This window comes from Aureispira sp. CCB-QB1 (assembly GCF_000724545.1).
Taxonomy (GTDB): domain Bacteria; phylum Bacteroidota; class Bacteroidia; order Chitinophagales; family Saprospiraceae; genus Aureispira.
This window is the reverse complement of sequence record NZ_JHBV01000044.1, coordinates 1-57,671: the sequence shown is the minus strand read 5'-3', so window position 1 is coordinate 57,671 and position 57,671 is coordinate 1. Positions and strand designations below refer to the sequence as shown.

Here is a 57,671-nt window from a genome sequence, read left to right as displayed (position 1 = left end):
GCTAAAGATAGCCTTGCCTCGGAATTTCAAACCTTGCGTTTGTATCAAGAAGCATTAGCCTTTCATGTTGATGACAAAGACCCCAAAGCTTATATTGATTTAGAACTTAGACGATTGCGTTATGTTTTAAACAAATCTATTTTAAATGATAAAAACTTACTTTATTTAGATCGTTTAGAAGCACTTCATCAACAATACAAAAAACAAGAAGTTGCCGCTGAAATTGCTTTTCAAATTGCTACTTATTATTATAATCAAGGACAAAAATACCAACCTTCTCCAACCGAGCAATATCGTTGGGATATCAAAAAAGCATACGAAATTTGCCAAAAAGCAATAGAGCAATACCCCAAGTCTTACGGTGCTTCTCACTGCGAAGCTCTAATCGGCAGTATTCAGCAGAAGAATATGTCTCTGAATGTAGAAAAGATTAATGCGATTGATGCCCCTATCTTAGCTCTGTTAAGTTACAAAAATCTACAAAAAGTATACTTTAGAGCCATTCCGATTACAAAAGCTCAACACACTACTTTGAATGAAAAGTATGGCGAAAAACGTGCTGCATATTTGCGCAAATTATCCAGCACTTACCAATGGTCTTTGGAGATTAAAGATGAGGGGGATTATCAAAATCACACCATTGAGTTTGAAATTCCCAAACTATCTAATGGTCGTTATATTATTGCAGTCTCTGCGGATGAAGATTTTTCCTACAAAGAAAATGGCATTGCCTATAGTTCTTTCTTTGTATCTAATATGAGTCTTGTAGCGCGTCAAAATGACGGAAATTATAGTTTTTATGTAACGAATAGAACAACAGGTATGCCTTTAGAAGGCGTTCGTGCAGAATTTTATGTATCCAAATACAATAGCCTTTTAAGACGTTACGAAACCATTCGTGCACACACGACTGATAGTGATAAAAATGGTTTAATTAGTAGTCAAGGATTACAAACTAAAAATGGTTATTACCAAAGTTCTTATTTCATTAAATTATCCCAAAAAGAGGATGTTTTATTTCTCGACGACTCTTACTACAACCATGATCCTAATGCTCCTTATCAAAAACAGACAACACATTTCTTTTTGGATAGAGCAATTTATCGCCCAGGACAATTGGTCTACTTCAAGGGCTTGGTCTTGAGTCATATGACAGATGGCAAAGATCAAAAAATTGTCCCCAATCAACAACGAATCATTACCTTTTACGATGCCAACCGACAAAAAGTAGCCGATGTAACGGTAACCACCAATGAATATGGTTCTTTTAGTGGCTCATTCACTGCTCCTAAAGGTGGCTTGTTGGGTCAAATGTACTTGGAAGATAGTCATAGCCACAGTACAAAGTATTTTAGAGTTGAAGAATACAAGCGTCCTAAGTTTGAAGTCGTTGCTCTGCCCATCAAGGAGTCCTACAAAATTGGCGATACGGTTCATGTTCAAGGGCACGCCAAAGCCTATGCAGGTAATAATATTGATGGTGCCAAAGTGCAATATCGTGTGGTTCGCCAAGCTCGTTTTCCTTATTGGAATTGGCGTTGGGGTTGGTACATTCCGTTTAATAGAGAACAACAAGAGATCACTTTTGGAGAAACAACAACCAATGAAAAAGGAGAATATGAAATTGCTTTTGAAGCAATAGCAGATCGCTCTATTCCAAAAGATAAAAATCCTGAATTTCAATATACCGTACATGCTACTGTAACCGACATTACAGGAGAGACACATACGACACAATCTACCGTTCGAGTAGGTTATATTGCTTTGGATGTTAGTTTGTCTATCCCCGAAAATGTCAACAGAGAAAACACGTCTTCTTTTGGCATTAACACACAAAACCTTAACTATCAATTTGAAGCAGCACAAGGAGAAATTGTCATTGAACAATTGAAAACACCCAATATTATTTACAAGAATCGTTTGTGGTCTAAACCTGACTATGAAAACATGGACAAAGAAAGCTTTAAGAAAAAGTTTCCTTTGTATGCTTTCAAAAATGAGGACGAGCCCAACAACTGGTCGGTCTCTAAAGAAGTTTTAAGGACTTCTTTTGATACGAAACAATCAAAAAAATTAGAGCTAAAAAACGTCAACAATTGGAAACAAGGACGTTATAGAGTTACGCTTAAAACTAAAGATAAATACGGTGCTCCGATTGAGATTCGAAAGTTTTTTACATTGTATAGCAATAAAGCTAAAAAAACACCGCTCAACAATGCTTTGTTTCTCGCTCAAAGTTCTTTTACTGCTGAACCAGACACTAGTATCAATATAGATTTTGGCACTTACGAAAAGGCTGCTTATGTATTGTATGAGATAGAACATGATCATCAAATTATACATCGAGAATGGATTCAACCCAAAGGAAGAATCATTCGTAGTCTTTCAATAGAAGAAAAACATCGTGGCAACCTACATTTTCATCTAACAAGCATTCAAGATGGTCGTTTTTACAGCTCTGGAGGAACGATTTATGTTCCTTGGAGCAACAAAGATTTAAAAGTTGAATACGCTACATTCCGTGACAAACTATATCCTGGTCAAAAAGAAGAATGGAAGATTAAAATTTCTGGTCATAAAGGAGATAAAGTTGCCGCCGAATTTCTAGCGGGTATGTATGATGCCTCCTTAGATGCTTTTAGTGCTAATTCTTGGTACTTCAATATTCATCCTAGTTCCTACAGGAGTTTAAGTTTACAAGGTTATAATTCGTTTACTACGGTGGGTTCTGCCTTGCTACAACATGACTGGAATACCTACAAATCGGGTGCATCTAGAACCTACCCTACACTGGATTGGAATGGTTTTTCTTTCTATGAATATGATTATTCTCGTGGCAATCGGGTTTATAAAAGTGCCAGTCCTAAAGGACGCATGAGATCCAAAAAAGAAGGTTCAAAATTGGGCGCTCCTATCATGGATAGTTCTGTAGAAATGGAAGAAGTCGAAGCAGATGGTTTTATGAATGCAGAACAAGATAAAACAGTCGTTTCTAACGACCAAATTACAGCTAAGCCTGAAGCACCAGAGCAGGCTCCTGAAGAAGATTTTGGAGATATAAACGTTCGTACTAACTTAAATGAAACTGTTTTCTTTTATCCTGATTTAATGACCGATAAAGATGGAAATATCATCATTAAATTCACGATGAACGAAGCCTTAACCAAATGGAAATTCATGCTCTTTGGGCATACCAAGGAGTTGGCTTTTGTCTCTGACACCAAATCTGTCGTCACTCAAAAAGACTTGATGGTTGTTCCCAATGCCCCTCGGTTCTTTAGAGAAAAGGATGAAATTTACTTTACAGCTAAGGTCAGCAACTTGACTGAAAAAGCCATGAAGGGTAAGGCTCAATTACAACTCTTTGATGCGATTAGCATGCAACCTATTGATGCTGCTTTTGGTAATACTCAAGCTACGCTTTCTTTTGATGCTCAAGCGGGACAATCCACCCCTTTGGCTTGGAAACTCAACATTCCTGATGGTTGGAACACACCTGTTACGCATCGAGTCGTTGCTAAAGCGGGTGATTTCTCCGATGGCGAAGAAGCCGCTATTCCTGTGCTGACCAATCGTATGTTGGTCACCGAAACACAACCACTCCCTGTTCGAGGAAAACAAACTAAAAAATTCACCTTTGATAGAATGGCTCAAGCCAGTCAATCAAAAACGCTCCAACACCATCAACTGACCTTAGAATTCACACAAAACCCTGCTTGGTATGCCATTCAATCTTTGCCTTATTTGATGGAATATCCTTATGAGTGTACCGAACAAATTTTCTCTCGTTATTATGCCAACAGTTTGGCTTCTGATGTTGCCAATGCACACCCCAAGGTGAAACGAGTCTTTGATCAATGGAAAAATATTGATACCGATGCTTTAAAAAGTAATTTGGCTAAAAATGAGGAACTTAAATATGCTTTATTAGAAGAAACGCCTTGGGTTTTGGCAGCGCAAAGTGAAGCGACTCAAAAGAAAAATATTGGGGTACTTTTTGATCTTAATCGTATGGCGAATGAATTGACAAAAGCTAGGGACAAAATGGCGGATCGTCAATTGGCAAACGGTGGTTTTAGTTGGATGCCTGGTGGTCGAGATAGCTGGTACATCACCCAATATATTGTAGAAGGTATGGGTCATCTAGATAAATTGGGGGTCAAGGATATTCAATCTGATCCTAAGATGGCGAAAATGATTCAACGAGCGGTTGACTACATTGATGTGGAGCTAGCTCGACATTACAAAGAATTGCTCAAATGGGCAAAACGAAGCAAGAATGAAAAAGAGTACTTAGAGCAAGATCATCTAGGACAAATGGTCATTCATTATTTTTATGCTAGAACCTTCTTTTTAGAGCAAAAAATTACCAATAAAACTACTTTAGAAGCCATACAGTACTACGAAGGACAAGCTCTAAAATATTGGAGAAATAAGTCCATGTATATGCAAGGACTGTTAGCCTTAGGTTTCCACAGAAAAGGAACCGACTTAGAAACGCCTCAAAAAATTGTTGCAGCTGCCAAAGAAAATGCCTTGAATAGCGATGAAATGGGCATGTATTGGAAGTATCCATCGGGTTACTTTTGGTATCAACTGCCCATCGAAACCCATGCCTTGATGATTGAGGTCTTTGATGTTGTAGCTAAAGATGCTAAGGCAGTAGAAGATTTGAAAGTTTGGTTGCTAAAAGCCAAGCAGACAACTCATTGGAAAACGACCAAAGCTACTGCCGCCGCTTGTTATGCGTTGCTCATGTCCGGTGACAATTGGTTGATGGACGACCAAGAAATTGAAATTACTTTGGGCAACAAAAAATTGGATCAATCTCAAATCAAGAAAGAAGCAGGAACGGGGTATTTTAAAACTTCTTGGAAAGCAGATGAAATTACCAACGATATGGCAAACATCAAGGTCAAAAATCCAAACAATGTCGTGGCTTGGGGAGCTTTGTACTGGCAATACTTCGAGAATTTAGACAAGATTACGCATTTCAAAGAAACACCTTTGACGTTGAATAAGAAACTGTTCAAACAAATTAACACCGATCGAGGTCCTGTCTTAAAACCTATTGATAGCCAAACCTTAGAACCTGGAGACTTGATTAAAGTTCGCATTGAATTGATGGTTGATCGAGATATGGAATATGTTCACATGAAGGATATGAGAGCAGCTGGTTTAGAACCAACCAATGTCTTGAGTCAGTATAAATACCAAGGAGGTTTGGGCTATTACGAAAGTACTAGAGATGCTTCGACCAACTTCTTCTTTAGTTATTTATCTAAAGGTACTTATGTCTTTGAATATCCTTTGCGAGTCAATCACAAAGGTGATTTCTCCAATGGAATCACCACCATTCAATGTATGTATGCCCCTGAATTTACGGCTCACTCTGAGGGCGTTCGAGTCTCTGTTGAGTAAAAGTAAACTAACAACAATAAGATCAATTAGAAGCACTGGAGAAACACTTTCCAGTGCTTCAATATTATTATAAATAGCATCCTAAACTTTTACCTATGAAACCTTTAATCGTTACGTTATTTTTGCTATCCTTTCTAAACGCCTCTTTTGCACAAACCAACTCTTACACTCAGCAATGGGCTAAGATTGATTCTTTGGAACATTATAGAGATTTAAAACCTGCTATTCCTTTATTAAATCAATTAATGGAACAATCTCGACACGATACAATTGATTTAAGTGCTAGAGCCCATTATGTAAAAGCATTTTTGTTTAGAAGTAAATATGAAGTAGAACTAGAGTTAGGACTCCAAGATAGTAGCCATAGAAAGCACCTTTGTTATTTAACGGTAATTGATGCTTTAAAACCTAAATTACTCGCCCAAATAGACCAAAGCAAAGACTCTATTGTTAATGCCTTACTTTATGCTCATCTAGCAGATTTATTGATCAAGTATCAACGTGATTTTTATGTTTGTAATGTTATTTAACGGTAATTGATGCTTTAAAACCTAAATTACTCGCCCAAATAGACCAAAGCAAAGACTCTATTGTTAATGCCTTACTTTATGCTCATCTAGCAGATTTATTGATCAAGTATCAACGTGATTTTTATGTTTGTAATAATATCCGCCCTAAAGCTAGAAGGGTTATTTGGAATGCGACAGGCAACTATACCCTAGATTCTGATCCTGATCCTGTGCAAGATTCTATTGATAATATGCTGCGTCTTTATCAAGAAGAAACCAGCCGTTACCTACTGTCCGCAATAGCATCAACAGCACCCAAAAATGTTTGGGCACATAATTATGTGGTTTTGCTAGGGCTTGACACCATAACCAATACGCTTCCCAACTACTCACTCTATGATTTACTGGTTGATAATGCGATTGATTACCTTACCCATCAATCGACATATACAACTTATAAAAAGACAAAAAAACACTATCCTTTTCGTGATTCTTTGGCATTTGTTCGTGTAGAAGATTTCATTCATTTTGATTTTACAGTTGATGATGAGCACGCTAAAAGAATTCAAATCTATAAATTATACCAAGTGCTTCTACGCCATTATTTGAAGCATAACCAACGCAATCTACTTGCCAAATTTGACTTGGAGCGAATGGTCTTTGGATTAAATTATAATTATGAAGGAATAAAAAAACACAACAGCTATTACCTAACTCGCTTGCTAGAAATGGAACAAACATACGCAGATGTTCCTATGGGTACCATGATTAGTTATGAAGTTGCCAAAGACTTATTTAATCCTTATGGTTATCATTACCCTCAATTTAGAAACAGTATTTATAATAATCGCTGGAATATAAAAAAGGCGCACGATATCTGTCAAGCAGCCATTCAGCGCTTTCCTAACTCCGTTGGAGCAAAAAATTGCCAAGCGCTATTGAATCAGATTCTACAAAAAGAATTAAGTCTGTCCATAGAGGCAGTGACTCCAACTCAACAAAATATTTTAGTTAAAGTTACGAGCAAAAATATTGACAAAGTCTATTGCAAATTATTGCCTTTACCTGACCATTATTACAAGGAAAAAGCCCAGTTAGATTTATTAGCAAAACCAACAACCCGCGATTCCATTTGGAGTGCCTATATTGCTAAAATAGCATCTCATTATAGTCATACTTGGGAAGAGCAAATTCCGTTGTCAAATGATTTCAAAAACCATTCTGTTGAAATAAAGGTTCCTGCTCAAAAAGCTGGTGCTTACCTACTTATTATGTCTCACAAAGCTGATTTTTCTTATCAAAAAAATGGATTGGTTTATGCTTATTTCCAAGTTTCTGATTTGGCATTTATCGCTAGAGCGCGCCCTCAAAAAGGACAGTCTATTAATGAGTTTTTTATTGTTAATCGAAAAAATGGCGCGCCTATTGAGCAAGCAAAAGTTCAGTTTTTAGATAAAGATTGGAAAAAAATTGACACCCAATACAGCAACAACCAAGGGCATCTAACGACTCATTTAAACCGTACAAAACCTTACTCCATTCGAATTAAAAAAGGCAAAGACCAATTGTGGCTAGACGATCATCAGCTAAGATACAATGACTACAGTCGCCTAAAAAAAGGTAAAAAAACCTACCTCTTTACAGACAAACCTATTTATCGACCGAGACAAAACATTCAATACAAAGGCATTCTTACTCAGTTTAATACCGATGGCACTAGTGATATTCTACCCCGCCAAAAAACAACCATCCATTTCTATGATGCTAATCAACAAAAAATAGCCAGTCAAATCATTACCACCAATGAATATGGCGCTTATAGCGGTCAATTTAGAATACCGAATAGTATTTTATTGGGGGAAATGCATCTGCAGGACTCTTTGAGCAGGAATAAGGTTTATTTCGATGTTGAAGAATACAAAAAACCAACACTGCAAACAAAAGTTGAGAGCTTTGTTGTACTTGGTGAATATAGGGATACTTTAGTTGTAGTCGGAACAGCTAAAACTTTTTCTGGAATGCCTTTGATGGATGCAAAAATTCAGTATTCTATTCTAAAAGAATATCAAGATACGTTAAAAGTAGCTACTGCTTTGATTGATGCTAAGGGCAACTTTTATGTTCGATTGTTAATTGACAAAGAGAAAGATTCCTTGATCTATCAAAGTGATTATTCCTTTCATGGGACAATCGTAGATTTAACTGGCGAAACCATTGAATGTTCCACGCACACTTCACAAAAAAATCTCAACTATTTCCTTTCAACTTCAAATGATTCTTCTATAGATGTTGTTTTTGCCCATGAATCCAATATTGTTCGTCATTCGACTTCAACTATAGCCAACTACAAAGCCACTAAACAACAAGGTTCTTCTACTTCTAAGCAGCCTGTTTCAATTCAAACTTATTTAGTTATAGAGCAATTAAGTACTCCCAAGCATCCTTATATCAATAGGCTGTGGAATATCCCTGATACAACGATCACTACTGTCGCAGCATTTGAGAAAGATTTCCCTCTCTACGAAGCTTATGACAACCAACGCCACAAAGCCAATTGGGTCGTATTGGATACTATTTATAAAGACCAAGTCCATGCGGCATCCAAAGAATGGCAACTGAATACCTTAAATTGGGCGACAGGCTTATATCGCATTCGCTTTATTTATCAAGACAGCAGCCTTGTCTTAGCTCAAGAAGAGATTCGTTATTTTAACCTACAAGATACCTTCCCTTCTCCTACTTACAATGTTGCTTTATTGCATTATAATAAAGATAGTTTTTTGATTGGAGAACCCCAAGATACCATTCTACTGGAGGTTGGTTCTTACTTTGACGATGCCCATATTCTGCTAGAACTAGAGAACTATGAAAAAGTACACGAATACCGTTGGTTACAACCTCAAGCCTATCAAAAAGTTCCTATTGTACTTAATGAGAAACATCGAGGTAATTTGCACTACCGATTGCTGTCTATTTATAATAATCGTTTTCATGATTTTGAAAATTACATTCAAGTACCTTGGAGCAATAAAGATTTAACCATAGAATATTTGTCCTTTAGAGACAATTTACTACCTGGTCAAGAAGAAGAATGGACTATAAAAATAACTAGCCCTAATGGAGAGGTAGTTGCCAGTGAAATACTAGCTTCTATGTACGATAGTTCCTTAGACCATCTAACAAGCCATTCTTGGCATTTCGATGTGTATCAAAATTCTTATTACAGAAGTTTAGAGGATTGGTCCAGCAAAGATAATATCAAACAAAGAACATTTAAGGTATCTCAATCGCCCAACTGGCAGCTTCCTACGCTCAAATCCTACGCCATTGTTGATCCCAATATCAATGCAACTGCTTCTTTTCTAAAATTCAATCAATTTTGGTATGCTCATCCCCCAACGCCGAAGGACGCAGATGGTGATGGCATTCCGAATGAACAAGATTTAGAGCCTAATTCTTTGCCTTATTATCCTGTTGATGCCCATGGTCGAAATATTATTATTCCTGTTTTGGAATTGGCGGAAAAGGAAATCGCTACTATGGAACGACAGGAATTCACACAACTAACATACAATGATGGAAATATAATTATGTGTTATGAGTTGGAGGGCTCTGCAAATTTTACGTCGGGAATTCCCGCCGAGTATGGTGATGCCAATGGTGCTATATTGCTCTCTCCTAGCAATAATGTAGGGGGTGCAACTCGAAACAGTTTGTCTGCTAACTTCAACAACGTCGAAATACGCTCCGACTTAAAAGAATCTGTTTTCTTCTACCCGCATCTAAATACAGATAGTACAGGTAGTATTAGCATTAAATTTAAGATGAGTGAGGCGCTTTCAAGCTGGAAATTCAGGCTCTTGGCGCATACAAAAGACTTAAAAACGACCCTTAGTCACAAAGAACTGGTCACACAAAAAAAGTTAATGGTCATGCCTAACACGCCCCGTTTTCTGCGTCAAGGGGATATGGTTGACATCAGCACCAAAGTTGCTAATCTAAGCCAAGAGCCACTAGCTGGAAAAGTGACGTTACAGCTTTTTGATGCGCTGACCAATGCTCCTATTGATGTCCAGTTTGAGCATATCAATACCATTCAATCATTTGATTTAAAACAAGAAGCTGTTACCAAAGTTCACTGGACCTTAAAAGTTCCGCAGGACTGGACTAACCCTGTTTTGTATAAGATAATCGCAAAGGCTGATAATTTTTCAGATGGCGAACAAAATCAGTTGCCTGTTATTAGTAATAAAACCTTGGTTTTGGAAAGTTTGCCGATTTTGGCGCATGGACAGCAAAAACAAAACGTTGTCTTTAAAGGTTTGAAGCACAACGCTTCTACTACCTTACAACAACACCGATTTACTTTAGAGATGAGCACAAACCCTGCTTGGGAAGCTCTTTTATCATTACCTTATTTGATAGAATATCCTTATGAGTGTTCAGAACAATTGTTTTCAAGGTTTTATGCGAATAGTTTGGCTACGAAAATTATTACTGAAAACCCTAAACTCGAAAAGCTATTTGAAACTTGGGCAGCAAAAGATGTTCCTAGTTCTAGTTTGGATAAATTGCTGAATAATCCCACTTTGAAATCGGTTTTACTAGAAGAAACGCCTTGGGTGCTCCAATCGAATTCAAGTGCTGAGCGACAAAAATACTTGGGGCAGCTGTTAAAACTAAGTCGTATGGCTAAAGAGTTTGAAAAAGTCCGCCGCCAATTGCTAGAACGTCAATCGGAAGATGGTGGTTTTTCTTGGTTTAAGGGAGGGCATTCCAGTCCATTTATAACACAGTATATTCTTAGTGGGTTGGCAAAATTAGAACAATTGGGTGCTAATGCATGGTCTAAAAACAAAGCGATTCAACAAATGCTGAAAAAAGCATTGGATTATACAGACCAACAAATCATCCAACAGTACCAGCAGTTAGCACATTATTATCAAAACAACAAACAAGTTAAACCAGATTCTGATGCCATGCGCTTGGAAGATAATCTGAGTCCTTCTGCCATTCAATATTTACATACAAAAAGTTTCTTTTGGGATGCTACAAGTATTCAAAAAGACTCTGCTTTGGCTCAAAGCATTCAGTACTATTTGGAACAAGCTAAGTTGCATTGGCGCAATAAATCTATTTATCAACAAGGCTTACTGGCTTTGGCTGCTCATCGCATCCGTCCTCAAAGTAAATATGCGCAAATGATTGCCGACAGCTTAAAAAATCAAGCTATTATAGATTCAACACAAGGGATGTATTGGACGCAACCATGGGGATTTTATTCGCATCAATTGCCAATAGAAACGCAAGCCATTATGATTGAGCTATTTGAAGAAGTAGCCAAAGACGATGCTGCTGTCTACTTACTAAAGCTTTGGTTATTGCGCCAGAAAAAAGGAGCTGCTTGGGCTAGTACAAAAGCGACTACTACCGCTTGTTACGCTTTGCTGATGTCTGGCAACAATTGGTTAGACCATTCAATTGGTTTGGACATTCAAATTGGAAAAGAATCCTTTTCGTCCACAACTATGGATCAAGAATTAGGAACAGGTTATTTTCAAAAAACTTGGCCTTCTGACTCGATCAACAAAGACATGGCAATCATAAGCATTACCAATAAAAATAATACGCCTGCTTTGGGTGCTGCTTATTGGCAATACTTTGAGCAATTTGAAAACATCCGCACTTTTCAAGAAACACCTCTAAAGATAAAAAAAGAGCTGTTCTTGCAAACGCCAAGTACAACAGGTGTTGTTCACACACCAATTCAAACAACAGACATAAAACCAGGAGATTTGATTTTGGTAAAAATTGAGTTGGAAGTAGGGCAAACGATGGAATATTTACACCTAAAAGATATGCGTGCAGCCGGTTTTGAACCGACCAATGTTCTCAGTCGTTATCATTATCAGAATGGCATAGGCTATTATCAAATGACCAAAGATGCCTCTAGCAATTTCTTTTTTAGAGAGTTAAAGAAAGGAGCATATACTTTTGAATATACCCTTCGTGCCGTCCACAAGGGGCAATTTTCTAATGGGATTACAACAATTCAATCTATGTATGCCCCTGAGTTTACGGCACATTCTGAAGCGATAGATGTGATTATAAAGTAGTGCTTACAATATTACTATTGAATGCTTGACTGACGAATATTATCAAGCATTCAGTAGTAAATATCACAAAATTTAATCCTTAAATAGCACTAAACAGCTTATTCATAAACTCTGTTAGCAAAACATTGCGCTGTTGGACAGGCAGTTGATTTAGAATATTATTAATCATTTCTAAATTATCAGGCAAGCCTGCCCCTTCTTCTCCACCTCCTAAACCAAGCATTTCTGCTAGATTGTCAAACGTTTCAGCATTCATATTATCAAACATAGGCGCCAACATAGCTGGATCCAATGCCATTTCAGGTGCTTGTTTTTCTTTTAATGCTGCAATCGCTGATTTAAATTCTTTTAATAATTCTGGAATATGTGCTACGTTCGCTCGATTAATACTCAAATGCAATGCTTCTTTAGAACAATTAGCGGCTAATTGAACTTGAATATGCCACCCCCTTTTTGCCATCCAGTCACTAATAGCAAAAACATTAATTTTAGGATCGGTAGAAACAATTGCTACTAAATTGATGTCAGGATCCCCCATTACTTCTAACTCTGGAATTGCTGCAATACCTTCTCGACATAACTTAGTAGCTTCTTGACAACCTTTGACAATATCAATGTATCCCTCCTGTCCAATATGATTTAGGGTTGCCCAAGCACCAGCCAAAGGACCACCTGTCTTGCTAGACAATACGGTTGGATTAATCACTGTGTAACCAGACCAGCTAGAACAAGCAAAAATTTGATGCCGTCTCAAATCTCTATTTTTTTGCAGAATACAAGAAGCTCCCTTAGCAGCATATCCATATTTGTGAAAATCCGCTGACATAGAGGTTACACCATCGACACTAAAATCAAAAGGAGGAACATCATAGCCTGCCTTGCGGGCAAAAGGTAAGTAAAAGCCACCAACACAAGCATCAACATGGCATAAAATATTTCTAGATTTTGCCATCGCTGCAAGTTCTTCTATGGGATCAATTACCCCATGAGCATAAGAAGGTGCCGACCCAACAATTAGAATGGTGTTTTCTGTAATCGCTGCTTCAACCAGTTTCGGATCTACTTTCAAAGTGTCTTTATCAACAGGAACCATGACGACTTTTACCCCCAAATAATGTCCCGCTTTGTGGAAAGCTGCATGTGCCGTTTCTCCTATAATTAGTTCTGGCACTTGGATTTCTGGTCGATTGGCTCTAAAATAGTCTCTTGCCGTTTTAACAGCCAGTATAATACTTTCTGTACCGCCTGAGGTAAAGTTTCCGACTACTTCATCATCTCCTCCTAACAAATCTTTTGCCATCCCAATCAAATCATTTTCAAGCCTTAATAAGCTTGGGAATGCTGTTGGATCCAAACCATTTTCAATGAGGTACATCTTATAAGCCTCTTTTGTCAAGTTTTCCGTTTCTTTTTTGGGTTCATAAACATAAGCGAGCACTTTCCCTGAATCCCAAGGCACATCATTCTTTTTCATAGCTTTTAGCTCGCTTAGTATTTCTTCTGTCGATAAACCTTTTTGAGGAATCGAAATCTTATTGGTCTTTACTTCCATTTTGATCAATCTATTATTTATTTTTTTTAATTTTAATGCTTTAATGTGGTAATTTTGTGAGACCACACAACTCTAAATCATAATCTAGCGAGCATGTGTTGTTCCCATAAAGGGACGAATCCAGTTTCATTTTGCTATGGCTCCTTGGTTTCGACCTGTTATTAAACAGCAAGAATATTGGCTAAACAAATATAACAAAATTGAACACATATTCAAGTTTAAACAATACTTTTACACTGTCCTATTTTTTAGTATTTTGCAATTTTTTGATTGCATGATAAAGCCATGATTTTTGCATGATGTCTCCAAATAAGGCATTAAAATAAGAATAGGATTGGCTAAAATAATTAGCAAAAGATATTGGTAAAGTTTATAAAATTGTTAAAGAGATATTATGAAAGCAATGCTATTTGCAGCAGGTTTGGGTACTCGCCTTCGCCCCTTAACCAATGACCGCCCCAAAGCTTTGGTAAAAGTCCATGGAAAAACACTTTTACAACATGCTGTAGAACATTTAAAATCTTTTGGGATCATAGATATTGTCATTAACATTCATCATTTTGGTGAAAAGGTACTAAAAGAATTGGAGGTACATCAGAATTTTGGTTGTTGTATTTCTATTTCAGATGAACGAGCAGCACTGTTGGAAACAGGTGGAGGCTTGTTAAAAGCTAAAGCACATTTTGAAGAAGAAGAAGCCGTTGTTATTTACAATGTCGATGTACTTTCTAACATCAATTTATCGACTATGCTCCGCCATCACCAGCAGCACGAGGCTTTAGCAACACTAGCAACACGGAATAGAGAAAGTTCCCGCTATTTGTTGTTCAACGAACAGCAAGAACTGTGTGGTTGGACAAACACCAAAACAAAAGCCATTCGACATGTTCGCCCTGCACAAAAAATTCAATCGTATGCCTTTAGTGGCATACACATTATTCGTCCTTCTTTGCTCAATTTGATGACACAAAAAGGCAAATTTTCTATTATAGAAACATACCTCAATTTAGCAGACAAACACAAAATCATAGCCTATCCTCACAACCAAGATTATTGGTTTGATGTAGGCAAACCTGAACGTTTGAGAGCTGCATTAGAGTTTTTGGATTAAATATATCCATCTTCTTTTATTATAGTAGTTCGTTGATTACCTGCGGTGCTACTTCGTGGTAGCTCCCTGCGGTCGTGAGATCGCTATCGCTTAGTTGTTTACTTTTTTACCAAAAAGATAAAAAAGCACATTTATATTAGTTTAGCTGCGCTGCTACTTCGTGGTACTTCGTGAGTGCTGCGCAGTTGATAATCAAATTTTTAACACAAAATACAGTAAAACTGTAACTTGTTGATTATCAAAATAATAAAGTTTAGCTTCGCTGCTACTGCGTGGTTTCAACGAACTATTGTTATTACAAAACATTAAAACATCTATAAACAAGGACAAGCTCCTTTTTACCAAGAACAAAGACCGCTTTCATTTTGTTGTTTTAAGTAGAGACACCATTGCTCTAGCCTTTTGGCTTTAGTCTAAATGAGTGTCCCGTAAATTACATTAGTAAAAATAAACACACACAACTTTATGAAACGATTTTTCTTCTTTTCCTTCCTAATAATAGGATTTTATCAACTCATTTCTTGTGCCCCTACTCAACCACAGGATGATATCATCTGCAGTACTATTTACAAAAGTATAGATGTAGGCATCAATGGTCAGCAACTCGATCGCTACTATACCATTAGAATATCAGATGGGGATACCCTTAAATATGAAGATCCGAATGAGTCCGATAGTTTTTATCCTGTTATAACTGATGCTTATCATAGTAATTTAGTCAACAAAAAAGATAGCTTTCATTTTGTTGGTTTCTCGAATGGTTCTATTATTGTGGAGCAAGCCTACATTATTGGAGGAGATGAGTGTCACATTTACCTTCACAAAGGTCCAGAAACCATTGACTTATAAAAAAACATTCCATGCAAACTGTTCCTCTTAATCAGCAAGTTGCTGTGTTAACATTGCGCTTATTATTGGGTTTTATCTTTTTAATGCAAGGATACGGCAAGGTATTTACCTATACAGTAGACGGCATTTATCAAATGGCATTTGCTACTCAAGCCTATGCTAGTATTCCTAAATTCCTGTTGTTAGGAACAGCTTATTATACTTCTTATGTAGAACTTATAGGAGGGTTGTTGCTTGTGATTGGTTTAAAACGAGATTATGCCTTATATGCTCTAGCATCTGTTTTGGTTCTTGTAACATTTGGACATGGCTACGCAGAACCCATTTGGGATTTGTCTCATGTTATGTACCGTGCGATGCTTTTAATTGCTCTATTGTTGCTGCCTAGTCAATGGGATCGGTTTTCTATCGATTATTATATTAACCATAGTCGTTCACTTTAACTTCATACGATAATTTGCTATACTAAATAGTATGGCTTTGGCACACTATTAAAATAAATTAAGATTTACTATTTATGAGCAACTCTAACGATAGCCGCCACTTTGTTACCTTGTTTTTATTATTTATTGGAATAGAAGTTCTTTTGTATACTTTGATTGTTTATTTAGATCTTTTTGGATTAAAATTAGAATTTGCCAAGAGAGATCCTGCGTTTATGGTCTTTTATGGTATATCAGCTATTGTCTTCTTTTTTTTCATTAGCAAAGTAGATCGCAAAAGATAACATCCTTTACATCTATACCTCCTCTCTATTAAGAAGAAGTCTTGCCACCAATTAGCGGTAAGACTTCTTTTTTATTTCCAGTTTTAGCCAACAATAGTCTCTCGAAACCGCAATGTAGCTGTACAGTTAAATAAGTCAAAAGCTTGGGTTTAAAACCACAAAAAACCTTACTCTTTATTTTTCAATAGATAATACATAACTAAAATAACACTACGTTTTACAGATTTAGAAAACTTTTTAAACTCTTAATTATATGTTAAGAAAATTTTAATAACGGATATAAAACCAAGCTTAAACAAAATTTTATTTCAAATAACAAGACTAATCAAAATAAAAAACTTAACACTTCAAATATTACCCCTAAATATATTAAATCTAACTCCTTTTTTAAACGAAATTAGGTTTCGACTTAAAACCTAATAACAAAATTAAATTTTACTTTTTATGATTTTTAATGTGTATAATTACAAATAACAACATAGATACAAAACACAAACACCATAATACTTATTCAAAATTTTCCTCATTCTACTTAAAACAATTTCAAATGATTCAATTGAAAAACACTAGTTAACATCAATCTATCCAAACACCCTCACAACAGATAAACAAAGGATTTAATATTCCCCAATACGACATCCCCCTTGGTAGTACGCTACACACACTTTCTGTTTTAATTAAAACTATTTATGATGAAAAATTTATTATTTTTCCTACTATTCATTAGTAGTCTTACCTACGCCCAAAGCCCACTTACAGGATCTAACCACTCCTCTCAAAACCATCTCGATCGACCTAGCAAACCACTCAAAATTGGAGATGAGGAAGCATTAAACATACAGACTCAACATCCTTACAATGCAACTGGTACAACAGGGATTATCTTCGAAAAAGAGTTCTATTCCAAACAAGCTTCTTACATCAAATTATACTTTAAAAATTTCAACTTAGCGCCAGGTGATTATGTAGAGATTACAGCTCCTAATATTGGAGAATCTATCATTTATGGTGGTCAAGGTAAAATCATTGATACTCAGCTAAATACGATCAGTGATTTTTGGACCAAAGTTTTATTTGACGAGCGTATTATTGTTCGTCTCCATGCTCAAAATGCGTCCAACTACTACGGTTTTGACATAGCACGAGTTGCTTATGGCTATCCACAAGAAAAGATTGATGCTATCTTAGCAGAAAAATCAATTTGTGGTGGTGACGAAAAAGAACCTATCATTTGCTATAATGGAACAACCATGTACACCAAAGGCCGGGCTGTTTGCCGATTATTAATCAATGGCTCTAGTCTTTGTACAGGTTGGTTACTAGGTTGTGATGGTCATTTGATGACAAATAATCACTGTGTTGGCACGGCTTCTGCGGCAGCTAACACTGATTTTATGTTCAATTATCATCATACTAATTGTAATGGCTCTGGTAATTCCACTTCTGATGTTGTCGCATCTTCTTCTACATTTATCAAAACTAGTTCTACACTAGATTATACGTTACTAAAACTTCCAAATAATCCAACTAGCACCTACGGCTATTTAAGCTTGAGTTCTGTTGCACCTTCTGTAAATGATCGCATTTACATCGTAGGGCATCCAGGAGGTAGACGCAAAGAGATTACAGTAAAAACAGACCAAGGAGGTGATGCCAATGGTAATGCACAAGTTAATACCGTGACAACTAATGGCATTCGTTATTATGCTGATACAGAAGGTGGTAGTTCTGGATCTCCTGTTTTGGATTATAATTCTAATTTAGTAGTTGCCATTCACAATACAGGTGGCTGTACCAACGGTTCTAGTGGTAGAAGCGATAAGTTAATCGCACACATTGGTAATGACATGCCTAATTGTGGTGTTGATGGAGGCACCAATCCACCAGCCAATTGTAGTTCAACCATAAGTTCTTTCCCATATACTGAAAGTTTTGAAACCAACTTTGGTGCTTGGACACAAGCAAGTGGTGATGACTTTAACTGGAGTCGCAATTCAGGTGGCACACCTTCTTCTAATACAGGACCAAGTGCTGCAAGTAGCGGTAGTTACTATGTTTATATGGAATCATCTTCTCCAAACTACTCTAGCAAACAAGCTATCTTAAATAGCCCTTGTTTTGACTTATCCGGCTTGAGTTCTCCTAGCTTAACCTTCAAGTATCATATGTATGGTGCTGCTGCAATGGGAAATTTAAAACTAGAAGCAAGCACTAATGGAACTTCTTGGACTACAATTTGGTCTAAAGCAGGTAACCAAGGAAATTCTTGGCAAACAGCTACTGTCAGTCTAAACAGTTATACTTCCGAAACAGAGTTAAAGTTACGATTTAATGGTACAACAGGAACAACTTGGCAAGGAGACATGGCTGTAGATGCATTCTCTATATCAGGTACGGCTACTCCAACTTGTATCGATACTCGCTTGACTCTCAAGTTTGATAATTATCCAGAAGAAACAAGCTGGAACATCAAAAATAGTGCTGGTGCTACTGTTGCTTCTGGAGGTACTTATCCTAACCAAGCAGATGGCTCTACGCTCAACATCAATCAATGTTTGCCAGCTGGTTGTTACACACTAACTGTTAATGACTCTTATGGAGATGGTATGTGTTGTGCATACGGTAATGGTTCTTATTCTCTTAGCAATGCGTCAAGCGGAACTGTTTTAGCTTCTGGAGGAAGTTTTAGCAGTACAGAGACAAAGAACTTCTGTGTCAATAGCAACGAAAGTGCTAGTGTCGATGTTAGCAACGTTGAAAAAGTACAAGGAACCTTCTTAAACGTGTCACCTAATCCATTTACAGATCAACTACAAATTCAAACCAATATTGAAGGGCTTACGAATTATACATTGGTGAATTTACAAGGTCAAATTGTAAAAACTGGCACGCTCCAAAATAAAACGGTTGTGTTGAATGATTTAAATCGTGGAGTTTATTTTATTACGTTTGCAAACGATAAAAAACAGCTTGTTAGAAAGGTTATCAAACAATAAAGGGATATTTTTTCTTAACACAGCAGCAACACAACAGACGCCAAGATTTTTTCTTGGCGTCTTTTTTTTAGTAGTTAGTTGTGCTGCTACTTTGTCTTAGTAGTAGAAATTATCACCAATAAAATGATATACCTACATAATCTCCAAGGAACTTTTTTTTCTTATTTTGTATTATAATAATTTGCTCATTAACGATATTAACACTCAAACAACCTTACTTTACTCTAGCTAAACTAAACCTTATCAAAATGACCAAAATAGTGACCACTAAATAACTATTTTATCTGATCTTTGAGTGGTAAAGTATATTTGGGATACAGAAAAGAACAAGTAGAAGTATTAATGGAAAACGCATTCCACAAGCTCGCTTTAACCAAGCTTATAATTTTAGTGTCCAATGACTACTTTCTTAGTGGCATATTTTTCATCCGTTATAATTTTCAAGATGTAGATACCTTGCTCTACTCCTGTCACATCAATACTAAAGATATTTTCCCCTTTATAAGCGCACTCAAGCACTAATTGCCCTGCTGAATTCAGTAATTGAACTTGACCAAGTTCCAAAGCGCTACCATCTAATTCAATATTAAGGAGTACATCTGTTGGTTGTGGAAACGTCTTAACTTCTATTGGAAGTTTTTCTATCTTAGTAATGGGTACTAAAGAGGATAATGTAGTAGTATCTCCTACTAAGACACCATCTTTTACGTATGCAACAAGTTGATTTTCAAAACTACCTAAGTGATTAGATTCCTCATCATATAAAAAGCCCAGACCAGAGGCAAAGAATCTACTCTTAGAACTTGAAATGATATTATAGATACCAGGATTGGGGCTGTAATTGCTAAGTCTAAATGGTGTAACTTTTTTAATTGCTTTACCTGCTCTATCTTCTGTAATGACACACAACCTATACTCTTGAGGATAATTAGAAGCCATAATCTCCCCATTAGAAACAAGTTCTTCGTCATGATAATAGGGCAATAGGGAGGTTGTTCCTACAGCAGTTGTTATTGACTGATTACCATAATTATTGTTTTTTTGGAAAGATTCTTTTCGAAATGTATAATTGTTACCTGATTTTGATAACACAGTATATTTCTCTCGTAATAATGAACTAGAGTTGATGTATACAGTTCTCGACTCATACACCAAGACATCCCCCACTTCATAATCATAGGTATTCGAAGTACTTGGCATTTGTTGTCCAATAAAATTAGTGGGTGTATACTCAATTCCAGCTAATGTGTAATAGAGATCCGAAGTATCTGGAAAGTATACAATTCCATGATTTTTAGATAGTAAAATACTATCACCTAAAGATAAATGAATTACTTTGATAGAGTCCACTTGTCCCAAAACAGTATCTTGAACAATATTGGTCACGGTTGCTATATTTTGAGTATTTTGATTATAGGTCCAACTGTCATTTATACTTGCTTGTGTATTGAGAACAAGTGTATCTGGATCATAAAAATTATAAACACCTCCTCCCCCTGAGACCATCTTGCGCTCTAAAAAATTAGGTTGGTGAGCTTTGATACCAACTCCAGCTGCCAAAAAAGAAACATCATTGAAAAAATAATTTGTTAAACCATTCACTTGTTGCACACTATCCACTTCTATTGTTCGAAACACAATCGAGGTGGGTACATAATATAAATCTACAAGAGAATAGGCTTGTATAGGATAAATACTCAAGTTATGAGCTTTATAATTCGTTTTGCCAGTGATTGAGATAGGTGTCCAATTTTGAGCAAAGGCAGTAGAAATGTTCAAAATCAATAACAAAAGTCCCAATTCTATAGGTAATCTATGCATAGTTAATCTTGTTTAATAATGTATAAATACATATATGTAATCATTCAGAAAAATTATATAAACCACGAAGTAGCAGCGCAGCTAAACAACCTTCTTTTTTAACTATAATTTTTTATCACTGGTAAATAACCAGATGACACACCCCTTAAAACTTCTGAATTTTCAGCAAACAGATCATTTACTTGGTTTAAAAATGATTACAAATATACTTTTTGCAAACCGACAACAACTAAACTAATATACACTAAACATTCAACATTCTAAAATACATAATATTGAGCTTATCAGATAATAATAGCCTACTTTAACACATAAAACTTTGATTATCAAACGAAATAAAAGAGCTTTTAACGAGTATTGTTTATCAGCAATTTTACACCAACTTATTTCCACCTCTACTTGCACAGCCTACATAATCCTTCTTTATTCGGGGAACTTTTTTTTCTTATTTTGTATTATAATAATTTGCTCATTAACGATATTAACACTCAAACAACCTTACTTTACTCTAGCTAAACTAAACCTTATCAAAATGACCAATTTATTTCTAAAAATGCTACTCAATCTGCGACAAGAAGAAGTCATGTTATATGGCAATTTATTGAGTGTACAAGATAGTGAAGTAGAAGATGTTATTTATTTTTTAGAAACAGAATATCAAGAAGAAAGCATTTCATATCCTCATGAAACGCCTGATTTTCATCCTCAAGCCGCACTTTGGGCAGCTAAAACAGTTTACTTTGCTTCGCAACTCATTTTATACAGAGAAAACCAGCCTAAAGAATTGGTCTCCTTATTTCCTTCTTTTGAAGGTGTAATTACTCCATCTGCTATTTTATCTGCTGACTTGTGCTTACGTTTTATTCCTTCAATTATTACGAAATTAAAGATTATTGACGCCGAAGATCCCTTAGTTGATATTTTAGAAAATATTATAAGCATCTGGCACTACTCTGCAATTGGTTACTCGATAGAGTATACAAATATAAATTTTAGTACCATACCCCAAAGTCCGTGCTTATATCAACTGTATATTGATAGAATTATTGAACGCAAAGTTCATTCCTTAGCAGAATTAGCTATTTTCAAAGCAGGAATTCAAGCTAGCCTAGGTTGGCATAGCCAATTATTTTGGAGCGATCTAAAGTTTAGCCATTCATAATTGAGAGCCATTCATTGACTAATGCATAATGATTTTATCATTTCAAATCTCTAATTTTTAATTAATTATATACAACTATAATGAACCATATAGAACAACTAAACCATGTCCTTCGATTTGTAAAAAACACCTTTGTAGGTAAAGATGCTATTATTGATCTATTAGGGATCGCCCTAGTTGCCAAAGAAAATGCTTTTCTTTTGGGACCTCCAGGAACTGCCAAAAGTGCTATTATACGTAGTTTAGCAAACTGTATCGAAGGAGGCAAGAACTTTGAATACTTGCTTACCCGCTTTACAGAACCCAATGAAATTTTTGGTCCTTTCGATATTCGAAAATTAAAAGAAGGCGACCTTGTGACCAACACAGAAGGAATGCTCCCTGAGGCTTCTGTTGTCTTTTTAGATGAAATTTTTAACGCCAACTCTGCTATTTTAAATAGCTTATTAATGGCTTTGAACGAAAAGGTTTTTCGCAGAGGAAAAGAGACCAAACCTTTGCCTACTCTAATGTTTGTTGGGGCTAGCAATCAATTGCCAGAAGATGAAGCATTAAATGCCTTACTGGATCGTTTCTTATTGAGGATTCAATGTCACTATGTTGCACCTGACCTATTAGATGCTGTATTAACAGCAGGCTGGAAACTTGAAAACAAGACTACGGTACAACGTCCATTTATTAGCCCTCAAAGCATTCAAGAACTTCAAAACGAAGCTAAAACAGTCGATTTAAGTCCAATTCGTCAAGATTTTATCCAATTGATTCATCATTTGCGAAATGCAGGTATCAAGGTATCTGACCGCCGTGCTGTCAAGCTTCAGAATCTACTAGCCGCAAGTGCCCTAATCAGTGGACGTAAAGCTGCTATTTTGTCCGACCTTTGGGTGGTAAAATATATTTGGGATACAGAAGAACAAGTAGAAGTATTAGCTGGTATTGTAGATGCATTAATAGAAAAAGAAACACATCCGCAAGCGCATCCACAAGCTCATTTTAACCAAATACCTAACCCAGAGAAATTACTAGCGGAAGTGTTGGATTTGAATCAAAAATGGCAAAACGAAGGGCTTTCTTTTGAAGAAAAAAACCTTATTAAAGACCAGTTAAGGCACCTTCAAACTCGGTGCAATTGGGTACAAGATCAAGCTCACAAAACCCATATTCAAAACAAAATTGAGGACTTATGGAAAAGCATGCTTCAGACATTGTAAATTACTTACGAATTCCTAAAAACCAAATAGAATTTTTGGCAAATATCCGACATTGGGACAATTTAAAACTTGGTTACGAAGCAGATTTCGTATGGATTAAGGAACTAACCATAGAACAAGTAAATTCTGTTGCGATCAAATCTATTCCTTTTCATGTCGCTTATTATGAACAGGAACAGCAATTATCTTTGATGGGTAGTTTGCTTCCGCATTGTTCTATACCTCAAATTTTGTGGACACCGATACAAAGAGCATTGCCTATACAGTTGCCTACTTTGAATCATAATTACTTTGGAACCTCTGAAAAAATCAGCATTCAAATCGTTCCCTCTAACAAAGAACAAGAGGGCTTTGCTTTGTTGTCGCACATAGAGGATTTGGGTAGGTTTATCAAAACCAGCTCTGCCATTCGGTTGAAGCCACTAAAATGGTGTATCATTGAGGATAAAGCACTCCTTTTCGGAATTCCTTTTTTGCCCATACAAGGAGCTGTTTATTGGAAGTCAGGGCAATTTCTGATTCCTGCTGGTTATGATTTTAATTACCCTACTTTAGCTCAAAATATTCAACATAATATTGTACCTAATTCAGATGACTGGATTGTTTGGTCTACAGATAGCAATTATTATTGCATTGAGTCCTCATTTATTCAAACACTCTCTTTAAGTTCTTATCGAAAAACAATATCCATTCGTACTTAAACACAAAGCATCGCAAACGCCAACACAAAACCATGAGATTACAAGCTTATTTTCAAGCCTATAGAAATTACTTCTGGCAATGGGAGGATCATACCGAAGTCATTGCCATACCCAACGGAAGCACAATTGCCTACAAAGCATTTGTACTAGAAGTACTTGAATATATTAGCCCAACAGGCACACCGCCTTTTGGGGCCTTGCTATTTATGCTCATAGCAACTAATCCTACCGCTAAAAATGATTTAGAGCACATCAAAGGTTTATTAAAAAAAGTTACTCCTCAAAAAGAAAACAACAACAGTATTGAACAACAAGCTTTTGATTTTTTTATTAAAGTAGAGGCAATACATCCAACGTACAAAACAGGGAATAAACGCATTCAGCTGCTACAAACTATTTTTAAGAATAGTCACAATCATTTGTCTTTAAAAAAAGCAACACAAATATTAAGAGAGCATTGGCAACACAAAGAAAAGTTTCCTCACTTGATTCAAAGTCAAGAAAAGCCTTTTAATTCTGATGCTCTATACAAAGACTTTAGAGTTTTTAGGCAGCTCAATGCTCAATTTCCTACTTCCCAAAGCATTTTAGATGCTATTGCTGATTTGCCAGATATTGATGCAAACATTCTTGAGGATACTAACAACACCTCTATAGACATCTTGCTAGAGCAATTAACAGAAAATATAGATACTTTTTTTGTAGCTACGCTGATTAAATATTTATGGTCGGGTTTAAATTTGCCCTTCAAACAATTTATTCCCAATCAACAACCTTTGGGTGGCATTTCGGACATTACGAATAAAGGTAATTTTGATCGTTTACTAATTTCTGAATTTGCATACGATGACCTATCCTTTTTATCTCGTTTGGCGAATAATGAAGCCTTGTATCTACAAAGAGAAGCACCTCCATCTAGCAATTATTTAGAACGTGTTGTGTTAATTGATGTTTCCTTAAAAAATTGGGGAACTCCCAAAACGATAGCGTATGCCATTTTATTGGCACTGGCTTATCATCCTAAAAATAAGACGAATTGCAAAGCATTTGCTGTTGGTGGCCGCTTAGGGTATCAATCCATTGCATTCCATTCTATAGATGCGATTATTGATAGCCTTCAATGGATAGATACTTCCTTGGATTGTTCTAGTGGGTTAAGTGACTTTTTAAAGAAAGAAATACAAACCAAGCAAACGGAAATCATATATATTGGCGTCCAAGAAGCCAGTAAAAGCAGTGATTTCAAACAAGCTATCAACTCTTTTGAAAGATATTTTCAGTTTTGGATTCACCCCAATTCAACGGGGCAAATCAAAGTTTATAAAAATCAAAAAAAAGTAAAAAAACATCTGCAAACAATACAATTACCATTAGAGAAGTTATGGGAAAAACCAACAAAACTAATCCAACCAAACGATAAGGTCGCTCACTGCTGTCCTATTTTAATTCCTCAGCCGAGTAACTACAAACAGATTCTATCTACAACCGACGACCAAGTGTTTATGGTCAATTTGGACAAAAGCTTGCTTTGGTTTGGAGGTATTGACAATAATTACAATCAAAAAGGGTGGGAATTGATGTATGAACGCCTACCCTTTTCATCAGGTGTTTATGAAATTGGACTAATGTCAGATGGAAGTTATGTATTACTAGTACTTGATCTTCAAAATAAAACCTTGTCTCTAATCAATTGTCAAACCAAAGTGATGAAACAAACACATTTTGAAGCTTGGGCTTATGACTCCAGAAAGGAATTTTTATTTTACAATGATGTATTTTACTATGTTGCTCAAAACACTTGTTGGTCGGTTGATTTTTATGCCAAAAAGATGCTGACAACAGTAGAGCAACCTACTAATTTTTTTGAACTATATGACGACCGACGAAAAGAACTTGGAAATTTAACCCGTCAAGTAAACTACTTAAATCCAACTCCTAGTGTTCTCAAAAATATTAAAACTGTTGAAATTAATAAAAATGGACAATTGGTATTTAATAAGAAACATACCTTATTATTAAACCCTTATGGTGTTATAAAATTAGAACTATCGGTTCCCACACAACAGCCATACAGTGCAATTAACAATCTCAACAAACATATATTTGCATTTAAAGATGGTAGTGAGGTTCATATCACTTCTCTAGGTGTTATTACGTTGAATAGTAGTGACAGAAGCCTTCCAACAATTTACGTCCCTATGACTATTGATGCAGCGCTAGGAATTGGTACTAAAGATTGTTTTGCAGGAAATGATTATTACAAAAGGAGTTCTAATTCGGGCAGTTCTAATATTATGAATACCCAAAAGTTTTGGGAGACGTTTATACAACCTTTTATTGAAACTATTCAATCACATGTTTAGTCCTTATACTATGAATTTACAAATAAAACAGAGCAAGTATAATACCTATCCAATTCAAGGAATTTTGATCAAAGGACCGTCTCCTACCTACTGGATTCAAGAGATCGAACGCATGGGCTTTTTGCTTTCTAATATCGTTGTCTATCCTATTCCTAATACAATCCCTAATAGTATTTGGGGCTGTTTACTCGTTTCTTCCAAAGATTTGAGTAAAATAGAAGCTGGTGCCAATCAATATTGTCAATGCATCCATCAGCGATTATTTATCCCAGAAAAAACATCTTTATTCCCTTCTTTAACAGCAAAGGAATTGGATGCTTTGCTCTTATCAAAACCCTATGTAATGCATCCTGACTTCGGCATGGTAGAACTGTTTGATCCTATTAACTGGACAACATTTATTGAATTACCAAAAGCTCGAACTCCTAAAATTAAACGACCTGCTTCTTCTATTGTTATACCACAAGACATCAAAACGTTTCAAGTTTATGCCCTCTCTCCCGAAGATCTGCTTCAACAATTGGAGTCACTCAATTTTTCGGAAGGCAAACCTTTAGACGCTCCCCTTAATGCCTCAGAGAAAGCCCGTCTTTTTTTATTGAGACGACTATTTAAACAACATGAGGAAGGGAATACTGAAAAAAGTGGCTTGATGGGTGCCTTGGAGTCTTTTCGGAACAAAATTTCTGGGACAGAAGGGCAAACTTGGTCGGATGCCTTACAGAAAGAATACGAGGCGTTGGAAAAACGAAACCAAAAAGAACTAGATAAACTTTTAGATTTGTTAAAAAACAATCCTGAAGAAGCTTTGAAATATGCCATTCCTTTAGACCATACAGGTATGAGCAGAGGCAGCAGTTACGTTGGTGGTACTTGGAGTTTATCTCAACGTTGGGACAATTTTTCTCTATTTGGTCGTCAAATTAATGCTACTAACTTAGGCGGTAGCGCGCCTCTTGGAGACAAAGGTTTCTATCAATTACAAGAACAATATCGTGAAACAGCCGTACAACTCATTCAAGAAAAGAAATATAGAAAAGCGGCATTTATTTACTTAAAACTGCTAAAAGACTATGATAAAGCGGCTAAAACCTTAGAAATGGGGCACTTTTACCAAGAAGCTGCTTCTGTCTATTTGAAGCATTGCAACGACAAAGAAAGCGCTGCTAGATGTTATCATCATGGAAATATGCTTCCCAAAGCCATTGAGTTGTATAAAGAATTACAAAAATATGAACTAGTAGGGGATCTTTATCTTGAATTGAATAAGAAGGAAGATGCTTTATTTTATTATGATAAGGTCATTGAAGAACACAAACAAAAAGGGCGTTATCTAAAGGCTGCTTTTCTAGCCCAAAATAAGATAGAAAATGTGGCTCGTGCTCAATCGTTGTTGTTAATGGGCTGGCAGAATAAATCCGATGCTTTTAATTGTTTGAATAACTATTTTAAAAACATCAAAGACTTAGCAACATTAAAAGCAGCAATAGCATCAATTTATCAGCATGATGTTACCCCTAAAAATGCCCCTATTTTTTTACGGGCTATCAAATGTGAATTTAAAAAAGGGAATACATTGAGTCCTTTTATTCAAACTATTGCACATGAAATAATTTCAGAGCAAGCGACTTTTAATCCCAATATCATCCAAGAGTTGGTTGCTTTTGATAAAGATAATAAAAACCTTAGTCAAGATATTTTAAGGTACAGTAGCAAGCGGCGTTAATATTGGTTTTCTTTGCCAAAGAAAACGCCACTAACAACTGCCAATCCGTTTTAAAATCATAATAAAGATGCAGGAATTATTAATCATTGGAGGTCCTAATTTTATAGGTCGAAATTTACTTGAACAGCTTAAAAATCATCCGCAGTATTCTGTTACTTTATTTAACAGGGGAAAGACGAATGCAACGCTTTTTCCTGAGTTAAAGCGTATTGTTGGCGACAGAAACACGAATGATATTCAAAAAATTGGTCAACAAAACTGGGATTATATTATTGATTTGTCTTGCTACTACCCTGCTTCGCTAGATGCTGTTTTATCTAATATTAATAAAACAAAATTGAAACGATATATTTTCATTTCTACTTGTTCTGTTTATGACAACAGTCATAAATCAGAGCAGCCAACACCTGAAAATGGTTCACTTTTGTCTTGTTCTGAAACGCAAAAAACAACACCTCTACCCGATGCTTATGGCGAAAAGAAGGTAGCTTGCGAAACATTATTAGCACAATCGGGAGTAGATTATATTAGCCTACGACCTGGGCTCGTCTACGGGGCATACGATTATACCGATCGTTTGTATTACTGGTTGTATCAAGTGCAGCACCACCAAGAGCTTTTGCTGCCCAATTGTGGCAGTTCTTTATTTTCCATTACCTATATTGACGACTTGATACAAAGTGTTGTAGAAGCCTTGAGCATCTCCAAACACAACACAATCTATAATGTCATGAGTCAAGAGTGTGCGTCTATCAAGAAAATAGTGGATACGGCTTGCTTATTACTTGATAAAAACCCCAATAGAATCAATGCCACAGCTGACGTTTTGAATGCTCAACAAATTGCAGAATGGACAACCATGCCTTTATGGATTAATGGAGATTATTTTACCTTTTCGAATCAAAAATTAAAAACCGATTTTAAGTTTCAACTAAAAGGCTGGACAGAGAGTATTGCCAAAACCATTGAATATTATCAATCTCTCGGTTGGCCCACTCCTAACTATGGTATGTCTGAAAAAAAACGAATAGAGTTAATAAATTTGATTGTCGCCCCATAAAATTTAGATAGTACAATCTATAATTGTTAGCTGTGCTATTATTTGCCGTATTGTGGCTACCTAGATAACTCTAAGTTATCTTCTAAAACTCCAGGGATATGAGGTCCTACTCGTATTCTATTATTTCCATTGAATTGAATAGGATGCTTTAAACTAGGCTCACAAGTCGGAAATGTTGCTGGGTTAGGTATGTCCAACCACAAACTAGACCTAGTGCCTTCTGACTCAATCCACCACTCAAAAGTATCAACAACACTTATAGGAGCACCATTAATTGCTCCACAGGCAAAATCAAAATAAGGTGAATTAACTGTTATTCCTGTCCTGTCTGCATTAAATGTAATTGTACCGCCATCGGAAGTTGTCCAAGTGCCTATTATATCCTCTTCCGCAACTCTACAGGCCACTAATGCAATGCTAAGATATACCAACCCCAAAAATTGTATTGCATTTCGCATAATAAATGATTTATTATTTTTAGAATAATAATCCTGCCTCAAAAACAACACCATTTGCCACTGTTTAAGTTTAATTCTAGGTTATTTAACAATGGCTACAAAACCATTTTTTCTCATTACTTTTCTTATTGTAAAGAAGCAAAAAGTAGTTTTTTTTTCAATAAAAAAAGTTATATTTACCTAATAGACAACCTATTAAAATCACACTTTCATACTAACACCTATTCCAACGATTTATTTTAGCCCTCAAAATCTATCCAATTTAGAACAGACACTCAATAACATTCAAAAAAAGTAGCTATGAAACTTCAAAAACTAGCAAAGTTGCGCGAAACAATACGAAAGTATGAAGATACCATTCGATATTATGAAAAGCTATTTATGGCAGATGGGCAGATTGACTCAAATGAACAACTCAAACTTAATAAGCTTAATACTAGTCTAAAAAAAATTGCCAATAAAATAGAGGCAAAAGAAAAAGCATTAAGCTCTAGTGAACGAATTAAAAATGCTTTGCAATCTCACCAAGAAGGGATAAAAGACTGGTCTAGCACCAAGGATGACACGGTAGATCATACGTTAGTAAATGAACCAACATCAAGTAAAAGTATTAGTGGCTCGGTTGGGCGCAAAGGTGATAATAAAAAAAGTGACGTAAGCCTTGTTCAAAATTTGCTTAGAGAAAAAAATAATGCCCCCTTAAAAGGCTCTGGAATATGTGGTCCCAAAACAATTAAAGCAATTAAAAATTTTCAACAAAAAGTAGAAGAAGCAGACACAGGGATTATCACCCCCAACGATAATACTTGGAAAAAACTTAATGCATATACCCCTATTGATAAAGATAATAAAGACAATAAAGATTTAGATTTATCATCCATCAAAAATTCCGTTGGCAAAAAAGGTGTTAACGACAAGGAAGATGTTAAGATAGTCCAAGAATTGCTCAAAAAGAAAGGTGGAAAACTTATCGGTCTTGGTATATGTGGACCACTTACAATTAGTGCCATCAAAAAGTTTCAAAGCATTAATCTTAATGGATTTAGCGATGGTCTTGTAGAACCTGATGGAAAAACATTTAAGCTCTTGGTTGGCAATGGAAAACCTATTAGTAGCGATGATATTAATTCCAATACAGGTCCTTTGAATAAACCCAATTGGATAAAAATAGCAGAAGGAGAAAAAGGTGTCAAAGAAAATACTAGTAAGAAGAAGCACAATCCTAGAGTTTTAGAATACCATGCTTCTGTAAAAGGTAATATAAAAAATGATGAAACGCCTTGGTGCTCTTCTTTTGTTAATTGGGTGATGAAAAAAGCAGGTCAAGGAGGTACCAATAGTGCAATGGCTATTTCTTGGAAAAAATATGGTAAAAATCTAGGGAAACCTGCCTATGGAGCCATCGCAGTCATCGATTGGGATGGTGCTGGTCCTGGGTGGAAAGGTCATGTCGGCTTTGTGGTTGGTAAAAAAGGAGAAGAGGTATTGTTACTTGGAGGCAATCAAAGAAATGCTGTCAACATCAAGTCTTACTCAACAAGCAAGGTGGTAGCCTATGTCGTACCTAGCAATTATGAAGTACCAGCTAATGCTTATTCCTTTGGTGAATTTACTGGCGACTATGGTTCTGGTGGGGGCATGAACTCGACTCGATAAAATACCAATATGGGATGTTGAATTCTAAATGTAAAACAGTGCTATTTACACTAGAATTCAACATTTAATTTTTTCGTATAAAACATTCACCCTACTGACGAAGCGATTTATCTATAAATGCACCTTCTTTTAAGAACCTTCCTGGATAAACACCAGCAACTGTTTTACGTGTTGAATCGGTGTAGGCAATCGTATGATAATAATAATATTTAGGATGCAATTCATAAATATCCTTCTCACATACGGGGCTATCTAATGAATGATTTGTAACATAAGTTTCGCTTTTGAAAAAAATAGGGTTTTGCCTCAAGTAAAATTTCCCATTTTCAATTGGTCTCTCTTTATCCTCCAATTGTTTTAACTTCCTCAAGTTAATACTCTTAAATTCGGCTGTATAGTTTTTTAACAACTCTTTTAAAGAAGGGTCAAAGTCTTTTGGAGAAGCATAAAAATAACTCTCAATTGTGTCCCTATCTATTTCGATCAATTCTTCAAAAACTTCATAAATGGGGTCATCTGGCAAACTTGTTAGCACTTGATAATGATAAAGCCAGTAACCAACTTTACGAGGGTCACCTACTGGAAAACTATACAATACGACACTGTCATTATTATCATTCACTAGCCAGGTAGAATACATGCCTTGTGTTAATTTTGTTATGCTTGTATTTTCTGCTTCTGCATTGACTATATTTTTTAGACTATCAAGAAAAGAATCTAAGTATACAATATCTTGTTGAACAAATTTCCCTGCCATAAATGCTTGTAAACGAGCTACATTACTTTTTATAGAACGATAATAATCAATTCCTACATCAGTCTCATTAACAAATCCAACCAGCAGCTTTTTATTTTCCTCTTTTCTAATTTCTTTATTTCCTTGGCAAGCCGTTAAGAATAAAACACTAATAAGGAGATACAATCTGTTGTAAACAATAAGGTTAATTTTAATTTGCATAATTTTTTATTTTACAAGAATATGAAAGGGACGAATTCCATTGTCTTACTCATAACAAGTGTCTGTTCTAAATAAACAACAACCTACAGATGGTCATCTTTCCTAAGATTGCTTATCATTTTACGCTGCACCTGCACTTATCTAAATTTAGCAGTCTGTTAATTCTATTGAATAAAACCAAAACAATTGAGAAATAACCAAACACCTTGATGGGCAATTAAGTTTTGACTATTAATGGTTTAAATCAATTTACATATAACAATATTACATACTAAGGCTTTAAACTAAAATACATTTTTCCTGCCAAAAAAACAGTGCAAATTAATAGCCAAAATGTTATTTTAAAGCACTACAAAAATCCATTTATGTCCCTTTTGAACTCCTCTTTTTCTATTGTTTTGTTCACACCAACAGCCTTGCCTATTCCTTTTATTTTTATTCCCTAATATGCCTACTTCAATAGCTAGAAAAATAACACATCTTATTTTAGTCTACTCGAAAATGAATTTCTTTCCACCTTATTATTATCTTGTCCTAAAAAAAGACACTGCACACCAACAGCACGAACATAGATATGGAAAAAAATAGCAAAAAACTCATCAATGCTTGGTCTTCTTATGATTGGGCAAACTCTGTTTATAATTTAATTGTTACCACGGCTATTTTTCCTAAATACTACGAAAGTGTTACAGAAGCGGCATTTGGAGGCGAAATTGTTCCATTTTTTGGGATTAAAATCTCCAGTTCTGTTTTGTTTACTTATGCTATCTCTTTTTCCTTTTTAGTCATTGTCATTACCTCTCCTATTTTGTCTGGCATTGCGGATTATATTGGTGGAAAAAAGCGGTTCATGCAATTTTTCACCTACTTGGGGGCTGCCTCTTGTATGGGTTTGTATTTTTTTGATGGTCCCAATATCGAGTACGGAATTATGTGTTCGGTATTAGCTAGTGTAGGTTATGCAGGATCTTTGGTTTTTTATAATGGTTTTCTGCCTGAGATAGCAACCCCTGATAGAATGGATAGTGTTAGTGCAAGAGGCTTTACTTTTGGTTATATTGGAAGTGTTATTTTATTAATCATTAATCTCCTGTTCATCATTTTCCCAGACACATTTGGCTTTGATGGCGTGAATACTGCTACCAAATTTGGTTTTTTGTTGGTAGGACTTTGGTGGTTAGGCTTTGCTCAAATTGCTTTTTATCACCTAAAGGATCAACCTACAGGAAATAAAATGTCTTCCCAAGTCTTAGGACGTGGCATCAAAGAACTCCGAAAAGTATTTGTGCAAGTCAAGGCTAGACCAACAATGAAAAAGTTCTTACTTTCCTTCTTCTTCTACAGTATGGGCGTATTAACCGTCATGCTTTTAGCTCCTTTATTTGCTTCTCAAGTTATGGACATTACCTTTGTTGAAATGATTGTTGTTGTACTCATTCTTCAAATTTTGGCTATTGTTGGTGCTTATTTCTTTTCTTGGGTATCAAGCAAAAAAGGTAGCCGCTTTGCTATTAGTACTATTTTGGTCATATGGGTAGGCATTTGTATTGTTTGTTATTTCCTTACCATTAAAGTTGGCTTTTATATTTTAGCTGGAATTTTAGGATTAGGAATGGGAGGTGTACAATCTATTTCTCGCTCTACTTATTCTAGGTTAATCCCTAAAGCGACCAAAGACACGGCTTCGTTCTTTAGCTTTTTTGACATCACAGAGAAATTAGCCATTGTAATCGGTAGTTTTGCCTTTGGCTTTATCAATCAAATTACTGGTTCTATGAGAAATAGTATGCTGTTTATGACCCTCTTTTTTATAATCGGTATCATTATTCTTCAAGTAACAGATTTAGAAAGTGATATGAAAAAAGTAGCAGAAGCAGACGAATTTGACAATCCTTGGGATGATGTTTTAGAAGACATATTAGATGATTAGATTTGTAATCCTCCTATAAAATTAGGTGCTTTTCTGCCACTTATATTTCAAAAAAAAGGCAGCTCAAAAGCTGCCTTCCACTGTTTTTAGGACTAAAACAGATTTCAGATTACAAGTAAAATATACAAAAGAGAGGGGGTATTTACTCTACTCTTAATCTGTAATTTTTCGGTGTTTCATTTTTAAATTTATCTATAGCAGCATCTAGGTAAGGATGTACTTCGCCCAATACATTAACATTCCCCTTTCGCTCAATTTTAACTTTTTTAATACTCAAAGGCAACTCTTGACCATCAAGAACGGACGTACTTGTTAACCAATGATGATTTAGTTTTGCGGCAGTATATACATATTGATTACTCATACCAATTGGTTCTTTGGCTAAGATAACTCCTTTTTTATTAAAAGTAGCCAAGTAATAGTTTTTATGATAACGACGCGCATCATCATACGAACTATAAATCACTAGATCAAATTTTTTCGTTCTCTTGACTAAATATTCTGCCTCATACGTATTGGGGCGCAACCCTCCTTTTCTTTTGTGGCTAATCTCTGGCAAAAATAAATCAAAATCTGGCAGTAACATTCGACTCTCAATAACTTTTCGAACTTCCATTCGATCCAAATTCACTGCCTTAAATTCTGCTTCGCTCACAGGCAAAGGCTGGTGAATCCGCACATCCAAAAGAATTTCTTGCAGCGATTCAACCGTTTCAAATTTTTCTAAAAATTGTTCGTATTGTGCTGCCCGATATTTAGCACTTACTTTCCTTGTTCCCGCTTCTGAATTTATTCCAAACGATGATAAGAACAATAGTGCTGCTCCAACTAAACCCATTTTTAATACTTGCATAACTGATGTTTTTGATTAGAATCATCAATAGTTCGTAGGAAAATCGCATCAGTTTGATTATCAATAGAGTACACTTTCGCTGCTTGATTCCTTAAAGAATTGATAATCAAACTGATGTAAAGATGCTTTTTTAGTTTTTCACAAAAAAGCTAAAAAACTAAGCTTGCGCTCTCACGACCGCAGGGAGCTAACTAAAAGCGAAGCGCTCACGAAGTACCACGCAGTAGCAGCGCAGCTAATCCACGAACTACTAAATAATAACACACGGTATTTTTTCGATTCTGTGTTAATAATTCAATTAAGTATGTAACAAGTATAGTTTCGCCATGTATTTTCTTTTGTTGGGTTGAAATCAATCTACTATTCTAAAACCTCCAAACCTTGTTTTCTATTGTATTAAAACCTTTCTTTTTTTAATTTCTAATCGTTTCACCTAGTAGCGCAAAAGTATTGTTCATGAGTTTCACAAACTAATAAGTGCGCTCATACTACAAAAAACAGTCGCTTTAACATTCACATATCCCCCAAAAATGGATTATAATTTTTCTGCACCTTCAAACCATTCATAAAAAAAGGCAGCTCAATTAAGAACTACCTTTTAGTAAATAATACTCCGTTGATTTTTTATTTTTTCTACGAACCCGTAGGCTCACGAAGTAAAAACGTAAAAAAGCATCTTGTATTAGTTTGATTACCAGTCTTTTAGTGTAAAGGTTAATAAAAACACATCTTGCTGATAATCAAACTAATACGATTTTTCAACGGAGTAATGAGTAAAAGAAATTGTTTAAAATTTATAAAGTATGTACCTAAGAAAATTTAAGGATTGCTTTTTGTTGAACAGGTTCTATTTCATCCATAGATTTTGTCTCTTCATGTACTAAAATTTCTCCTTTGGGGGTAATAAACATCTTTTTAACATCCTTCTCATCATAACGTTTAGATTCTCCTTCTAAAACTATGCGTTTTGTTGTCAATTCCATTCTTTCTGTAATGGTCAATTCTGTTTGTTCCTCTAGTCCCGAATATCCTAAATAACGTGTTGCTATCGGATTTCCTTTTCCATCAAAGGTCGCTAATAGATATGACTTAGCACCTCCATCAAAAGCACGAGATTCGCTATAAATCACAGCACTATACTTACCACTCGTTGCCAAAGCTAGTTCAGCCTTATAAGTACTAGGTCCCATTCGGCTCATCATACCTCGCCCAATTCCAGGAATAAAAGCATCGTAGTCTTTCGTTAAAACCTTATTTAGTTCTGTTTTACTTTCTAGTTTTTCTAATTGTTTTTTGCGTTTTTGAGGAGTCATTTCGTTCGTAACAATATAGGCTTCTAAAGTAATGGTATTGGGCAAGTTTATTTGCTCAAATTTACTGAGAAAATCTTTGTACAAACGCTCTCGACCATCCTCGTAGGTAGAATAATAAGCAAAAGAGCATAAGCTTGTTACTAAACTTAGAATGAAACTTATTTTTAGTAATTGCATAAGGATATGATTTTTTAGTAGTTCGTTAATTGTTTGAGTTCTTGTTCTTGCTTACACCTCTTATATATCAGTCAACTATAAACACGTATTAAAATGTCAAAGGCTATGCCAAACCCAAATACACCCCATACAAACCTGATTATGTATCACTTAGGTGTTATTTATTCAACTATCGCATACTTATTGAGCCTCCAGCTTCTATAACTCGACCAGAAATCGTAATCTCATAAGCTTGGCTGGATTTAGCAATTGTTTTTTTGAGATGTGTCTGATTATAAAAATTCTTATTTCTCCATTGCTGCTTGGTACCTTTTTTCCACTTGATAGCATAATTCGTAACAACAAAACTATTGTCAGCATTTAGCACAAAAGCCTTGCATGTTTTTAAGGAACCACGTTTGGCAACTTCTAGTTCCGAGATTTTATCCCCTTGCTTGTTATAGGTGACTAAATAATATTTTTTAGGCAAAATATACTCTGACCAACTCTCCTCCACACTGTATACAACTAAGAAGTAATTTTCTTGTGCCATACACATTTCAAATCGACACAAATTTCGCCCACTTCGGCTAAAAGCTCTATATCGAGCCTCTTTTACAAAAGCATCAAAATAGCCATACACAATAGGATGTTCTTTTTCATATAGCTGATAATCATCATACTTAGCATTGACCGCTTCAAACAAGTTGGTGGGTCCCAAATCATAAGTACCTACCGTATGGGCTTCGGGAGCAGAATACTTAAATGCTTCAAACATGGCCAATTTATTGCCTTTAAACAATTGATCATACGAATTCCAAAAACGTTCCCATTTTCTGTAAGCCTGAAAAGCCGTGTCTTGCAATAAGAATTCGTAGTTTTTCAATTCCTTCGTTTGTTTAAGTAGGCTGTACTTTCTTTTTCTTTTAAGTAAATAGTTATCTATTTCGTAAACATCTTTACCTTGTAATCCATAAACTCTTGCTATTTTCCAATAACAATCTCCCTTGTATGGATAGTCTATTTCTATTGCCTTCTCATAAGCAACAATAGCCTCTTGATAACGCCCTTGTTCTACCAATGTATTCCCATAAGTTTGGCAAAATCTAGCATTTTCCCAAGCGTACCTACCCGTACCAACCGCTCCTTGAACAATCCGTTGCCACTTTTCTTCCATCGTTTCTGGCGGAAGAAGAATTTCCCACTCAGGTTCTGGCTCAGGCTCAGGAGGAGGTGGTGGTGCAGGTTCTACCTCTTTGCTTAGAAGCACCAATTGTGGCGATAAGGGTTGAGACTCTTGAACAGCAATGTGTACATTGGGAGATCTGGATGCTACTGTAACACTTTTTTCACTTACCTCATCCAGTACTATTGGATATTGTTTAATTTCAGATTTTTTAGTGACAGTATCCGAACAGCTTACCAATACACTGATTGACAATGCACAAACATATAGATTCATTTTCATGGGCATTATTTTATTTAATACTCCGTTGATTTTTTAGTTTTTCTACGAACCCGTAGGCTCACGAAGTAAAAACGTAAAAAAGCATCTTGTATTAGTTTGATTACCAGTCTTTTAGTGCAAAGGCTAATAAAAGTGCATCTTGCTGATAATCAAACTAATACGATTTTTCAACGGAGTAATGTTTATTAGAATAGTTTATGAAATAATAAAAGAAAGCTTCCTGCTTCTACTCTTTAATAAGTAGATGCAAGAAACTCCCTTTTTGGTGCATTTTTTAGTGTAAGTTATCGCATTTCTACAGAAGCCATACCTTCTGTTTCAACGATACGCCCTGTTGTAGTGATTTGATACGTTTTAGTCGCAACAGCTTTACTTTCCTTCAAATTTTTGTAATTCAAGTAATGCTCAGCATTCCCTAAGTGCTTTTTTGCGCCTTTTTTCCATTCCACTTCATAATCGGTGACGACCAAACTATGATTGGGATGTAGTACAAATCCCTTGCAAGTCTTTAACGATCCTCGTTTTGCTATATCTAATTCTGAAATTTTATTTCCTTTTAAATCATAAGTTACCAAGCGATATTTCTTAGGCAAGATATATTCTGACCATTGTTCCTCCACACTGTAAATAACGGCAAAGTACGCCGCTTCTTCTAACATCATTTCATAACGATAATTATCTCCTCCTTCCCTACTAAACATATCATCCGAAACACCTTCTACAAAATTTTCAAAAAAGCCACTGATAGCAGGACGATTTTCATAGTAGCCCATTTTTGATCGATACTCATAATTTGTATTTTCATATAACTCTTTAGGGCTCATTATATAATCTTGAACCAACCTTTTCTTTGGTGCAAAGGTTACAAATGCCTTAAACATTGCTTTTTGATTAGTACCAAATAAATCATTGTACAAATACATAAAGTCATATTCTTCTCTCCAATTCTTAAAAGCCGAATCATATAACAAAGCACGATAATTTCTAAACCCTTCTTTTCTAGCACTTATCAAATAATCTTCCATGGAACCATAAGAATCATCATTCAAAGCATATGTTCTTGCTATTTTATAATACAATGTTTTTAAATCCTCATAACCAAGCTGCTCCGCTTCCTTATACATTTCGATTGCCTCATCGTACTTTTTCATATCAACCAAAGCCTCTCCATAAGTATAATAAGTAATCGCATTTCCTTCATCATCTCCTCCTTGCTCCTCTAACTGAACCACTTCCTTCGTCAATTCTTGAATACTTTTTTGTGGTTTTTCATTCACTTTCTTTTTTTCTATCGTCTTCGACTCATTTTCTTTATTTTTTCCTTCTATAGACTCATCCGCTAGCGCAACCATTTCTACTTCATGTTCTGCTAGAGACGCATCAATGGTAGGATGTTGTATGATGTCAGAAGTTGGTTTCTGACTATTGTCAGAACAACTTACCAATGTCCATAACATCAATGCCGCAATACTCAATGATATACTTTTCATAATTAGAATATTTTATGGTTATCTTTATCATTACTCTCTCAATAATCACATCAAACTGATTATCAAAAGGATATGATTTTATTATTTTTAACACTAAAAGCTGATAATCAAGCTGAAAAGGCAACAAAGTATTCCTTTATAGCACTTATTGAAATCTCTACTTTGTACTTTTTTAATTTAGCACTATGCTTTTTCAACCCACATAGCACATTAATAATCAAGCACTAACAAACAGCTCAAATAACGATCTTTTTTTAGGTTTCGAATTGTTTTATATCTCATTAAACCCCTGTAACAGGAAAAAAGATACAGTCAAGCATTATTATCTTAGCCCCTAGTGAGTATTCGGCAACAAAAATGAGTAAGAGGCAGTTCTTTCTAAGTTTTAGTCACATAAAAAGGAAAGAATACAAGGTCACAACTAGGTAGTATCCATAGATTTTTATACCTTTCAATAATAAATATGTTACCTCTAGTAATACTTTCTAATAAAATCCACGAAGTAATATTCTAGAATTACAGATCTTGAAATTCACTTCCCCTTATGACTTGGCAACAAATTCCCTTTCTTCGATTGCTAATTCCCTTTTTGTCAGGAATAATATCCTACCATTGGTTAGGTACAGCAGTGCCATGGGAAATACTAATTGCTATTTATGCCTTACTTTTGGGGGGTATTTTTCTCTTGCACTTAAAACCCAAGCCCAATGTCTCTGTCATACGAGGTTGGGGGATGCTGCTTTCTATTTTGCTAATACAAGCTGGATATTTTGTAAGCTATGCCTATGATGCTCGAAATTCTCCAATCCACTTTGATCAATTTCTAAACGGGAAAGCAACTAATTCTCTTTATATTGCTACCATAGATAGTCCTATTAAGCTCAATGCCAAAAGTATTAAGGCAACCCTGAACTTATCTATACAAGGAAGCAATATAAAAACCTTGACTCCCTGCACAGGAAAAGTTATTGCTTATTTTCAATTAGATACCAATAGCACAAAACTCCAATATGGTGACGTTATCACCTTTCACGCCACCCCACAAACATTATCCCCTCCTTTAAATCCCAAAGCCTTTGACAGTCGGGCTTATTATGCTACTCAAAATATTTACCATCAAACCTATTTGCCTTTCGATCAATGGAAAAGAATAGGTAGTGGACAAGGACACTGGCTTTACCACTTTATTTATCGCTTAAGAAGCCAATTACTTCAAACACTAAAGATACATTTGCCTTCGCCTAACGAATATGCTGTTGCTTCTGCTTTACTGCTTGGTGCTAAGGAAGAATTAAACCAAGCATTGCGAAATGCCTACGCCGATACTGGTGCCATGCATGTTTTAGCTGTTTCTGGTTTACACATTGGAATTCTGGTCGGGCTGCTTTCATTTTTGTTTAGTTTTATTCGGCGTTCAGATGTTCGCTGGTTGCGAATTAAAACCCTTCTTTTATTGACTTTGCTATGGAGTTTTGCCCTCTTAACAGGTGCCTCTGCTTCCGTTTTGAGAGCCTGTACAATGTTTTCTTTTGTTCTTATTGGGCAATCTCTAAATCGAAAAATTAATACCTATAATGCATTAGCCGCTTCTGCTTTTGTACTTCTAACAATCAATCCATTGATGTTATTTCAAGTCGGGTTTCAACTTTCTTACCTTGCACTGATAGGCATTCTTTATTTGTACCCTAAAATCTACAAACGCTGCTATATTGAAAATAAATTAGGCGATTGGCTTTGGAATGGTGTTGCACTTTCATTGGCTGCTCAAATTGCTACTTTGCCTATTAGTTTGTATTACTTCCATCAATTTCCAACTTTTTTTTGGCTTTCTGGAATTGTTGTTGCCGCAACTGCGGGTATTATTCTCAGTGTAGGGATTGCTCTATTATGCTTCTCTTGGGTACCGTTATTAAGTAGTCTATTAGGGTATTTATTATATGGTTTTCTTTTTTTAATGAACAGCCTCATTTTTTTAATTCAACAATTACCAAGTGCTGTTTGGGAAGGCTTTTGGTTAGAATCTTGGGAAATGTGGACTTGGTATATTGTCCTAATCAGTACTGTTTATTTATTGATTCATCGACAACTCAAAGTAGCCATCATTCCACTTACTTTAACTATTTTATTGTTTGGTTATCATGCAATGATAGATTACCAACAAATCCAACAACGCCAGCTTTGCATTTACCACAGTCGCAAGAGTACACTGATCAGTTATCTTAATGGCACTAAAGCCATCACATGGATGGATTCTACTTTAATTGGAAATCCACAAGTACAATATGCCCAGCAAAATCACCTTTGGTCTGCGGGTATATCTAATCACCAGTTCCATGTTTTAGAAGATAGTGTTCAAAGAAACACCTTATATTATAAGCAGTACAAAGGGCAATTTAGGCAACATCGGTTGAGCTTATACACTCCCAAACATCTTCATCATCATAGTCATACTCCTTTAGAGGTAGATTACCTTTTGATTCATGGCAACCCCAAGTTAAAGAGCATTCAACAAATTGAGGATTTATTTTTTTACAAAACACTCATTTTCGATGCCTCCAATAGCCGATGGCGTATACAACAATGGAGTAAAGAATGCCAAAAACTAGGTATTCACTTTATAGATGTTTCTACCCAAGGTGCTTGTATCATTAACTTATAAAGAATGCTTTTATTTCAAACGTTTTACAACATACATATCTATATCCCCAGATTCAGAAAATGAAGCACTTTCTCCGATTAAATAATAAGCTTTTTCTGTTTCTATCACCGTAGAAAATTTATCTGATAAATCGCCTCCAAAACTTTGCTCTTGAATGAGCGTCCCATCAGCACTAGTTTCTAGTAAAAAAGCTCTTTTGCTTCCATTGCCATAGCTATCTGTTTCACCTGCTAACAAAAGATTGCCATTACTCAATTCTATGGCACTAGTTCCTCCGTCATGAGCTACGCCACCATAATGTTCTTCAAATACAACGATTCCATCAGTTGAGATCTTGGCTACGTATAAATTATGCAAAGGATCGATACCAGAGGAATGACCACACAAAAGGAAGTGACCATCTAAAGTTTTTCGGATGCTATGAGCTTGTTCATATTGAGGCGTTCCGTAGCTCTGTTCCCAGAGTACATTCCCTTGTTCATCCACTTTTAAAAGGTAAAAATCATCGTCTCCATCCTTACGCCTTCCTAACAAAAGGTATTCGTCTTGCTCTGTTTTAGCGATATTAATCCCTTCATCATTATAAGGGCTTGTATAAATTTTCTCCCATTTCCAATCGCCTTGGCTGTTCAAACAGGTTAACCTAAAATCATTGGTAGAACCATTGTGAGCCGACCCCAACACCAAAATATCTCCATTGCTAGTTTCGATTAAACCTTCCGCAACATCAAACTGAGTTGCATCACCATAGGTTCTGCTCCATATCGTATTCCCATCAACATCTACTTTTACGATCAAAATATCTACTTGTGTTCCCGAATTAGTTGGAAGACTTGTTATACCTAATAGCAACAAATTACCATCTGACGTTTTTACAATATTAGTCCCAAAGTCAAGTATTGTTCCTCCATACGATTTTTCAAAAACCAAATTTCCTAACGCATCAATTTTAGTCAGCGCCAATCCTCCCGAAGAACTTTGTAAACTTTTTGAAGTTCCCACCATATAAATATAACCATCGCTATAAATGGCTTCTGAGGCATAGTCAACTAAATTCCCTCCATACGTTTTCTCAAATGGCAGTTCAGTAGATGCTGTTTTTGTTTTGTTGCAAGCCATTGAGAGCATGCTATATATCGTGATAAGAACAAAGTATCTAGACATAGATCTTTCGAATTTTAGGTCAATAAAAAAGCCCATTTGTGAAATGGGCTAAAATTTTGCTTAAGGATAAAAACTCCTCTTTTAAATAAGGACGAGTAATCTTTATTAGTGGTTGCAATCCTTATGTTTTGACCGTTAAATAAGGGCTTACATCTATTCCCAATTCATCTGCATAACGTTCGATTAATACTCGTTTATATTTCCTCAAATTATCTAAATTTCCTAGTGCTAATTCATCCATCAAGCGATTGCCCATAATGTAAGTAACTACATTTTCACCATGGTTTTCTGCTATTAATTTTTGAATTGGTTTAAAGACTTTCTTTTTGGCTTCATCACGAATCGCACGTTCTTTCTTTTTGGCTTGGTATAATTCGCTGCTCATTCGCTTCAAAGCCTTTTCTGTTTTGGATAAACCTTCCCGCTCTGCTTCTTTTGCTAAGCCTTGATACGTTTCCCAGAGTTCATTCTTAAACGCATCATTTTTGAGGCTCTTATAAATACCTCTAATTTTCTCAAAGCGATATATCTGTTTGGGACGTTCTGCCAATTCTCTCAAATATTCTTTATCAATAATTTGATAACTAGGGCGATTGTATTTTTCTGCTATTTTCTCTCGGTATTCTAATAGTCCCTTAAACAGGTAATATTCGTATTCTGACAGCCCGTGTTTATCCTTTTCTTTTAAGTAATTGTTGTTATCAATATCAGCATAAGAAACACCATCAATTATTTCGTTCTCTTCTTTTATCCAGTCCAAAATACCTTTTTCCTCTGCCATCTTGATTAGAATTTCCTTCATTTCTAACAAATACAGGACATCTTTTGCGGCATAATTAACTTGTTTTTCAGAAAGAGGTCTCAAAAACCAGTTGCTTTTCTGAGCAGATTTGCTAATTTCTATATCCAATATTTCATCCACTGCTGCTGCGAGCGAAGCTGGTGGATAGTCTAGCAAACGCATCGCAATTGCTATATCAAATGTATTTTTAGGAAAGCAACCTAACGAATGAAACAACCTCAAATCTTCTCCAAATGAATACACTACTTTTTCTATCGTAGGATCTTCAATTACAGCGTACAAATCCTTTAAAACAACTCCTTCTACCAAAGGGTCTACAATAAAACAACGTCCTCCAGCATAGATTTGAATTAAGCAAAGATTAAAACCATATCGGTAACGGTTTTTATCAAATTCCAAATCAATAGCTATTTCTTTTTGTTGTTTCAAAAAATCAACGCATGTTGTCAAAATCTCGTTGGTATCTACATACTCCCAATTCTTCATATCTCTATCGTTCTCTTCTATTTATCTTTTTATTTATGTATTCATTTTTGCGGCTTTGTACACTTACAATTATCTAGACAATCAACAGATACTTCGCCAGAAATTTAAGTAACACATCCTGTCTAATGCTTAGTCAAAAATGAACTTTAGCCCCTAAAATAGCAATATCTTTTGGCTTCGCGCACTTTTGAGAAAGGTTAATCAGTAATGATTGCATTGGAATAAAATTCCTAGCCTACAATCTAAAAAATGCATAAAAAAGAAATGCTCCAACTGGGCTAAAGTTGGAGCATCATTCCTAAATACTATAGTTCAAATTAACAGGAATAGATGGTAAAGTCATTATCAACAAACATAAGACCAATCTTCATGAATGTATGACATTTTTTTTGACATAAATCCACCTATTTTGATGGGCATCAAAATAAGCAAAACGCACCCATAAGTAGTTTTACAATCATTAAAAACAACTTACAAATCTACTCACATCATCGAAAGCTTTTCCTTCGACGCTAATTCTCATGAAATGTACAAAAAAAAATTATTTTATAAAAGAAAAAAAACAACTTATCCCCTTATAATTAACAATCTTTTATTAATTATTTTATCTGAAGTTTCCATAGATACAAGGTATACAGCCTCTGGCAAATAATTTAAATCTAATTCTAGATCTCCTTGGCTTTGAACTGTTTTAGACAATAATACCTCTCCTGTAACTGTACGAACTGTAATTTTTTGCAAACGCTGTTCGAGACCAGTAATTTTGACCCAGCCTGTCGTTGGGTTTGGGTATAAGTTAATTTGATTTTCTTTATTAAACGTTTTTACATTGTTAATATCATTCATAACTTCGACAATCGTAACACAACCTTCTCTTGGTTCTGTTGGCATTTCATTCCCGTTCTCATCTACAAACCGAATTCCATCTATATCAACAGGCATAACCGTAGTATCTGGTTGACTTACTCTCAGTATATCATCTCGAATTGTAAAACAAACGGTTCCCAATCGACCACTTCCAGTCAACGGTTGTTGATCTGTTCGACCAACAGCTGTTTCTAACTTTCCTTGTGCAGCATAATCTTTTTCTACAGAAATCAACTCTTGTGCTGCCCCCAACCAAGAACTACCATAACTAATTGTTGCCGAGTGAACCAACAGAGGATCATAATTGATGGTAAAAGCAATGGCATAAGCATTGATAGCTTCCCGTGAAGGCTCCCCTAGATTGACTCCCATACAATGAACATCTCCTTCGTATACCGTATCGCAATCTACATAGATTGGTGGGTCTTGTCTAGTTGTCCACATACTGTTTGTTGTTGTACCCGAATTCCGCGAATAACTTTGAGCATAATTTAAACGAATGGCCTCTACATCGGAAGAATCAATCAAACCATCTCCATTACAATCTATAAACTTGTAATCTGGCAAAACAGGTAACGCCAATGGAAGGTTCCAATCGCTGCTACTCTGTCCCGTCCAATTAATACTAGCTCCAGCTCTTGCCCCACCCAATGTTCCATATGCCAAGGCAATCGGTAATAAATCAAAATTATTGGCTTTGGTATTATCATCGGTATCACCAGGCCAGACGCACCCACTTTCATAACGAATATTAAAAACTAATGTGTCAACATTTCCTAATAAATCTGTTGCAACAACAATATGCTCCCCTGCACACAAATCATTTCTAATGATTGCCGTAGAACCATCCTCCCAAAGATAATTGACAATTCCAATTCCGCCATTGCTAGATAAAGCAGCATATCCATTACAGGCTCCTGTATCACATTGGGTTCGCCCTAGAGAATCTAGTTGAGCTGTAAAACCACAAGTAATGCTCCAAAGCACTTCAATTTGTGATTGGCACCACCCCACATTTCCACTAGAATCAATCATTTGCACAGTATAAGGGTAGATTCCAACATCATCACAAGTCAATGTAGGTATTCCTGCTTGGTTGTTAATTAATGTTGTGGCAATTGAGCAATTATCTGAACTTCCAGCAATTGCTTGCCCCAAAGGAAATGTCACTGTCCCCAAAATTCCCAAAGGGATAGAAATGGCTCCGATCGAAGCACAGTTAGGTTCTGGAGGTAGGTTGTCTACCACGACAATAAAAGTATTGCAAGTATCGGTATTACCAGTAGTATCTTTGACAACAAAAGATACAGGCACAGAACTTCCTATGTTAAGACAACTTAAAGTAAGTACTGTATCTCCATTAATCTGGTATTTTTCTATTCCACAATTATCAAAACTGTTATCATCTACATCCTTTGCCTGTACTTCTACTGTACCAGAGCTATCCAAATAAACTGTCAATGTATTTTTGCAAATAGCTACTGGCGCAATGGTATCATTGACACATTGTGCTTTAAGCTTGTTTAGAGACAGCAAATGAATTAATAAAATTAATATAAAATAAATGTGCTTCATTGTTTCGTTTTTTCTGTTTAACCTATTAGGATTGTACAATCCTAATAGGTTATTATTTATTTTTTAATGGTTTATATTGGATTAAGGTAACCTATTGTACCTTTTTTTTATTAAAATTAACTGTTTTACAAACAAAACTCCATAACCAATAAAGCATTTTCATATATGTACAAACTAAAAAGGCCCAAGAATATATCGCACCGCACTTGCAATACATCCTTGGATTTTTCCTTTTAACTTTCTTCACAATTCAAAGATGCGCTAAAATTCATTGCAATAAAAAAATTATTTTATACTATTATCCGATTTTTATTCTTTATAATATACCAAACCAACACTCTATTAAAAGTCTTATTTCATTACATACAGTTACTTATGCTTTAATAACTCCTGAATACGTTCTACTCAAACAAATAGTACATAATCATATGATTTTCAAAAAATTTAATCACAACTTCATTGTATTTTTGATGAAAATCCAAAATTAATTTCTAATAATCCTTGAAAGATGTTTTAAGTTAATAAATCCATTTTAAAAAACCCGACAATTAATAAAAAATAAAATATAATATTATCTTTATATTGCTCCTGTATACATTATTTTTAATATTCTCTTAGCTCTATCCTATTATTTCCAGTCTAAGTTTTATTTTTTTATGCAAGATTCCAAAATTTTAGATTTACTTCAACAGTTAGATAGCAGAACGCTAACTCGATTTAAGGAATATACCTTATCTCCTTATTTTAACAAACATGAAGCAACCACCAAACTTTGCTTGTATCTGCTAAAGTACGCACCAACATTCGCTCAGCCTGAAAAATTAGAAAAAACACGTATTTACAATAAAATTTTTGCTGGAGAAGCTTTTGATAATAAAAAATTTCATCGTTTAACATCTCAATTGCTGTCACTACTGCACAATTTTTTAATAGATGATGCACTTCAGAGTAAGGAAAACCAACGGATGGTTGTATTATTAGAAAAGCTGCGACATTATAAACTGGAAAAACACTATCGTTCTATAGAAAAAAGATACAAGCAACAATCAACCAAAGAACATCTGAATCACCAAACGTATTACGAAAGTCAGTATAAATTTCATAAAGAATTAGACTATTTATTTGTAGAGCAAGGCGGACGAAGTTATAATGAAAATTTGCAACTAGCCAATGATTCGCTTGACAATCTTTTTATCCTAGAAAAACTAAAAATGGCTTGTGACATGGCGAGTCGAAATAAAGTTATTCAAGCGCATTATCAATGGTCTATTATGAAGGGGATTGAAGAACATTTACAAGATAAATCCAAAGAGTTTGACCCAATCATTCAAATTTATCATACAATCTTTAGAATGTTAACAAAACAAGCGGAAGCAACGGAAACTTACTACAGGATGTTGCTTCAATTGTTAAAAAAATATGCCCACCAGTTTACCAAAGACGAAATTTTGGGCACCTATGGGTATGCGCTCAATTATGCTATTGGAAAAATCAATCAACAAGGCTCCACTTATTTAGAAGAAACGTTAGAGATATATTTGTACCTAGTAGAATCCGAAGCTATTTTTGTAGGAGGCTTTTTAATGCCACAAGAATATAAGAACATTGTTACCTTAGCTGTCCGCTTAGAAAAATACAGTTGGGCGGAGCAGTTTATAGAAGAATACAAAAAGAAGCTTCCTTTAGATGTCCGCAACAATGTTTATAAATATAACCTCGCATCCTTGCAACACAGCAAAAAAGACTATGATCAAGCTTTACAAACCTTGCATAATGTTGATTTCATCAATCCTACTTATTATTTAGGAACCAAAATTATCCAGCTCAAAATTTACTACGAAAAAGAAGAAGGAGAAGCATTTTATGCCTTAATTGATGCCTGCCATAGCTACCTAAGAAGGAGTAAGCAAGTTGCTGACTATCAAAAAAAATCAACCTCCAACTTAATGAAATTCAGTAAAAAGCTCTTTAAAATTAAAGAAACGATTGAATATACTAAGCGTCCTATAATTCAAGAGTCGATTGAAAGATTGCAACAAGAAATAGAAAATTGTCATTCCGTTGCCAATCGAGATTGGCTAATGGCAAATCTTAAACGACTTGTTTATTGAGATATTTTTTCGTAGATTATTGATAATAGTAGCGTTGCGCTTTTAGTTAGCTTTGTTACTACCTACGGTCGTGAGCTCGCATAGCTTGGTTCCCTGCTACTGCGTGGTTTCAACGAACTAATGTGATAATAATCAAGCATTTTAAGACAAAAGAAGCCTTTCACTCAAAAGAGTAAAAGGCTTCGGTATTTTTTAGATAGTTTATAAAATACTATAAACCTTGATCTTTACGAATTTTATTCAAAGCTGAACCAGCCTTAACCCACTCAATTTGAGCAGCATTGTATGTGTGTTCTACTTCAAAAGAATCCTCTGTTCCATCTGCATGATGCAGTACAACTGTCATATTCTTTCCTTCTGCAAAGTCATCAAATCCTAAGATGTCTACTTTATCGTCTTGACGAACCAAATCATAGTCGTTAGGATCAACAAATGTCAATGCCAACATACCTTGTTTTTTCAAGTTAGTTTGGTGGATACGAGCAAAAGATTTTACAATAACTGCTTTTACACCCAAGAAACGAGGCTCCATGGCAGCATGTTCACGAGACGATCCCTCTCCCAAGTTATCTTCTCCAAACACAACTGTACCAATACCTGCTTTTTGGTATTTGATAGCAGAATCAGGAACAGGCATGAATGTAGGCTCATTGCCATCTGCATAGTTAGCTACATTATTTGTTTCTTCATTAAAGTAGTTAACAGCACCAATGTAACAGTTTTGAGAGATATTCTCCAAATGCCCACGGTAAGTTAACCAAGGTCCTGCCATAGAGATATGATCTGTTGTACATTTTCCTTTTGCCTTGATCAACAAACGCATTCCTGTCAATTCCTCTTGATTCATTGGCTTGAATGGTGTCAACAATTGCAAGCGCTCAGAATCTGGATTAACAACTACTTCAATATTAGAACCATCTTCAGCAGGTGCTACATATCCAGCATCTTCTACATCAAACCCTTTCGTAGGCAACTCATCTCCTTTTGGAGGATCTAATTTTACCTCTTCGCCATTTTCATTCACCAAAGTATCGGTCAAAGGATTAAACTTCATGTCACCAGCAATTGTCATTGCAGTCACCAATTCTGGAGACGCTACAAAAGCTTGTGTATTTGGGTTACCATCTGCACGTTTAGCGAAGTTACGGTTAAACGAGTGAATGATTGCATTTTTTTCTTTCTTTTCAGCGCCAACACGTGCCCACATACCAATACAAGGACCACAAGCATTCGCCAAAACCATTGCTCCAATTTTCTCAAAATCGTCCAACAAACCATCGCGCTCTGCTGTAAAACGAACCAATTCAGAACCTGGTGTTACTGTAAATTCTGCTTTTGCTTTTAAATTCTTTTCTGCTGCTTGTCTAGCAATAGACGCTGCACGAGTTAAATCTTCATAAGAAGAGTTGGTACAAGAACCAATTAAACCAACTGATAATTTAGAAGGGAAATCGTTGTCTTCTACTGCTTTAGCAAACTCAGAAATCGGCCAAGCACGGTCTGGTGTAAATGGACCATTCAAGTGAGGCTCTAGTGTATCCAAATCAATCTCGATTACTTGGTCAAAATACTGATGAGGATTATTATAAACTTCAGCATCACCTGTCAAATGTTCTTTAACACCTTCTGCCAAAGCAGCAACATCTGCACGTTCTGTAGCTTCTAAGTAACGCTTCATAGAATCGTCGTATCCAAAAGTAGACGTAGTCGCTCCGATTTCTGCTCCCATGTTACAAATTGTACCTTTACCAGTACAAGACATGTTTACAGCTCCTTCTCCAAAATACTCTACAATATATCCAGTTCCTCCTTTGGCGCCTACGATACCCGCTACTTTCAAGATAACATCTTTAGGAGATGTCCAACCGCTTAATTTACCAGTTAACTTTACACCAATTAATTTAGGCATTTTAAGCTCCCAAGGAAGTCCAGCCATTACATCGACAGCATCAGCACCACCAATACCAATCGCAACCATACCCAAACCTCCTGCATTTACAGTATGAGAATCTGTACCAATCATCATACCTCCAGGAAAAGCATAGTTTTCTAATACAATCTGGTGAATAATACCTGCGCCTGGTTTCCAGAAGCCTACACCGTATTTATCAGAAACAGAGCTTAAAAAATCATAAACCTCTGCATTTTTATCATTAGCTGTTTCCAAATCATCTTCAGCACCAACTTTTGCTTGAATCAAGTGGTCACAGTGAACAGTAGAAGGTACAGCAACTTTGTCTTTACCTGCCATCATAAATTGCAACAAAGCCATTTGTGCAGTAGCATCTTGCATCGCTACACGGTCGGGAGAAAAGAATACATAATCTTCGCCACGTTTATAATCTTGGATCTTAGAATCATCGTTTAAATGAGCATACAAGATTTTCTCAGCTAGAGTCAGTGGTTTTTTAAGAGTTTCGCGTGCAGCCTGAATTTTTGAAGGCAAAGAAGCATAATGCTTCTTAATCATATCAATGTCAAATGCCATAGTGCTATTAAATGATTTTATCTGATTAAAAATTAATTGGTTTTCCTATTTCCATGTAATTTATACTTGAATTTTCTAATAGAAAAATCCTATTGTAAACTACATTTTTACAATATAACCTTTATATAAGGCTTTGGTTGCGAAAATACATTTTTTTTGCGAAAAATTGCACAGGGCTTATTATTTAGACTAATTCTATGAATAAAAAGGCTTATTTAGACCATAAAAAGACATTGATGCAAAAAATGTACGTCCTTGGTTTTTAAGATTATCCTACCATTTTTGAGCAATTCGTCTCCTTATCCCCCAATTTCTACTTGACAAATCATAATAATGTTGCTCCGGTTAACAATCCATTACAAGTCGTGGTAAACAACCGTATCTACTTTAAAATCGTGTGCTTCTGTGGGCACTGCTTCGACAATTTGAAAAGGATACGCCAATGCAACTTTATAAGCATGAGGATGCTGACTCAAGAAGTTGTCATAATATCCACCACCATAGCCCAAGCGATTGCCATGTGCATCAAAAGCCAACCCAGGCACTAAGATTAAATCAAAACTTCCTTCATAGATAGATTTTTGATTAGGATGTTTCGTCCCCCACAATCCTTCTTCTAATTTATCCAAAGCCTCCAGTTTCAAGTGTTCCAACTTTCGATTCTTCAAAGTTTTAGGACAATACACATTGGTCTTTTGTTCTAGTAACTTCTCTATCAATGGATAAATATTTATTTCCGCCCCCATTGGCAAGTAAGCATGAACATTGGTACAATTTCTAGCTTGAATTAAAGCCATTAAATCACGAACAATCCGAGCATCATAAACTGATTTTTTTTCTATAGGAATGTTATTTCTTTTTAATAAAATTTCAGCTCGAAGTGCTTTTTTTTCTTGCATAATAGTCATCGTTCCTTGATTTTCGTAGTTCGTTGATTATTCCATCTTGGGCTTTTGCACTACTAGCATAAGCCTATTCGGCAAGCTTAGCTAGCTGCGCTGCTACTTCGTGGTTTCAACAAACTATTGTGATTTTCTAGAGAGATTTTACATACTAGTGACTAGGTTCTAATCCTAGTTCTTTTCCTTTTTTCAACATAAAATCAAAAGCCTCTTGATAATCGTTTTGAATTGCACCATCTAAAATAGCTTCTCGAATACTATTTTTAATTTGTCCCACCTCTCGACAAGGTTTTAAATTAAATGTTTCCATAATAATTTCTCCTGAAATAGGTGGTTGCCAATTTCTCAAGCGATCTTTTTCTTCCAACTCTGCAATCTTATTGGTCAGAATTTTTAAGTTCTTAGCATACTTATCCAATTTCCACTGAAACTTTGAAGTAGAATCAGCGCCACAAAACAGCAACAAATCATCAATGTCCTCTCCTGCTTCAAACATCAAGCGACGCAATGCGGAATCTGTAATTTCTTCTTTGGTCAACACCACAGGGCGCTGATGCAAGCCAACCAATTTTTGAACATATTTCATTTCATTGCCCATTGGCAATTTCATTCTTCTAAAAAACTTAGGTACAAAACGAGCCCCCAAAGCTTCGTGACCATGAAATGTCCATCCTTGTCCATCAATGTATCGTTTGGTCAACGGCTTGGCGATATCATGCAACACAGCTACCCAACGCAACCAGATATTATCACTTACTTTTGCCACATTATCCAATACCTGTAAGGTATGGTAAAAATTATCTTTATGCCCTTGTCCATTTTTATAATCAACACCATGCATAGCGTGCAATGCAGGGAAGATTAATTTTAACAATCCCGTGTCGAATAAAAGTTTGTACCCAATAGAAGGTTTTGGAGTAGCCATTATTTTCTGCAATTCGGTGGTAATCCGTTCTTGCGAAATAATTTGAATTCGTTCTTTCTGATCGGCAATTGCCTTCAAAGTCGTTTTATCAATTTCGAAATTGAGCTGCGTGGCAAAGCGAATGGCTCTCAACATTCTCAAAGGGTCATCTGAAAATGTAATATTAGGGTCTAGTGGAGTAACAATGCGTTTTTCTTTTAAATCTTGTAGACCTCCAAAAGGATCAACTAATGTGGCATAGTCTTCATCATTCAAACTAATAGCCAAGGCATTGATGGTAAAATCCCGACGATTTTGATCATCCTCCAAGGTTCCATTTTCTACAATAGGCTTGCGAGAATCTTGGCGATAAGATTCTTTCCTAGCTCCAACAAACTCCAGTTCTAAGTCTTTAAAATGCAACATAGCCGTTCCAAAACGTTTATAGACTATAACCTTAGGTTTAGGACGTAATTTAGTAGCTAATTTTTTAGCTAACTCAATACCGCTGCCCACACAGACAATATCCATGTCTTTAGACGGTCGTTGAAGCAATCTATCTCTGACATATCCCCCAATAACATAGGTAGGAAATCCGAGTTCTTTAGCTGATTCACTTAGTAGCTCGAATATTTCTTGCTCCTTTTCCTTTATTTCGATTTGCATTATCCTCTTTAGTTAGTCAAAATTGAGTCGCAAAGGTAAGAAAACTAACCTTTACTTTCTCAAAAAAATCAAATCTTCCCCATCTACAACTTTTACAACAACAGAAGGGGCATTTTCACTTTCTTCGTATTGTTTGTATTGTGCAATACTAGCCACTCCTCGTTTAATAGCATTATCAATATCTAAAAACGTTTTGGGATATGGTTTGCCACTAATATTAGCCGATGTGGAAACAATAGGTTTCCCAAAAGCGTTCACTAATTCTTTGCAAAATGGATCTAAAGTTACTCGTATAGCAATGCTACCATCTTCTGCTAACAAAGAATCTGGCAAGTTCTTCGGTTTATCGTATACAATTGTTAGTGGTCTGGTGTGATAAGCAATCAAATTGCTCGCTTTGGGAGGAATATAGGCAACATATTCTGACAAACGACTCTCATTATCCACCAATAAAATGTAGTTTTTTCCTTCCTTTCGTTTTTTGAGTGCATCAATTTTCTTAACAGCTTCTGCGTTGGTTGCATCACAGCCAATTCCCCAGATGGTTTCAGTCGGATACAAGATAAGCTTTCCTTCATTTAATGCTTCCACAAGTGGAGCAACTTCCTTTGTAAAATTCATATTTTTCAATTAATCAACAACCCGCCCAAAACGCATTTAATTCGTAGTCTCCCCAATCCCCTCTTAGAAGAATACACGGATTATTGTTAGCAATAGTAGTTTTTGTTATTTTTTATTTTTAACCTCTTACATTACTCTTAAAGTTTCTATCTTAAAACTTCCCAAACAGCCTTCGTTTTCACGAAGAAATTTGTTTTGATAGGCAAACAAAGTTAAGCAATAAAAAAGTATACTTTTATTTTTCTTCCAATTTATTGAAGCAAGTATAAATAACAAACAGCGAGATAAAACTATTTTGTTTTTTTAAAGAAACTTTGTAATCAACATATTGTTGTATATTTTTAGTTCTTAGTTGTAATTTAATTCTAGTTTGACAACACTTAGAGAATTCTAAATCAACAAACTATTACTTTTAAATAACTTCTTCATTATTATAATCAACACCAATGGCATCTTCCAAAAAGAATAAAAAAAAGAAAGCTTCTAATAATCAAGAGAAACATAGCTCAAAGACAAAAAACAACGTACAGAAAAAAAAGCAGCTACAAGAAAGAATTTTTTCTCCTATCACTGCTGCCTTAGTACTTGCGATCATCACTGCTTTTGTTTATAGAGGTGCTTTAAACAATGAATTTGTCGATTGGGACGACTATACTTATGTCACAGAAAATCATTTGGTTCGTTCTGCAACAGACATTGCCGCTTTTATTCAACTAAAAGGAAGTCAACGAACAATTAGCCCAACCGTCAATCCTCATACAACAAGTATAGGAGATGTTTTCACAACTGCCGTAGCACTAAATTATCATCCCATTACTATTTTGACGATGCGTTGGAATAACAATGCTTGTCCTAGCTGCCCAGAGGGAATTTCAGCACGTCCTTTTATTTTTTGGAACATCGTTTTACATATTCTAAATAGCATTTTTGTCATGCTGCTAATTTATCAGATGAGTAAAAAAAATCTTCCCGTGAGTATTTTTGTAGCAGCTGTATTTGCTTTGCATCCTATGCATGTAGAGTCTGTAGCTTGGGTATCCGAACGCAAAGACGTGCTTTATAGTTTTTTCTTTTTATTGGGATTATTGAGTTATTGGAAATTTCTACAAACCAATGCAAAAAAATGGATTTACACTGCTTTTGTACTTTTTATTCTTTCTTGTTTATCCAAAGCTATGGCCGTCGTATTTCCTTTGGTTATGCTATTACTTTATTTTTGGAATCACCAAGCCACAACACCTACTGAAGCATTAAAAGACACGTTTAAGCCCACTGCATTAGTTCCAACCATTCCCTTTTTTATCAGCTCTATTGTATTTGGGCTAATTGCAACCAATGTACAGGCAGGTGGCGATTTGGGAGGATTCTTACAAAAAGGTACAAGTGCTGTGGCAATGAATGATTTTAGTGCCTTTGAATTATCCGAGCGCCTTCAGTTCGCCTCTTATGGATTTATACAATACATCATCCAATTTTTTGCACCAACCAATCTCTCTGCTTTTTACCCCTATCCAGATCAACAAACATTTGACAATAGCCTGTTCTTTAAAGTAGCTCCCTTTTTGGTTGTGTTGATTTTAGGGGTAGCCTTAGCAAGCCTTAGATTCAGCAAAAGTATTGCTTGGGGAATTGGTTTTTATTTGATAACAATTATTTTAGTACTTCAATTTATATCTGTTGGCGCTGTTATCATGGCTGATCGATACAGTTATTTGCCTTACATTGGTTTAGCTTTTGCCTTAGCCATGCTGATCTTTGAACATGCGCCCCAAAACACCAAAAGAGGAATATTAATCGCTATGACGATTGGATTCTGTGCTTATATCCCTACAACCATTTCGCAAATCGAGACTTGGCAAAACAGTGACAAACTTTGGACAAATGTTATTGACTTAAACACTATAAAAGGCAAAAAATTGTTACCTACTATGGCGCAGCCTCTAGGTATTAGAGGCAATTATTATGGTAAACAAGCCGACAAAGCAACCAGCCTTCAAGAGCGACAAAAATACCTCAACAAAGCGTTCCAAGATTTTTTATTAGCTACAGAACTTGGCTCCAAACGAGCTGATGTGTACGAAGGTATTGGGAGTATTTATGGAATGCGAGGAAGTATGAAACAGGAACAAGCTCGGCAATTGCAAAAAAAGAATAGACAACAAGAAGCTCAACAGATGGCCCAACAAGCCAATAGTGACTTTCAAAAAGCTGTTTCTAATCATTCCAAGGCTATTGAACTTGACCCCGAACGAGGTACCGCTTATTACAATCGTGGTGTATCTTATAGTATTCTTAGAATTCATGACAAAGCTATTGAAGATTATACCAAAACACTACAATATGCACCTGAACAAGCTCCTATTGCTCACATCAATCGAGGGATATCTTATGTTGAGTTAAGACAAAACCAAAAAGCAATTGCTGATTTTCAAAAAGTGTTGCAGTACAACCCCAAAGATCCTGTTGCCATTCGTTATCTCAAAAAGCTTACAGGAAAATAAAAATAAGCAGAAATATTGTTTCTATTAGTTGTTTGGTGCTTTTTTACTTTTTTGACAAAAAAAACAAAAAAGCACCCCTTATAACACTGATAACCAAATACTTAACCCAAAACACAACAAAAATACAACTTGCTGATTATCAATAACAATCAAGCTTTTCAATCCACTATTGTTTGAATTAAAAACAAAAAATTGAGCAAAAAGAATATTTTTTTCTATCTTTTTAGTTCGATTTAAGGTAGTGATGTAGATTGTATGATAAGTTAGAAAAAAAGACAATGAAGACTATATTTGTAAGATGTGTTCAATATCTATACA

At 35.6% G+C, this 57,671-nt stretch carries 34 protein-coding genes (1 of these 34 running past the window's edge); 19 read left to right on the top strand and 15 right to left on the bottom strand.

Going from position 1 to position 57,671, the window contains the following annotated elements; genetic code table 11:
- The 3 genes from CG11_RS24560 to CG11_RS24550 all read left to right on the top strand — a co-directional run.
- Positions 1-5,421 carry the 3' portion of an alpha-2-macroglobulin gene (locus CG11_RS24560; protein ID WP_052599594.1) on the top strand. It extends 744 nt beyond the left edge of the window, so only the last 5,421 of its 6,165 coding nucleotides appear in the window; its start codon lies beyond the left edge, outside the window; the stop codon is at positions 5,419-5,421.
- Between the two features lie 95 nt (positions 5,422-5,516).
- A complete protein-coding gene (locus CG11_RS24555) occupies positions 5,517-5,951 on the top strand; it encodes a hypothetical protein (protein WP_052599592.1) in 435 nt (144 codons plus the stop codon).
- Positions 5,952-6,049: 98 nt separating this feature from the next.
- Positions 6,050-12,046, top strand: a complete 5,997-nt coding sequence (locus CG11_RS24550; RefSeq protein ID WP_052599590.1) for an alpha-2-macroglobulin family protein — start codon at positions 6,050-6,052, stop codon at positions 12,044-12,046.
- 79 nt (positions 12,047-12,125) lie between these two features.
- Here CG11_RS24550 and CG11_RS24545 read toward each other — a convergent pair whose 3' ends face one another.
- Complete coding sequence (locus tag CG11_RS24545) at positions 12,126-13,598, bottom strand: aspartate aminotransferase family protein (protein WP_052599587.1); 1,473 nt, start codon at positions 13,596-13,598, stop codon at positions 12,126-12,128.
- A gap of 394 nt (positions 13,599-13,992) precedes the next feature.
- Here CG11_RS24545 and CG11_RS24540 point away from each other — a divergent pair, with 394 nt between their 5' ends.
- From CG11_RS24540 to CG11_RS24520, 5 genes are all read left to right on the top strand, one after another.
- Positions 13,993-14,709 carry a nucleotidyltransferase family protein gene (locus CG11_RS24540; protein WP_052599585.1) on the top strand — a complete coding sequence of 239 codons (717 nt, stop codon included), beginning with the start codon at positions 13,993-13,995 and terminating at the stop codon, positions 14,707-14,709.
- A 465-nt stretch (positions 14,710-15,174) separates the two neighbouring features.
- Positions 15,175-15,558, top strand: coding sequence for a hypothetical protein (locus CG11_RS24535; RefSeq protein ID WP_052599583.1), 384 nt, complete (start codon positions 15,175-15,177; stop codon positions 15,556-15,558).
- Positions 15,559-15,569: 11 nt separating this feature from the next.
- The gene (locus CG11_RS24530) at positions 15,570-16,001 is read left to right on the top strand and encodes a DoxX family protein (RefSeq protein ID WP_052599581.1); all 432 of its coding nucleotides are present in this window, start codon (positions 15,570-15,572) and stop codon (positions 15,999-16,001) included.
- Between the two features lie 74 nt (positions 16,002-16,075).
- Positions 16,076-16,285 (top strand): hypothetical protein, encoded by a 210-nt coding sequence (locus CG11_RS24525; RefSeq protein WP_052599580.1) that lies wholly within the window; start codon positions 16,076-16,078, stop codon positions 16,283-16,285.
- 692 nt (positions 16,286-16,977) lie between these two features.
- Complete coding sequence (locus CG11_RS24520) at positions 16,978-19,281, top strand: trypsin-like peptidase domain-containing protein (RefSeq protein WP_052599577.1); 2,304 nt, start codon at positions 16,978-16,980, stop codon at positions 19,279-19,281.
- Between the two features lie 387 nt (positions 19,282-19,668).
- Here the strand turns inward: CG11_RS24520 and CG11_RS24515 are convergent, their stop codons facing one another.
- Entirely contained in the window at positions 19,669-21,102 is a 1,434-nt protein-coding gene (locus tag CG11_RS24515; RefSeq protein ID WP_052599574.1) for a T9SS type A sorting domain-containing protein, read from the bottom strand.
- 532 nt (positions 21,103-21,634) lie between these two features.
- Here CG11_RS24515 and CG11_RS24510 point away from each other — a divergent pair.
- The 6 genes from CG11_RS24510 (at position 21,635) to CG11_RS24485 (ending at position 29,325) form a co-directional block, all read left to right on the top strand.
- Positions 21,635-22,264: a hypothetical protein gene (locus CG11_RS24510; protein ID WP_052599572.1), complete on the top strand. Its 630-nt coding sequence runs from the start codon at positions 21,635-21,637 to the stop codon at positions 22,262-22,264.
- A gap of 80 nt (positions 22,265-22,344) precedes the next feature.
- A complete protein-coding gene (locus CG11_RS24505) occupies positions 22,345-23,475 on the top strand; it encodes an AAA family ATPase (protein ID WP_052599570.1) in 1,131 nt (376 codons plus the stop codon).
- Complete coding sequence (locus CG11_RS24500) at positions 23,448-24,176, top strand: hypothetical protein (protein WP_052599569.1); 729 nt, start codon at positions 23,448-23,450, stop codon at positions 24,174-24,176. Before CG11_RS24505 ends, CG11_RS24500 begins: the two co-directional genes overlap by 28 nt.
- A 32-nt stretch (positions 24,177-24,208) precedes the next feature.
- A complete protein-coding gene (locus CG11_RS24495; protein ID WP_052599568.1) occupies positions 24,209-26,539 on the top strand; it encodes a hypothetical protein in 2,331 nt (776 codons plus the stop codon).
- 10 nt (positions 26,540-26,549) lie between these two features.
- Positions 26,550-28,265, top strand: coding sequence for a hypothetical protein (locus CG11_RS24490; protein ID WP_156039888.1), 1,716 nt, complete (start codon positions 26,550-26,552; stop codon positions 28,263-28,265).
- A 67-nt stretch (positions 28,266-28,332) separates the two neighbouring features.
- A complete protein-coding gene (locus tag CG11_RS24485; protein ID WP_052599561.1) occupies positions 28,333-29,325 on the top strand; it encodes an NAD-dependent epimerase/dehydratase family protein in 993 nt (330 codons plus the stop codon).
- Between the two features lie 56 nt (positions 29,326-29,381).
- On the opposite strand, the gene CG11_RS24480 is transcribed toward CG11_RS24485, so the two are convergent.
- Complete coding sequence (locus tag CG11_RS24480; protein ID WP_052599559.1) at positions 29,382-29,783, bottom strand: hypothetical protein; 402 nt, start codon at positions 29,781-29,783, stop codon at positions 29,382-29,384.
- Between the two features lie 300 nt (positions 29,784-30,083).
- On the opposite strand from CG11_RS24480, the gene CG11_RS24475 reads away from it, so the two are divergent.
- On the top strand, positions 30,084-31,439 hold the full coding sequence (locus CG11_RS24475; protein ID WP_052599557.1) for a TIGR02594 family protein: 1,356 nt from the start codon (positions 30,084-30,086) through the stop codon (positions 31,437-31,439).
- Positions 31,440-31,530: 91 nt separating this feature from the next.
- Here CG11_RS24475 and CG11_RS24470 read toward each other — a convergent pair whose 3' ends face one another.
- Positions 31,531-32,397: a hypothetical protein gene (locus CG11_RS24470; RefSeq protein ID WP_052599554.1), complete on the bottom strand. Its 867-nt coding sequence runs from the start codon at positions 32,395-32,397 to the stop codon at positions 31,531-31,533.
- A gap of 574 nt (positions 32,398-32,971) precedes the next feature.
- Between CG11_RS24470 and CG11_RS24465 the strand changes: the two genes are divergently transcribed.
- Positions 32,972-34,327 carry an MFS transporter gene (locus tag CG11_RS24465; protein WP_052599553.1) on the top strand — a complete coding sequence of 452 codons (1,356 nt, stop codon included), beginning with the start codon at positions 32,972-32,974 and terminating at the stop codon, positions 34,325-34,327.
- Positions 34,328-34,469: 142 nt separating this feature from the next.
- Here the strand turns inward: CG11_RS24465 and CG11_RS24460 are convergent, their stop codons facing one another.
- The 4 genes from CG11_RS24460 to CG11_RS24445 all read right to left on the bottom strand — a co-directional run bounded on the left by CG11_RS24460 (position 34,470) and on the right by CG11_RS24445 (position 39,607).
- The gene (locus CG11_RS24460; protein WP_052599550.1) at positions 34,470-35,180 is read right to left on the bottom strand and encodes a hypothetical protein; all 711 of its coding nucleotides are present in this window, start codon (positions 35,178-35,180) and stop codon (positions 34,470-34,472) included.
- A gap of 809 nt (positions 35,181-35,989) precedes the next feature.
- Positions 35,990-36,670, bottom strand: a complete 681-nt coding sequence (locus CG11_RS24455) for a hypothetical protein (protein WP_052599548.1) — start codon at positions 36,668-36,670, stop codon at positions 35,990-35,992.
- A gap of 169 nt (positions 36,671-36,839) precedes the next feature.
- The gene (locus tag CG11_RS24450; protein ID WP_197043929.1) at positions 36,840-38,117 is read right to left on the bottom strand and encodes a tetratricopeptide repeat protein; all 1,278 of its coding nucleotides are present in this window, start codon (positions 38,115-38,117) and stop codon (positions 36,840-36,842) included.
- A 284-nt stretch (positions 38,118-38,401) separates the two neighbouring features.
- Positions 38,402-39,607, bottom strand: coding sequence for a tetratricopeptide repeat protein (locus CG11_RS24445; RefSeq protein WP_052599545.1), 1,206 nt, complete (start codon positions 39,605-39,607; stop codon positions 38,402-38,404).
- A 544-nt stretch (positions 39,608-40,151) separates the two neighbouring features.
- On the opposite strand from CG11_RS24445, the gene CG11_RS24440 reads away from it, so the two are divergent.
- The gene (locus CG11_RS24440; RefSeq protein WP_052599543.1) at positions 40,152-42,266 is read left to right on the top strand and encodes a ComEC/Rec2 family competence protein; all 2,115 of its coding nucleotides are present in this window, start codon (positions 40,152-40,154) and stop codon (positions 42,264-42,266) included.
- Between the two features lie 9 nt (positions 42,267-42,275).
- On the opposite strand, the gene CG11_RS24435 is transcribed toward CG11_RS24440, so the two are convergent.
- The 3 genes from CG11_RS24435 to CG11_RS24425 all read right to left on the bottom strand — a co-directional run bounded on the left by CG11_RS24435 (position 42,276) and on the right by CG11_RS24425 (position 47,160).
- Positions 42,276-43,430: a hypothetical protein gene (locus CG11_RS24435; protein WP_197043928.1), complete on the bottom strand. Its 1,155-nt coding sequence runs from the start codon at positions 43,428-43,430 to the stop codon at positions 42,276-42,278.
- A gap of 121 nt (positions 43,431-43,551) precedes the next feature.
- Positions 43,552-44,718 carry a ribonuclease D gene (locus tag CG11_RS24430; RefSeq protein WP_052599539.1) on the bottom strand — a complete coding sequence of 389 codons (1,167 nt, stop codon included), beginning with the start codon at positions 44,716-44,718 and terminating at the stop codon, positions 43,552-43,554.
- A 567-nt stretch (positions 44,719-45,285) separates the two neighbouring features.
- Positions 45,286-47,160 carry a T9SS type A sorting domain-containing protein gene (locus tag CG11_RS24425; RefSeq protein ID WP_052599538.1) on the bottom strand — a complete coding sequence of 625 codons (1,875 nt, stop codon included), beginning with the start codon at positions 47,158-47,160 and terminating at the stop codon, positions 45,286-45,288.
- A 656-nt stretch (positions 47,161-47,816) separates the two neighbouring features.
- Here CG11_RS24425 and CG11_RS24420 point away from each other — a divergent pair.
- Complete coding sequence (locus CG11_RS24420; protein WP_052599536.1) at positions 47,817-49,271, top strand: hypothetical protein; 1,455 nt, start codon at positions 47,817-47,819, stop codon at positions 49,269-49,271.
- Between the two features lie 211 nt (positions 49,272-49,482).
- Here CG11_RS24420 and CG11_RS24415 read toward each other — a convergent pair whose 3' ends face one another.
- The 4 genes from CG11_RS24415 to CG11_RS24400 all read right to left on the bottom strand — a co-directional run bounded on the left by CG11_RS24415 (position 49,483) and on the right by CG11_RS24400 (position 54,852).
- Positions 49,483-51,759, bottom strand: coding sequence for an aconitate hydratase (locus CG11_RS24415; RefSeq protein WP_052599534.1), 2,277 nt, complete (start codon positions 51,757-51,759; stop codon positions 49,483-49,485).
- A gap of 356 nt (positions 51,760-52,115) precedes the next feature.
- Positions 52,116-52,667, bottom strand: coding sequence for a 5-formyltetrahydrofolate cyclo-ligase (locus CG11_RS24410; protein WP_052599532.1), 552 nt, complete (start codon positions 52,665-52,667; stop codon positions 52,116-52,118).
- A gap of 145 nt (positions 52,668-52,812) precedes the next feature.
- Entirely contained in the window at positions 52,813-54,231 is a 1,419-nt protein-coding gene (locus tag CG11_RS24405; RefSeq protein ID WP_052599530.1) for a CCA tRNA nucleotidyltransferase, read from the bottom strand.
- A 51-nt stretch (positions 54,232-54,282) separates the two neighbouring features.
- Positions 54,283-54,852 carry an L-threonylcarbamoyladenylate synthase gene (locus CG11_RS24400; protein WP_052599528.1) on the bottom strand — a complete coding sequence of 190 codons (570 nt, stop codon included), beginning with the start codon at positions 54,850-54,852 and terminating at the stop codon, positions 54,283-54,285.
- A 446-nt stretch (positions 54,853-55,298) separates the two neighbouring features.
- Between CG11_RS24400 and CG11_RS24395 the strand changes: the two genes are divergently transcribed.
- A complete protein-coding gene (locus tag CG11_RS24395) occupies positions 55,299-57,353 on the top strand; it encodes a tetratricopeptide repeat protein (protein ID WP_052599526.1) in 2,055 nt (684 codons plus the stop codon).
- The last annotated feature ends 318 nt before the right edge of the window (positions 57,354-57,671 follow it).

Excerpts from the sequence above, each read along its gene's own strand:
- CG11_RS24420 (WP_052599536.1), top strand. The coding sequence starts at position 47,817 with ATGCAAGATTCCAAAATTTTAGATTTACTTCAACAGTTAGATAGCAGA.
- CG11_RS24505 (WP_052599570.1), top strand. The coding sequence starts at position 22,345 with ATGAACCATATAGAACAACTAAACCATGTCCTTCGATTTGTAAAAAAC.
- CG11_RS24530 (WP_052599581.1), top strand. The coding sequence starts at position 15,570 with ATGCAAACTGTTCCTCTTAATCAGCAAGTTGCTGTGTTAACATTGCGC.
- CG11_RS24405 (WP_052599530.1), bottom strand. The coding sequence starts at position 54,231 with ATGCAAATCGAAATAAAGGAAAAGGAGCAAGAAATATTCGAGCTACTA.
- CG11_RS24510 (WP_052599572.1), top strand. The coding sequence starts at position 21,635 with ATGACCAATTTATTTCTAAAAATGCTACTCAATCTGCGACAAGAAGAA.
- CG11_RS24540 (WP_052599585.1), top strand. The coding sequence starts at position 13,993 with ATGAAAGCAATGCTATTTGCAGCAGGTTTGGGTACTCGCCTTCGCCCC.
- CG11_RS24555 (WP_052599592.1), top strand. The coding sequence starts at position 5,517 with ATGAAACCTTTAATCGTTACGTTATTTTTGCTATCCTTTCTAAACGCC.
- CG11_RS24465 (WP_052599553.1), top strand. The coding sequence starts at position 32,972 with ATGGAAAAAAATAGCAAAAAACTCATCAATGCTTGGTCTTCTTATGAT.
- CG11_RS24470 (WP_052599554.1), bottom strand. The coding sequence starts at position 32,397 with ATGCAAATTAAAATTAACCTTATTGTTTACAACAGATTGTATCTCCTT.
- CG11_RS24430 (WP_052599539.1), bottom strand. The coding sequence starts at position 44,718 with ATGAAGAATTGGGAGTATGTAGATACCAACGAGATTTTGACAACATGC.
- CG11_RS24500 (WP_052599569.1), top strand. The coding sequence starts at position 23,448 with ATGGAAAAGCATGCTTCAGACATTGTAAATTACTTACGAATTCCTAAA.
- CG11_RS24485 (WP_052599561.1), top strand. The coding sequence starts at position 28,333 with ATGCAGGAATTATTAATCATTGGAGGTCCTAATTTTATAGGTCGAAAT.
- CG11_RS24395 (WP_052599526.1), top strand. The coding sequence starts at position 55,299 with ATGGCATCTTCCAAAAAGAATAAAAAAAAGAAAGCTTCTAATAATCAA.
- CG11_RS24490 (WP_156039888.1), top strand. The coding sequence starts at position 26,550 with ATGAATTTACAAATAAAACAGAGCAAGTATAATACCTATCCAATTCAA.
- CG11_RS24545 (WP_052599587.1), bottom strand. The coding sequence starts at position 13,598 with ATGGAAGTAAAGACCAATAAGATTTCGATTCCTCAAAAAGGTTTATCG.
- CG11_RS24415 (WP_052599534.1), bottom strand. The coding sequence starts at position 51,759 with ATGGCATTTGACATTGATATGATTAAGAAGCATTATGCTTCTTTGCCT.
- CG11_RS24495 (WP_052599568.1), top strand. The coding sequence starts at position 24,209 with ATGAGATTACAAGCTTATTTTCAAGCCTATAGAAATTACTTCTGGCAA.
- CG11_RS24440 (WP_052599543.1), top strand. The coding sequence starts at position 40,152 with ATGACTTGGCAACAAATTCCCTTTCTTCGATTGCTAATTCCCTTTTTG.
- CG11_RS24435 (WP_197043928.1), bottom strand. The coding sequence starts at position 43,430 with ATGTCTAGATACTTTGTTCTTATCACGATATATAGCATGCTCTCAATG.
- CG11_RS24525 (WP_052599580.1), top strand. The coding sequence starts at position 16,076 with ATGAGCAACTCTAACGATAGCCGCCACTTTGTTACCTTGTTTTTATTA.
- CG11_RS24520 (WP_052599577.1), top strand. The coding sequence starts at position 16,978 with ATGAAAAATTTATTATTTTTCCTACTATTCATTAGTAGTCTTACCTAC.
- CG11_RS24480 (WP_052599559.1), bottom strand. The coding sequence starts at position 29,783 with ATGCGAAATGCAATACAATTTTTGGGGTTGGTATATCTTAGCATTGCA.
- CG11_RS24400 (WP_052599528.1), bottom strand. The coding sequence starts at position 54,852 with ATGAATTTTACAAAGGAAGTTGCTCCACTTGTGGAAGCATTAAATGAA.
- CG11_RS24455 (WP_052599548.1), bottom strand. The coding sequence starts at position 36,670 with ATGCAATTACTAAAAATAAGTTTCATTCTAAGTTTAGTAACAAGCTTA.
- CG11_RS24445 (WP_052599545.1), bottom strand. The coding sequence starts at position 39,607 with ATGAAAAGTATATCATTGAGTATTGCGGCATTGATGTTATGGACATTG.
- CG11_RS24410 (WP_052599532.1), bottom strand. The coding sequence starts at position 52,667 with ATGACTATTATGCAAGAAAAAAAAGCACTTCGAGCTGAAATTTTATTA.
- CG11_RS24515 (WP_052599574.1), bottom strand. The coding sequence starts at position 21,102 with ATGCATAGATTACCTATAGAATTGGGACTTTTGTTATTGATTTTGAAC.
- CG11_RS24450 (WP_197043929.1), bottom strand. The coding sequence starts at position 38,117 with ATGAAAATGAATCTATATGTTTGTGCATTGTCAATCAGTGTATTGGTA.
- CG11_RS24535 (WP_052599583.1), top strand. The coding sequence starts at position 15,175 with ATGAAACGATTTTTCTTCTTTTCCTTCCTAATAATAGGATTTTATCAA.
- CG11_RS24460 (WP_052599550.1), bottom strand. The coding sequence starts at position 35,180 with ATGCAAGTATTAAAAATGGGTTTAGTTGGAGCAGCACTATTGTTCTTA.
- CG11_RS24425 (WP_052599538.1), bottom strand. The coding sequence starts at position 47,160 with ATGAAGCACATTTATTTTATATTAATTTTATTAATTCATTTGCTGTCT.
- CG11_RS24475 (WP_052599557.1), top strand. The coding sequence starts at position 30,084 with ATGAAACTTCAAAAACTAGCAAAGTTGCGCGAAACAATACGAAAGTAT.